At 64.7% G+C, this 54,879-nt stretch carries 54 protein-coding genes, 1 tRNA gene, 1 pseudogene and 1 riboswitch (1 of these 57 only partly in view); of the genes and pseudogenes, 17 read left to right on the plus strand and 39 right to left on the minus strand.

Going from position 1 to position 54,879, the window contains the following annotated elements:
* From TNMX_RS01665 to fni, 4 genes are all read left to right on the plus strand, one after another.
* Positions 1–577: lysophospholipid acyltransferase family protein (locus tag TNMX_RS01665; RefSeq protein WP_038028837.1), on the plus strand; the 577-nt coding region annotated here is incomplete at its 5' end.
* Positions 562–1,605 (plus strand): glycosyltransferase family 2 protein, encoded by a 1,044-nt coding sequence (locus TNMX_RS01670; RefSeq protein ID WP_038028839.1) that lies wholly within the window; start codon positions 562–564, stop codon positions 1,603–1,605. The genes TNMX_RS01665 and TNMX_RS01670, both read left to right, overlap by 16 nt.
* A gap of 45 nt (positions 1,606–1,650) precedes the next feature.
* Entirely contained in the window at positions 1,651–3,219 is a 1,569-nt protein-coding gene (gene crtI, locus TNMX_RS01675) for a phytoene desaturase family protein (protein WP_038028841.1), read from the plus strand.
* Positions 3,216–4,217 (plus strand): type 2 isopentenyl-diphosphate Delta-isomerase, encoded by a 1,002-nt coding sequence (gene fni, locus TNMX_RS01680; RefSeq protein ID WP_038028842.1) that lies wholly within the window; start codon positions 3,216–3,218, stop codon positions 4,215–4,217. The genes crtI and fni overlap by 4 nt, the downstream gene beginning before the upstream one ends.
* Here the strand turns inward: fni and TNMX_RS01685 are convergent.
* Complete coding sequence (locus TNMX_RS01685) at positions 4,207–5,148, minus strand: DUF523 and DUF1722 domain-containing protein (protein WP_038028844.1); 942 nt, start codon at positions 5,146–5,148, stop codon at positions 4,207–4,209. The two genes, fni and TNMX_RS01685, sit on opposite strands and share 11 nt — an antisense overlap.
* Before the next feature lie 78 nt (positions 5,149–5,226).
* Here TNMX_RS01685 and TNMX_RS01690 point away from each other — a divergent pair.
* Both TNMX_RS01690 and mntR read left to right on the plus strand, forming a co-directional pair.
* Positions 5,227–5,562, plus strand: a pseudogene (locus TNMX_RS01690) (DUF72 domain-containing protein); the annotation flags it as partial.
* A gap of 30 nt (positions 5,563–5,592) precedes the next feature.
* Positions 5,593–6,264 carry a manganese-dependent transcriptional regulator MntR gene (gene mntR, locus TNMX_RS01695; protein ID WP_015717358.1) on the plus strand — a complete coding sequence of 224 codons (672 nt, stop codon included), beginning with the start codon at positions 5,593–5,595 and terminating at the stop codon, positions 6,262–6,264.
* On the opposite strand, the gene TNMX_RS01700 is transcribed toward mntR, so the two are convergent.
* The 6 genes from TNMX_RS01700 to TNMX_RS01725 form a co-directional block, all read right to left on the minus strand.
* Entirely contained in the window at positions 6,246–7,412 is a 1,167-nt protein-coding gene (locus tag TNMX_RS01700) for a serine hydrolase (protein WP_038028845.1), read from the minus strand. The two genes, mntR and TNMX_RS01700, sit on opposite strands and share 19 nt — an antisense overlap.
* 32 nt (positions 7,413–7,444) lie before the next feature.
* The gene (locus tag TNMX_RS01705) at positions 7,445–8,182 is read right to left on the minus strand and encodes an SDR family oxidoreductase (RefSeq protein WP_038028847.1); all 738 of its coding nucleotides are present in this window, start codon (positions 8,180–8,182) and stop codon (positions 7,445–7,447) included.
* An 84-nt stretch (positions 8,183–8,266) separates the two neighbouring features.
* A complete protein-coding gene (locus tag TNMX_RS01710; RefSeq protein ID WP_015717361.1) occupies positions 8,267–8,581 on the minus strand; it encodes a hypothetical protein in 315 nt (104 codons plus the stop codon).
* On the minus strand, positions 8,562–9,314 hold the full coding sequence (locus tag TNMX_RS01715; protein WP_038028850.1) for an ABC transporter ATP-binding protein: 753 nt from the start codon (positions 9,312–9,314) through the stop codon (positions 8,562–8,564). Before TNMX_RS01715 ends, TNMX_RS01710 begins: the two co-directional genes overlap by 20 nt.
* Positions 9,301–10,329, minus strand: coding sequence for an iron ABC transporter permease (locus tag TNMX_RS01720; RefSeq protein WP_038028851.1), 1,029 nt, complete (start codon positions 10,327–10,329; stop codon positions 9,301–9,303). Before TNMX_RS01720 ends, TNMX_RS01715 begins: the two co-directional genes overlap by 14 nt.
* A 3-nt stretch (positions 10,330–10,332) precedes the next feature.
* On the minus strand, positions 10,333–11,187 hold the full coding sequence (locus TNMX_RS01725) for an ABC transporter substrate-binding protein (RefSeq protein WP_038028853.1): 855 nt from the start codon (positions 11,185–11,187) through the stop codon (positions 10,333–10,335).
* A gap of 131 nt (positions 11,188–11,318) precedes the next feature.
* Positions 11,319–11,479, minus strand: a riboswitch (cobalamin riboswitch).
* A gap of 131 nt (positions 11,480–11,610) precedes the next feature.
* Between TNMX_RS01725 and TNMX_RS01730 the strand changes: the two genes are divergently transcribed.
* From TNMX_RS01730 to TNMX_RS01750, 5 genes are read left to right on the plus strand one after another with little or no spacing between them, the layout of a single operon-like run.
* Positions 11,611–12,804, plus strand: a complete 1,194-nt coding sequence (locus TNMX_RS01730; protein WP_038028855.1) for an ROK family transcriptional regulator — start codon at positions 11,611–11,613, stop codon at positions 12,802–12,804.
* Complete coding sequence (locus TNMX_RS01735; protein ID WP_038028858.1) at positions 12,761–13,996, plus strand: ABC transporter substrate-binding protein; 1,236 nt, start codon at positions 12,761–12,763, stop codon at positions 13,994–13,996. The genes TNMX_RS01730 and TNMX_RS01735 overlap by 44 nt, the downstream gene beginning before the upstream one ends.
* Positions 13,997–14,048: 52 nt before the next feature.
* Positions 14,049–15,158: a carbohydrate ABC transporter permease gene (locus TNMX_RS01740; RefSeq protein WP_026329056.1), complete on the plus strand. Its 1,110-nt coding sequence runs from the start codon at positions 14,049–14,051 to the stop codon at positions 15,156–15,158.
* Positions 15,158–15,964, plus strand: a complete 807-nt coding sequence (locus TNMX_RS01745; protein ID WP_019551145.1) for a carbohydrate ABC transporter permease — start codon at positions 15,158–15,160, stop codon at positions 15,962–15,964. Before TNMX_RS01740 ends, TNMX_RS01745 begins: the two co-directional genes overlap by 1 nt.
* Before the next feature lie 9 nt (positions 15,965–15,973).
* Positions 15,974–16,882, plus strand: a complete 909-nt coding sequence (locus TNMX_RS01750; protein WP_019551146.1) for an NADPH:quinone oxidoreductase family protein — start codon at positions 15,974–15,976, stop codon at positions 16,880–16,882.
* Here the strand turns inward: TNMX_RS01750 and TNMX_RS01755 are convergent.
* Positions 16,879–17,727, minus strand: a complete 849-nt coding sequence (locus TNMX_RS01755) for an ornithine cyclodeaminase (RefSeq protein ID WP_015717371.1) — start codon at positions 17,725–17,727, stop codon at positions 16,879–16,881. The two genes, TNMX_RS01750 and TNMX_RS01755, sit on opposite strands and share 4 nt — an antisense overlap.
* Positions 17,728–17,736: 9 nt before the next feature.
* Between TNMX_RS01755 and TNMX_RS01760 the strand changes: the two genes are divergently transcribed.
* The gene (locus TNMX_RS01760; protein ID WP_156919391.1) at positions 17,737–18,639 is read left to right on the plus strand and encodes an AEC family transporter; all 903 of its coding nucleotides are present in this window, start codon (positions 17,737–17,739) and stop codon (positions 18,637–18,639) included.
* Here TNMX_RS01760 and TNMX_RS01765 read toward each other — a convergent pair.
* From TNMX_RS01765 to TNMX_RS01785, 5 genes are read right to left on the minus strand one after another with little or no spacing between them, the layout of a single operon-like run.
* Positions 18,589–18,996, minus strand: coding sequence for a hypothetical protein (locus TNMX_RS01765; protein WP_019551455.1), 408 nt, complete (start codon positions 18,994–18,996; stop codon positions 18,589–18,591). The genes TNMX_RS01760 and TNMX_RS01765 overlap by 51 nt on opposite strands.
* Complete coding sequence (locus TNMX_RS01770) at positions 18,993–19,679, minus strand: 16S rRNA (uracil(1498)-N(3))-methyltransferase (protein WP_019551454.1); 687 nt, start codon at positions 19,677–19,679, stop codon at positions 18,993–18,995. Before TNMX_RS01770 ends, TNMX_RS01765 begins: the two co-directional genes overlap by 4 nt.
* Positions 19,680–19,682: 3 nt before the next feature.
* Positions 19,683–20,447, minus strand: a complete 765-nt coding sequence (locus TNMX_RS01775; RefSeq protein ID WP_038028864.1) for a 50S ribosomal protein L11 methyltransferase — start codon at positions 20,445–20,447, stop codon at positions 19,683–19,685.
* A gap of 4 nt (positions 20,448–20,451) precedes the next feature.
* On the minus strand, positions 20,452–21,048 hold the full coding sequence (locus TNMX_RS01780; RefSeq protein ID WP_038028866.1) for a metalloregulator ArsR/SmtB family transcription factor: 597 nt from the start codon (positions 21,046–21,048) through the stop codon (positions 20,452–20,454).
* A 1-nt stretch (position 21,049) separates the two neighbouring features.
* Positions 21,050–22,102 carry an Mrp/NBP35 family ATP-binding protein gene (locus TNMX_RS01785; protein ID WP_038028945.1) on the minus strand — a complete coding sequence of 351 codons (1,053 nt, stop codon included), beginning with the start codon at positions 22,100–22,102 and terminating at the stop codon, positions 21,050–21,052.
* Between the two features lie 97 nt (positions 22,103–22,199).
* Here TNMX_RS01785 and TNMX_RS01790 point away from each other — a divergent pair, with 97 nt between their 5' ends.
* Both TNMX_RS01790 and TNMX_RS01795 read left to right on the plus strand, forming a co-directional pair.
* Positions 22,200–22,805 carry a hypothetical protein gene (locus tag TNMX_RS01790; RefSeq protein ID WP_038028876.1) on the plus strand — a complete coding sequence of 202 codons (606 nt, stop codon included), beginning with the start codon at positions 22,200–22,202 and terminating at the stop codon, positions 22,803–22,805.
* Positions 22,806–22,910: 105 nt separating this feature from the next.
* Positions 22,911–25,499, plus strand: coding sequence for a valine--tRNA ligase (locus TNMX_RS01795; RefSeq protein ID WP_038028947.1), 2,589 nt, complete (start codon positions 22,911–22,913; stop codon positions 25,497–25,499).
* On the opposite strand, the gene TNMX_RS01800 is transcribed toward TNMX_RS01795, so the two are convergent.
* Genes TNMX_RS01800 through trpC form a run of 5 tightly spaced genes read right to left on the minus strand, consistent with a single transcriptional unit; the run spans position 25,483 to position 29,915 of the window.
* Entirely contained in the window at positions 25,483–26,046 is a 564-nt protein-coding gene (locus TNMX_RS01800; RefSeq protein ID WP_038028877.1) for a hypothetical protein, read from the minus strand. The genes TNMX_RS01795 and TNMX_RS01800 overlap by 17 nt on opposite strands.
* 3 nt (positions 26,047–26,049) lie before the next feature.
* Complete coding sequence (locus tag TNMX_RS01805) at positions 26,050–28,068, minus strand: DHH family phosphoesterase (RefSeq protein WP_038028879.1); 2,019 nt, start codon at positions 28,066–28,068, stop codon at positions 26,050–26,052.
* Positions 28,069–28,113: 45 nt separating this feature from the next.
* Positions 28,114–28,428, minus strand: coding sequence for a LapA family protein (locus tag TNMX_RS01810; protein WP_015717381.1), 315 nt, complete (start codon positions 28,426–28,428; stop codon positions 28,114–28,116).
* 4 nt (positions 28,429–28,432) lie between these two features.
* Positions 28,433–29,143 carry a 1-(5-phosphoribosyl)-5-[(5-phosphoribosylamino)methylideneamino]imidazole-4-carboxamide isomerase gene (gene hisA, locus TNMX_RS01815; RefSeq protein WP_015717382.1) on the minus strand — a complete coding sequence of 237 codons (711 nt, stop codon included), beginning with the start codon at positions 29,141–29,143 and terminating at the stop codon, positions 28,433–28,435.
* Positions 29,144–29,147: 4 nt separating this feature from the next.
* Positions 29,148–29,915 (minus strand): indole-3-glycerol phosphate synthase TrpC, encoded by a 768-nt coding sequence (trpC, locus tag TNMX_RS01820; protein WP_038028949.1) that lies wholly within the window; start codon positions 29,913–29,915, stop codon positions 29,148–29,150.
* A 55-nt stretch (positions 29,916–29,970) separates the two neighbouring features.
* On the opposite strand from trpC, the gene TNMX_RS01825 reads away from it, so the two are divergent.
* On the plus strand, positions 29,971–30,810 hold the full coding sequence (locus tag TNMX_RS01825; RefSeq protein ID WP_038028881.1) for a patatin-like phospholipase family protein: 840 nt from the start codon (positions 29,971–29,973) through the stop codon (positions 30,808–30,810).
* Positions 30,811–30,813: 3 nt separating this feature from the next.
* Here the strand turns inward: TNMX_RS01825 and TNMX_RS01830 are convergent, their stop codons facing one another.
* From TNMX_RS01830 to TNMX_RS01855, 6 genes are all read right to left on the minus strand, one after another.
* Positions 30,814–31,239 carry a hypothetical protein gene (locus TNMX_RS01830; RefSeq protein ID WP_038028883.1) on the minus strand — a complete coding sequence of 142 codons (426 nt, stop codon included), beginning with the start codon at positions 31,237–31,239 and terminating at the stop codon, positions 30,814–30,816.
* Between the two features lie 4 nt (positions 31,240–31,243).
* The gene (locus tag TNMX_RS01835; RefSeq protein WP_015717386.1) at positions 31,244–31,987 is read right to left on the minus strand and encodes an amino acid ABC transporter ATP-binding protein; all 744 of its coding nucleotides are present in this window, start codon (positions 31,985–31,987) and stop codon (positions 31,244–31,246) included.
* On the minus strand, positions 31,984–33,957 hold the full coding sequence (locus TNMX_RS01840) for a TRAP transporter permease (protein WP_038028885.1): 1,974 nt from the start codon (positions 33,955–33,957) through the stop codon (positions 31,984–31,986). Before TNMX_RS01840 ends, TNMX_RS01835 begins: the two co-directional genes overlap by 4 nt.
* A gap of 55 nt (positions 33,958–34,012) precedes the next feature.
* Complete coding sequence (locus tag TNMX_RS01845; RefSeq protein ID WP_038028888.1) at positions 34,013–34,963, minus strand: TAXI family TRAP transporter solute-binding subunit; 951 nt, start codon at positions 34,961–34,963, stop codon at positions 34,013–34,015.
* A 61-nt stretch (positions 34,964–35,024) separates the two neighbouring features.
* Positions 35,025–35,813 (minus strand): amino acid ABC transporter permease, encoded by a 789-nt coding sequence (locus tag TNMX_RS01850; protein ID WP_028493034.1) that lies wholly within the window; start codon positions 35,811–35,813, stop codon positions 35,025–35,027.
* A 56-nt stretch (positions 35,814–35,869) separates the two neighbouring features.
* Positions 35,870–36,634 carry an ABC transporter substrate-binding protein gene (locus tag TNMX_RS01855; protein ID WP_038028892.1) on the minus strand — a complete coding sequence of 255 codons (765 nt, stop codon included), beginning with the start codon at positions 36,632–36,634 and terminating at the stop codon, positions 35,870–35,872.
* A 199-nt stretch (positions 36,635–36,833) separates the two neighbouring features.
* Between TNMX_RS01855 and TNMX_RS01860 the strand changes: the two genes are divergently transcribed.
* Complete coding sequence (locus tag TNMX_RS01860; RefSeq protein ID WP_038028894.1) at positions 36,834–37,565, plus strand: c-type cytochrome; 732 nt, start codon at positions 36,834–36,836, stop codon at positions 37,563–37,565.
* Between the two features lie 47 nt (positions 37,566–37,612).
* Here the strand turns inward: TNMX_RS01860 and glgP are convergent, their stop codons facing one another.
* From glgP to ychF, 15 genes are all read right to left on the minus strand, one after another.
* On the minus strand, positions 37,613–40,069 hold the full coding sequence (gene glgP / locus TNMX_RS01865; protein ID WP_156919392.1) for an alpha-glucan family phosphorylase: 2,457 nt from the start codon (positions 40,067–40,069) through the stop codon (positions 37,613–37,615).
* Between the two features lie 17 nt (positions 40,070–40,086).
* Positions 40,087–41,559 (minus strand): TrkH family potassium uptake protein, encoded by a 1,473-nt coding sequence (locus TNMX_RS01870; RefSeq protein WP_015717392.1) that lies wholly within the window; start codon positions 41,557–41,559, stop codon positions 40,087–40,089.
* Complete coding sequence (gene trkA / locus TNMX_RS01875; protein ID WP_015717393.1) at positions 41,531–42,868, minus strand: Trk system potassium transporter TrkA; 1,338 nt, start codon at positions 42,866–42,868, stop codon at positions 41,531–41,533. The genes TNMX_RS01870 and trkA overlap by 29 nt, the downstream gene beginning before the upstream one ends.
* Positions 42,869–42,880: 12 nt before the next feature.
* Positions 42,881–44,185, minus strand: coding sequence for a 30S ribosomal protein S12 methylthiotransferase RimO (gene rimO / locus TNMX_RS01880; protein WP_038028903.1), 1,305 nt, complete (start codon positions 44,183–44,185; stop codon positions 42,881–42,883).
* An 82-nt stretch (positions 44,186–44,267) separates the two neighbouring features.
* On the minus strand, positions 44,268–45,143 hold the full coding sequence (locus tag TNMX_RS01885; protein ID WP_038028906.1) for a RodZ domain-containing protein: 876 nt from the start codon (positions 45,141–45,143) through the stop codon (positions 44,268–44,270).
* A gap of 4 nt (positions 45,144–45,147) precedes the next feature.
* On the minus strand, positions 45,148–45,993 hold the full coding sequence (locus TNMX_RS01890) for a pseudouridine-5'-phosphate glycosidase (RefSeq protein WP_038028908.1): 846 nt from the start codon (positions 45,991–45,993) through the stop codon (positions 45,148–45,150).
* Between the two features lie 19 nt (positions 45,994–46,012).
* On the minus strand, positions 46,013–46,774 hold the full coding sequence (locus TNMX_RS01895) for a DUF4388 domain-containing protein (protein ID WP_015717398.1): 762 nt from the start codon (positions 46,772–46,774) through the stop codon (positions 46,013–46,015).
* Entirely contained in the window at positions 46,750–47,538 is a 789-nt protein-coding gene (locus tag TNMX_RS01900) for a fructosamine kinase family protein (protein ID WP_038028912.1), read from the minus strand. Before TNMX_RS01900 ends, TNMX_RS01895 begins: the two co-directional genes overlap by 25 nt.
* On the minus strand, positions 47,516–48,007 hold the full coding sequence (locus tag TNMX_RS01905) for a low molecular weight protein-tyrosine-phosphatase (RefSeq protein ID WP_019551309.1): 492 nt from the start codon (positions 48,005–48,007) through the stop codon (positions 47,516–47,518). Before TNMX_RS01905 ends, TNMX_RS01900 begins: the two co-directional genes overlap by 23 nt.
* Positions 48,008–48,020: 13 nt before the next feature.
* Positions 48,021–49,568: a sensor histidine kinase gene (locus TNMX_RS01910; protein WP_038028915.1), complete on the minus strand. Its 1,548-nt coding sequence runs from the start codon at positions 49,566–49,568 to the stop codon at positions 48,021–48,023.
* Complete coding sequence (locus tag TNMX_RS01915) at positions 49,561–50,316, minus strand: RNA methyltransferase (protein ID WP_026329089.1); 756 nt, start codon at positions 50,314–50,316, stop codon at positions 49,561–49,563. Before TNMX_RS01915 ends, TNMX_RS01910 begins: the two co-directional genes overlap by 8 nt.
* A 22-nt stretch (positions 50,317–50,338) precedes the next feature.
* A complete protein-coding gene (locus TNMX_RS01920) occupies positions 50,339–52,477 on the minus strand; it encodes a transglycosylase domain-containing protein (protein WP_038028917.1) in 2,139 nt (712 codons plus the stop codon).
* 20 nt (positions 52,478–52,497) lie between these two features.
* Entirely contained in the window at positions 52,498–52,857 is a 360-nt protein-coding gene (locus TNMX_RS01925; RefSeq protein WP_015717404.1) for a hypothetical protein, read from the minus strand.
* A 44-nt stretch (positions 52,858–52,901) separates the two neighbouring features.
* Positions 52,902–52,975: transfer RNA gene (locus tag TNMX_RS01930), tRNA-Gln, on the minus strand.
* A 106-nt stretch (positions 52,976–53,081) separates the two neighbouring features.
* Positions 53,082–54,206 carry a redox-regulated ATPase YchF gene (ychF, locus tag TNMX_RS01935; RefSeq protein ID WP_015717405.1) on the minus strand — a complete coding sequence of 375 codons (1,125 nt, stop codon included), beginning with the start codon at positions 54,204–54,206 and terminating at the stop codon, positions 53,082–53,084.
* Positions 54,207–54,279: 73 nt separating this feature from the next.
* Here ychF and deoC point away from each other — a divergent pair, with 73 nt between their 5' ends.
* Positions 54,280–54,879, plus strand: the 5' portion of a protein-coding gene (gene deoC / locus TNMX_RS01940; protein WP_015717406.1) for a deoxyribose-phosphate aldolase. 84 nt of this gene lie beyond the right edge of the window; the window shows 600 of its 684 coding nt (coding positions 1–600); its start codon is at positions 54,280–54,282; the stop codon falls past the right edge of the window.

Below are 54,879 nucleotides of genomic sequence, written 5' to 3' on the forward strand. Positions count from 1 at the left end.
AGGAGAGCTCCCCCCTTATCCCTTAGTTTTGGTGATGAACCACCATAGTTTCTACGACGGCCACCTGGTGTGGTTTTTGGGGCAGCTCGCTGGAAAACCCACAAGCCTTCTGATAGCAGAGGAAAACCTAAGATCATTCCCCATCCTCAGCCTGGTAGGGGCCTTGGAGGCAAACCGGCTCCGGGAAGCCCTCAGGCGTCTCAACCGGGGAGAGTGGGTGGCGGTCTTCCCAGAAGGAAGGATGGGCTATCCTGGCCCCTTGGGCCCCTTACGCCCAGGAGCCCTGTGGTTAGCAAAGAAAGCCGGAACACCCCTCCTTCCCGTGGCCACACGGGTGGTCTTGCGGGGCTTTGAGCAGCCCGAGGCCTTTATCCTGATGGGCAAGCCCCTCCCTCCCGAGGTGAGCCTAGAGGAAAGGCTGGGTGAACTTCTCACTCAGCTGGACCAGATCCTGAGGAACACCCATCCCCGTCAGATTCCCGAGGGGTTCCGGGAGGTTCTAAGGGGAAGGCGAAGCCTAGAGGAAAGGGTCCAACCCTGGGTGGAGGCTTTGAAGCGGCTATGGACCTCCCTCTAACCTTTGACTTCTTCTTCGGTGTCCTCCTCTTCCTTCTACTCCGCTGGCTCGCCCTCCTCTACAACCTCCTTTCCTTTCCCCGCCTCAAGCCCCTACCCACCCCCCAAGGCGCCTCCGTCTCCCTCCTGGTCCCAGCGAGAAACGAGGCGGAAAACCTCCGGCAAAACCTACCCCGCCTCCTAAGGCAGGGGGCTCTCGAGGTTTTAGTCCTGGACGATCTCTCAGAGGACGAAACCGCCCGGGTGGCTGAGGAAGTGGGGGGGAAAAACCATCCCTCCTTCCGCTTGATCCCTGGAAAACCCCTCCCCAAAAACTGGAAGGGAAAGAACTGGGCCTGCTGGCAACTGGCTAAGGAAGCCAAGGGGGAGATCCTGGTCTTCACCGACGCAGATGTGGCCTGGGAGGACGGTGCCTTAGGGGGAATCCTCGCCGGCTTAAGGAAGTGGCCTTTCCTCTCAGCCTTGCCGAGGCAGGAAGTGGCAAACCCGCTTACCGCAGCTGTGGTTCCTTTCGTGATGGGAGGTCTTTTCTCCTTCCTCCCCCATCCCTATCTGCAGCGCCTCCGGGTGGCCAACGGCCAGGTACTAGCCATCCGCCGAGACCTGTATTTCGCCCTGGGAGGGCATGAGGCAGTAAAGGGTGAGATTCTGGAAGACGTAGCCTTGGCCCGGAAAGCCCCAACCTACCGTCTGGTCTTGGGAACAGCCTTGTTCCGAGCACGGATGTACCCAACCTACCGGGAGGCCGTGGAGGGGTTTGGCAAGAACTTCCTGGATATCCACCTTAAAAACCCTGCCATCCTCTTGGGTTCGGCCTTCTACCATTTGGCCCTCTACACCCTCCCCTGGCTCTTCGGACGGTTAGACCTGGGGCTTCTGGGCTTAGGGGAAAGGCTTTTGGTTCAGGTGGCTTTGGGAGAGGCCTGGTGGCCCTCCCTCTTTACCCCTTTGGCCCCGGTTTTGCTCTTGCCCATCTACCTTCGGGCCCTCCTGCCAGGCAAAAAGTGGAAAGGCAGGCCCACAATGTAGGCTAAAACCCAGGCTCTCCCAGAAAGGGAGGGTTAAACTCCTGCCATGCGCGCACTGGTAATCGGTAGCGGCCTGGGGGGGCTTTCCGTCGCCATCCGCCTAGCGGCCTTGGGCCTTGAGGTGTTGGTCTTGGAGAAGCTGGATGGACCTGGGGGCCGGGCCCGGGTACTGCGAAAGAACGGGTTCACCTTTGACATGGGGCCCACGGTGATCACTGTGCCCATTTTTTTGGAAGACCTCTTCGCCACCCAACCGGGGGATCCCAGGCTCTACCCTGATTTTCCTGAAGGAGAGAACCTTACCCATACCTCCCGGTACTTGAAGCTGGTCCCTTTGGACCCCTTTTACCGCATCCATTTTCCCGACGGCAGCTATTTTGACTACAATAATAACCGAGAATACCTTCTCGCCGAGATCCGCCGCCTAGCCCCGGAAGACCTGGAAGGCTATCTGCGCTTTGAACGAGATGCCAAGGCCATCTTCCAGAGAGGCTTTTTAGAGTTGGGTTTCACCCACTTCGGAAGCCTCCTTGACCTACTCAAGGTCGCCCCCGATCTCCTGCGAATGGGTGCGGTCTTTCCTCTTCTCTCTTTTGTAAAGAGGTATTTCAAAAATCCTAAGATGCAGCGGATCTTCTCCTTTGAAAGCCTGCTCATAGGGGGAAATCCTCTCTCCGTGCCCGCCCTCTATGTCATGATCCACTTTGTGGAGCGGAACTGGGGGGTGCACTTCGCCATGGGGGGCACAGGGGCCTTGGTGCAGGGCCTGGTGCGTAAACTGGAGGAACTAGGGGGGAGGATCCGTTATAACGCTCCCGTACGCCGCATCCTCACACACAACCGAAGGGTAAAGGGGGTGGTCTTGGAGGATGGGGAAAAGATCCCAGCCGACGTGGTGGTCTCCAACGCCGACTACATCCACACTTATGGCGAGTTGCTCTCCCCCGAGGACCGGCGTTGGCACTCGGACCTTCGGCTCAAGCGCACCCGCCTTTCCATGAGCCTCTTCGTGGGCTATTTTGGCTTCCGGGCCCAGGGGGACGAGGGGAGGAACCTACGCCATCACAACGTGCTCTTTTCCGAACGCTACGAGGGTCTGCTCCAGGACATTTTCCAACGGAAAACTCTACCCGAGGACTTCGCTCACTATCTGCATCTCCCCACCCTCACCGACCCCAGCCTAGCCCCAGAAGGCCACCACGCCGCTTACACCCTGGTGCCCGTGCCTCATAACGGAAGCGGCCTAGACTGGCAGACTCTGGGGCCACGCTACATGGAAAAGGCTCTACGGTACCTGGATGAAGCCGGCTATCTTCCCGGACTCATGGAGCGCCTGGTTTGCACCCATTTCATCACTCCAGACTACTTCCAATGGACTCTAAATAGCCACCTAGGAAACGGCTTCGGCCCTGAACCCATCCTATGGCAGACGGCCAGTTTCCGCCCCCACAACCGCTCTGAGGACGTAAAGGGGCTCTACTTGGTGGGGCAAAGCTACCAGCCAGGAGCAGGGCTTCCTAGCGTAATGATGTCCGCCAAGATAACGGCCCGGCTCATCGCCCACGACCTAGGGTTGGAAAAAGCCCCCAAGGCCTTATTGGAGGTGACCTCTTGAACGCGATAGAGAGGAAGCGGAAGCACCTCGAGGCCTGCTTGGAAGGCCAGGTGGCCTACCAACGGGTTAGTACGGGCCTGGAAGGCTACCGCCTGCGCTACCAGGCCCTCGCAGGCCTGAGCCTTTCTCAAGTGGACCTCAGCACCCCCTTTCTGGGCAAAACCCTCAAAGCGCCCTTTCTCATAGGAGCCATGACCGGAGGGGAAGCCCTGGGCCAGAGAATCAACCATGCCCTGGCAGAGGCTGCCGAGAGTCTAGGAATAGGGATGATGCTAGGCTCAGGCCGGCTGGTTCTGGAACGCCCAGAAACGCTTAAGAGTTTTAAAGTGCGCCAGGTAGCCCCCAAAATCCTTCTGATTGCTAACCTGGGCTTGGTTCAGCTAACGCGGTATCGCCGAGATGCCCTGATCCGGCTAGTGGAGCTTTTGGAAGCGGATGCCCTGGCCCTCCACATCAACCCACTCCAGGAAGCGGTGCAAAAGGGGGATACGGACTTCTTTGGTCTGCTTAGGATCCTGGAGACGCTTCTCCCCCTGCCTTTTCCGGTGATGGTAAAGGAGGTGGGCCATGGCTTGGGCCGCGAAGCGGCCCTGGCGTTAAAGGACCTACCCTTGGCAGCCATAGATGTGGCCGGAGCCGGAGGGACCAGTTGGGCCCGGGTAGAGGAGTGGGTTCGCTATGGAGAGGTGCGCCACCCCGAGCTTTGCGAGATAGGCATTCCCACCGCCCAAGCCATCCAGGAAGTACGGGAAGTCCTGCCCCACATTCCCCTCGTGGCCTCCGGCGGGGTGTATATCGGGACGGACGCCGTGAAGGCCCTGGCCCTAGGAGCCAACCTCGTGTCGGCGGCAAGGCCCCTCCTAAAGCCAGCCCTCGAGGGGCCGGAAGCTGTCCAGAATTACCTGAAAGACTATCTTTCGGAGATGCGCATCGCCCTGTTCGCCATAGGGGCCAAGAACCCCCAAGAAGCCCAAGGGCGGATAGAACCTAAAACGTAAGGTCCATAAGGCCCCGGGGATAGGGCTCAAAAAGGGCTTGAGCTTCCAAATAGCCTGCCCCAAACCGCAAGGCCCAGGAACGAAGGAGGGCCAAAGGGGCCTCGAGGGGCACCCTTTGTTCCCGAAAGTCCACTAGAAGGTCCTGGAAATGGGCCTTCTCCTTGGGAGAAAGGGCCTTTTTGAAGTACCCAAAGGCATGAAGGAGGGCATCGGCCATGGCCGGGAGACGGAAAGGAAGCTGCGTAACCCGCAAAAACCCCTCCTCATAGGCCTGGCGCACCTCTAAGAAAGGCCTCCCTCTGGCCCCTGCCAAAAGCCTTCCCAAGGCCTTGGTTCCCGCTTGCTGGTGAGCGTGGAGAAGGAGTTTATACCGAGCGTGAAAAGCCATGAGGCTAGGGAGATCCTCGAGGCGCCGGATCCGTGCCAGGGCGAAGATACGCATGAGGAAGTGGCTTCGAATGCGAGCATGGGTAAGACGGCCCTCGTCCTCCTTGGGTACAAGAGGGAAGGCCGCCTCTACCGCACAGGCGAAAAGCCCGGGGCCCCTCGCTACCACCCCGCCCTGATCGGGGTGGGCATGGACCTTCGCATCCTTAAGGGCACAGGAGGGGGAACGGTTTTTCAGGATAAAGCCCGCCACTTGGCCTAAGGAGGCAAGAAACTCCTGGCTGAAAGCCGCCATCCGTTCCGTTAAGTCCTCCCCCGTCAGGGGTTGGACCATCCGCACCCTCCCGTCATCCCGCACCAGCCGCACCGGGGGCCTAGGCACCCCAAGACCGATTTCCACCTCCGGACAGATGGGAACAAAGTCCACATAATCCCGTAAAGTGGCCACGAAGCGGTCGGGTATAAGTTGCCCTGAGTAGCGCACCGCAGCAAAACCTAAGCAAGCGCTCACCACTAACTTAGGCCGAGGCCAAAAGGCTTCCATTTTTTCATTTTCCTGCGGTATCCCTTAGGTAAACGTAGCCCAACGCAAAAAGGAGGCCCCCGCCCCCTTTAGGAGGGCGGGGATATCCACGTGAGCGTGGATGCCCCACTCCATCCCGAGGCCCCACCCCGGGTCCTGGAACCCACCCACCCCGTGGCGGTGCTCCGATGCCACGGAAGAAACGCAGAGTCCTGGAAAGGCCCGCACCAGAAGCCCTACGAGCGCTTCAACTGGCGTTACTCGGAAGAGGAGCTTCAGGACCTGGCCCAGGCTACCCTGACCCTTGCGGAGAAGGCCGAGACGGTTTTCGTCATCTTCAACAACAACTACGGCACCCAGGGCGTGGAGGCAGCCCTGGGGCTTAAAGGCCTCCTGGGCCTAGGGCCTCCCCCCTGGGCCAAGAAGCTTCTTTAACCCCTAGGGTTTCATGCTACCTTGAGGGGGATGGCGCGCCCTCCCCTGTCCGAGGCCCAGGAGGACTACCTTAAGCAGCTTTTCCTCCTGGAGGCGGAGCGGCAAGGCCCGGTGCCCACCCAGGCGCTTGCCGAGCGCTTGGGGGTTAAACCCCCCTCGGTGACGGAGATGCTCAAGAAGCTCACCGCCTTGGGCCTGGTGGAGCATGCCCCCTACCAGGGGGCCCGGCTCACCGAGGCCGGGCGGCGGATCGCCCTGGAGGTCCTAAGGCACCACCGGCTCCTCGAGGCCTACCTGCACCAGGCCCTCGGCTACGGTTGGGAAGAGGTCCACCAGGAGGCGGAACGGCTAGAGCACGTGATCAGCGAGGCCTTTGAGGAAAGGATCGCCGAGTTGTTAGGCCACCCTCCCTTTGACCCCCACGGGGACCCCATCCCCACCAAGGACCTGGCCCTGCCGGAAGCCCCAGCCCTCCCCCTCTCCCAGGCCCCCTTGGGGAAGGCCCGGGTGGTGCGGGCCCTGGCCCAGGACCGGGGCACCCTCAACCTCCTGGCCAAGCTGGGCCTGGTTCCTGGAAAGGTCCTTAGGGTGGTGGAGAAAGGTGACGGGGTGGGCATCGAAATGGCAGGGGAGGTATTGCGCCTTCCCGAGGAGCTGGCCCAGGCCATTGGGGTAGAGGCCCTTCAGGAAAGGGCCCCGTAAACCAGGGTGCGGAAGGCCAGGCCAAGCCGCTGCCCAAGCCGGGAGTGAAGAGCCTTTTCCGGCTCCAGCACGGAAAGGAGATTGGGGGCCTGGGTGAAAAGCAAGGCGCTCAGTTCCAGGGGGGGATCCACCAGGAAATACGTGCCGGCAAACCCCCACCAGTAGAAGTCGCCGGGGCTTCCCGGAGCCAGACCCCCATGGCCCAAACGCACCGCCACCCCCAGGCCAAAGCCGTAACCCGGACCTGGGGTGTACTCCAAGCCCCGCCGCAACCCGGCTTCGTAAAGGGGACCCAGGTGGTCGTGGGTCATGAGGCGGCACAGGCTCGGGTGCAACACACCCCGGCCCGTGCGCAGGGCCTCCAGGAACCGCAGGTAGTCCCAGGCCGTGCTCACCCCGCCCAGGCCCCCCGCATACCGGGGGGGCTCCGCCTCCACGGGGATCAGGCGGATGGACCTGCCCGTTTCCGGGTCCTGGGGGAAGGGCCTTGCCAAACGGGTGGGATCCCTGGCCAGAAAGCCCGAGTTCCGCATCCCCAAGGGGGCGAACACCCGTTCCTCCAAGAGCTCCGCCAGGCTTCTCCCCGAAAGCACCTCCAAAAGATGTCCAAGCACATCGGTGGAAAGCCCGTACTCAAAGGCCTCTCCCGGCTGAAAGCGCAGGGGCAAAGCGGTCAGGCGCCCAAGAAATTCCTCCCGGGAAAGGTCAAACCGGTCCACCCCCGCCTCCAGGTAGAGCCGTTTCACCGGGGAGCGGAAGAAGACCCCATAGGTAAAGCCCGCCGTGTGGCGCAGGAGGTCGTAGACGGTGAGGGGCCGCCTAAGGGCCTCGAGGGCCACCTCCTCCCCCACTTCCCGCCCCACCTTGACCCCGGCGAACCCCGGCAGGTACTTTTCCACAGGGTCCAGAAGGGAAAGGCTGCCCTCCTCCACGAAGGTGAGGGCTAGGGCGGAAACCCAGGGCTTGGTCATGGAGTAGATGCGGAAAAGAGCGTCTTCCCGCATGGGAAGAGCCCTTTCCGGATCCAGATACCCTCCCACTCCCTGGTAGACCACCTCTCCCCCCCGGGCCACCAGGGCCACATACCCGGGAAGAAGCCCCTCAGCCACCTGCCTCTTCAAAAAACCATCCAGCCGGGAAAAATCCATGGTTCCCCCTTGGGGACCTAGCCTCCCTACCCTCAGGCGGGAGCAGCCCCCACCGTTCTACCCCCATCCACGAAGAGGACCTGGCCGGTGATGAAACTGGATTCATCCGAAACCAGGAAAAGGGCGGCGTAGGCCACCTCTATGGGCTGGCCGGCCCGGCCCAAGGGTGTGGCGGCGATGGCCTTCTCCCGCACCTTCTCCGGCACCTTAGCCGTCATCCGGGTCTCGATGAACCCGGGGGCCAGGGCGTTCACCCGGATCCCGTACCGCCCCAGCTCCAGGGCCAGGGTGCGGGTAAGCCCCACCACCCCCGCCTTGGAAGCCGCATAGTTGGCCTGCCCCAGGTTACCCAGGTACACCCGGGAACTGGTGAGCACAATGGAACCAGGGTTCCGCTCCCGCATGGCCTCGGAGGCCGCTTTGGCCACCAGGAAGCTTCCCGTAAGGTTCACCCTCAACACCGCCTCCCAGTCCTCCAGGGGCATGTTCCAGTGGAAGTTGTCCCGGGTGATGCCGGCATAGTGCACCACCCCGTCCAGGCGGCCCATGGCCTGAAGGGCCTCCTGGAATCCCCTCTCCACGGAAAGCGGGTCGGCCACGTTCATGGGAAGGGCCAAGGCCCCCGTGGCCGCCGCCGCCTCCCTTAGGGGCTCCTCCTCCAGATCGCAGGCCACCAGCCTGGCCCCCTCCCGGGCAAACAGCTCCAGGGTAGCCCGGCCGATCCCGTGGGCCGCTCCCGTGATCAGCACCACCTTGTCCTTTAGCCGCATCCGCCACCTCCTGTGTCTGGCGACCGAACGGTCGGTAAGTTCACCCTACCCCGTGGCGGGGTTTCCGTCAAGGGCTTCTTGGCCTCACCCCAGCCGCCAGGCGTAGTAAGGGGTTTCCACAAAGGCCGGAGGTCCTCCCAGATACACCCTGAGCCCCGGAAGGATCAGGGTCTCCCCCTCCCACTCAAAGGCCAAGGGGTCCACCGGCAAAGGGTAGTGGAGAACCCCTTCCCGGGGCAGGCCAAGCCGCAGGCGCTCGGGCAGGGAAAGCTTACCCACCAGGAGGTAACGGGCCCTCTTGGGTCCGGATTCCGTGTAAAAGGCCACCTCCTCCCCAAGGTCCAGGAGGAAAGCCCGGCCCCGGATGTAGAGCCTGGCCCTATCCGTCCAGGTAGACATGGGGCCTCCCCATGAGGTGGGCCACCCGCACCCCTGGGCCGTAGAGGTTTTGCAGAAGGGCTTCCGTGAGCACCGCCTCCGGCTCTCCTTCCGCCAAAAGCCGTCCTCCTTTCAACACCGCCACCCGTCCGGCCAAAGCCGCCTGGTTGGGGTCGTGAAGGACGGAAAGAATCCCCATCCCCTTGGCAACCAGGTTTTGGAAGAGGGCCAGAAGCCCACCCTGGTATTCCAGGTCCAGGAAGGTGGTGGGTTCGTCCAGAAGGAGGTAGCGGGGCCTCGCCGCCAGGGCCCGGGCCAGAAGAACCCGCTGGCGCTCCCCGCCGGAAAGGCTACCCAGGTACCGGCCCCGGAAACGGGAAGCCCCCGTAACCTCCAAAGCCCACTCCACCGCTTCCACATCCTCCCGCCCCTCGCGCCCCCAAAGGCCCAGGTGGGGAAGCCTTCCTAAGCGCACCACCTCCTCCACCAAGAGCCCCTCCGGGTAGGGGCCTCCCTGGGGCAGGTAGGCGAGGAGCCGGCCCCGGGCATAGCTTCCATAACCCCGAAGGGGCTTCCCCTCCAGAAAGACCCCCCCTGCCCTGGGCCGGAGGAGCCCCGCCATAACCCTCAGAAGGGTGCTCTTCCCCGATCCATTGGGGCCCAAAAGGGTCACCCACTCCCCCGGCCTTACGGCCAGGTCCACCCCTAAGAGGGCATAGGGCCCCACGATCCCCTTGGCCTCAAGCCCTTCCACGCCGCCTCCACATCAGGTACAGGAAGAATGGCCCCCCAAGAAGAGTGGTCACCACCCCCACGGGAAGCTCCGCCGGCCGGGTAAGGGTGCGGGCCAGGAGGTCCGCCAGCGTTAGGAGAACCGCCCCGCCTAGGGCAGAAGCAGGCAGAAGCAACCGGTAATCCTCGCCCAAGAGGCGCCGGAGGAGATGGGGGGTAATCAGGCCCACGAAGCCGATGATCCCCGCCTGGGCCACGGCAGCAGCCACCAACAGGCTTGCGGCAAGGAGGAGGAGGAGTTTCAGGCCCTCGAGGGGTAGCCCCATACTCCGGGCCACCTCCTCCCCCAGCTGGAGGGCGTTCAACACCCGCCCTAAAAGCAAGAGCGGGGGAAGGGCCAGAAGGAAAAAAAGGACCATGGCCTTCACCGAAGGCCAGCCCATGAAGGCCAGGTTGCCCAGGGTGTAGGCGAAGACCGCCCGCACCCGGTCGGCGTCCTGCATCATCAGGTAGGTGGTGGCCCCGGTCAGAACGCTCCCCACCACCACCCCTGCCAGAACCAGCTCCCCCGTCCGGGCCGCCCCCCCTGCCAGAACCAGGGTGAGGAAGCTGGCGGAGAGGGCCCCGAGGAACCCGAAGAGGGTAGCGGAAAGGGGCAGGCTTTGGAAGATGGCGTGCTGGGCAAAGGCGGGGGCCAGGCCCCCCAGCAAGCTGGCCAGAAGGGCCACGGCGAAGGCCGCTCCCGCCGCCGAGCCCATGAGATAGGGGTCGGCCAGGGGATTGCGGAAAAGCCCCTGGAAGCTGGCCCCCGCCATCCCCAAGGCCGCCCCCACCAGCATCCCCCCCAGGACCCTGGGGAGCCGCATCTCCGTGACGATGGGATTCTCCTTTAGGCCCAAAAGGGCCTGGAGCACCTCGCCCGGCGGCAGGCTCACCGCCCCCATGGCTACCCCCAACACCAGGGCCAGGAGGAGCAGGAGGAGGAGCCAGAAAAAGACCAGGCTCCGCCTAAGGGCCAGGGGGAGGGCCCGGGTCATGGCCTAACGCCCATGGAAGCAATCCACCAGAAGCCTAAGCCCTTGGGCCACCCGGGGGCCTGGGCGGGAGAGGAGGCTATCCTGACCCTCGGTAAACACGCAGATGCGCCCTATCTGCACCGCCTTCACCCGGCTCCAGCCAGGCCTGGCCCGGATGGTTTCCAGGGCACCCGGGTAGGTGGCCACGATCACCTCGGGGTTCTTCTCCACCACGAACTCGGGGGCGATCTTGGGGAAAAGACCCAGCTCCTTGGGGATGATGTTCACCCCCCGGGCCTTTTGGATCAGGACCCCGATGAAGCTCTCCGGACCCACGGTGTAGGGAGTGGGGTCGATCTCATAGTAAACCCGGGGCCGGGTCGTGGCCTTGGCCGCACGGGACTCCTCCTGGTACACCTCCCGCTGAATCTGGGCCACCAGGCGCTCCGCCTGGGCCTCGAGGCCAAGAAGCCTCCCCAGGGTGCGGGTGGTGCGGAAGATGTCCTCGTAGGTCTCGGTGCGCACCGCATACACCGTTAGGCCCGCCCGCTCCAGGGTTTCGTACAAACGCCCGTACTTGGAAACCAGAACCAGATCCGGCTTCAGAGAAACGATGAACTCGGGGTTGGGATTGTAAAGCCCCCCCGCCTTGGGCAGGGCCTTCACCCTCTCGGGCCAGTCGGAGTAGTCGTCGGTGGCCACGATGCGGTCGCAAGCCCCTAGGGCGCAGACCGTTTCCGTCACCGAGGGCAACATGGTGACGATCCGTTTGGGCGGTGCCTTGACCGTGACCGTGCGCCCTAGGTCGTCGGTGAGGGTAAGGGGAAAAGCAAAGGCCAGCGCCAGAAGAACCGAAAGAACCGAAAGAACTCTCCTCATGCCTACCTCCCTAAGGCCGCTAGGGCCAGGCCCGGGGGAGGTAGGGAAAACCCCTGCCGGAAAGCGGCAGGGGCGCAAATGGCTTTGCAAACCCCCATCGCTCCCCCATCCGCGTGAGGTGCCCGCCTCGGGGTCTGGCGGGCGGCCCTGGCAGGTATTCGGGCTTCCGGCCTGCGAAGCTTAAGCCCAAAGCGTGGCCGGTTACCGTTGCGGGACAGCGCCGGACTTGCACCGGACTTCCCCACTTTAAGCCTGGACTACGCGCCCAGGCACCAGGGCAACGGACCTGGCTTTGAGGCCCTAGCGGGCCTTAAGGCCAGGCTAAGCCTAATGGGGCAAAAAGGCAAGGGCTTGACACATTCGGGGACGGGTGATTTACTTAGTCCCGAGAACGAACTAAAGGGCAAAGGGAAAGGAACTGGGATGCGCAAAGGGGACACGCGGGAAATCCGCAGGCTCAACCGCCGGGCTATTCTGGCCCACCTGAGGCGGGGCCCCCTTACCCGGGCGGACCTTTCCCGGCTTACCGGTTTGGCTAAAAGCGCGGTAAGCCGCCTGGTGGATGAGCTTTTACAGGAGGGCCTTCTGGAGGAAGGGGCCTTTACCTCTCCCCCCGTGGGCCGGCCCGGCACCCTCTTGCACCTACGCCCTGGCGCCCGCTTTGCCCTAGGCGCGGAACTGGGGGTGGAGGAAACCGTCCTTCTGGCCCTGAACTGGCGGGGAGAGGTTCTATGGGCCAAGGAATGGAGCCACCCCCGGGAGGCCGGTCCCAGGGAACGTCTGGAACGGCTTCTGCAGGAGATTCTTCCCCATGTACCGGGGCCCTTGGGCCTGGGGTTCACCCTGCCTGGGGTGGTGGTGGAGGACCGGCTCCTCCTGGTCCCCAACCTGGGCTGGAAAAACCTGGACCTCCGGCCCCTGCTTTCCCACTTTCCCCTGCCCACGGCCTTGGAAAACGATGCCAAGGCCTCGGCCCTGTCCGAGGTCTTCTTTCACGGCGAGGCTAACCTCGCCTACCTGGTGCTCAGCACGGGCTTGGGAATCGGGGTGGTATCGGATAGCCGGATCCTGCGGGGAGCGGGTGGGGCCGCTGGGGAGCTGGGCCACTGGCTCGGCCAGGGGCACAAGCCCTGCGCCTGCGGCCGGGTGGGGTGCCTGGAAACCGAACTGGGCCTCGGTGCCCTCTTGGAGCATTACCGGTCCCTGGGCGGAAAGGCGGGGGCCCTCGAGGCCCTGCTCCAGCAGGCCAAGCAGGGGGAGGCTTTGGCCCTCGAGGCCATCCATCATCTGGGCGAGGCCTTGGGGCGGTTCCTCGCCAACCTGGCGGTGGCCTACGACCCGGCCCGGGTGGTCATAGGGGGCAAGGCGGCCGAGTTCTTCCCCTACCTGGAGCAATCCTTGCGCCAGTCCTTGGCGGCCCATGCCTTCCTGGAAGCCCATCGTTCCTTGCCCGTGCAACCTTCCCTTTATGGTCACCTGGCCCCGGCGGTGGGTGGGGCTAGCCTCTTTTTGGTGAGGTTTTTCGAGCTGGGCGGCCTGTGGGCAGAAAGCCCACGTCGCAATGGAGGTAGGTATGAGGAAGTGGCTTTTGGCGATCGGCGTGGCCTTGGGGCTTAGCGCCCTGGCCCAGACGGGCAAGCTGGAGATCTTCTCCTGGTGGGCGGGAGACGAAGGCCCGGCCCTCGAGGCCCTCATCCGGCTTTATAAGCAAAAGTATCCCGGTGTGGAGGTCATCAACGCCACGGTTACCGGCGGGGCAGGGGTGAACGCCAAGGCGGTCCTGAAGACCCGCATGCTGGGCGGTGACCCGCCCGATACCTTCCAGGTGCACGCCGGGCAGGAACTCATCGGCACCTGGGTGGTGGCCGACCGCATGGAGGACCTCACCAGCCTCTTCCGGCAGGAGGGTTGGCTCCAAGCCTTCCCCAAGGGCCTCATCGACCTCCTCTCCTACAAGGGAGGCATCTGGAGCGTGCCCGTCAACATCCACCGCTCCAACGTCATGTGGTACATCCCCGCCAAGCTGAAGGAATGGGGGGTGACCCCGCCCAAGACCTGGGCGGAGTTCCTCGCCACCTGCCAGACCTTGAAGCGGAAGGGCCTTGAAGCACCCTTGGCCCTGGGCGAGAACTGGACCCAGCAGCACCTTTGGGAAAGCGTGGCCCTGGCCACCCTGGGAGCCGACGGCTGGAATAACCTCTGGAGCGGCAAGCTAAAGTTCACCGACCCCAAGGCGGTGGCCGTATGGGAAACCTTTGGCAAGGTGCTGGATTGCGCCAACAAGGACGCCGCGGGGCTTTCCTGGCAACAGGCGGTGGACCGGGTAGTCCAGGGCAAGGCCGCTTTCAACATCATGGGCGACTGGGCCGCCGGCTACATGAGCACCACGCTGAAGCTGAAGCCCGGTGTGGACTTCGCCTGGGCCCCCTCCCCCGGCACCCAAGGGGTCTTCATGATGCTCTCCGACTCCTTTGGCCTGCCCAAGGGAGCCAAGAACCGGCAAAACGCCATCAACTGGCTCAAGTTGGTGGGCTCCAAGGAGGGCCAGGACACCTTTAACCCCCTGAAGGGCTCCATCTCCGCCCGGCTGGACTCCGACCCCGCCAAGTACAACGCCTACGGCCAGGCGGCGATGAAGGACTGGAAGTCCAACCGCATCGTGGGCTCTTTGGTCCACGGGGCCGTGGCTCCGGAAAGCTTCATGAGCCAGTTCGGCACCGTGATGGAGATCTTCCTGCAGACCAAGAGCCCCCAGGCGGCCGCCAACGCCGCCCAGGCCATCGCCAACCAGGTGGGCTTGGGCCGCTAAGCTTCCTCGGCCCGTGGGGGCAAAAGCCCCCACGGGCTTTTCCGGAGAGAGCATGCGCGACCGGATCGTAGCCTTCCTGGTCCTCCTCCCCTCCTTGGTGGCCGTGGGCATCTTCGTCTACGGATTCATCGGGCAAAACCTCTGGGTTTCCCTCACCGACTGGGGAAAGAACCCAGCCCAGGCCCTGGCCCTGAGGCCAGAGCTCCACTTCGTGGGCCTGGAAAACTACCGTGAACTCTTCACCGGCTTCGTGGACGTGCGTTTCCGCCAAAGCGTGGTCAACCTCATCTTCTTCACCCTCTTTTTCATGGGGGGAAGCCTGGGCCTAGGCCTCCTCCTGGCCATGGCCCTGGACCGCGGGCCCAAGGGAGAAGGCCTTTTCCGCACCGTCTTCCTCTTTCCCATGGCCCTCTCCTTCGTGGTCACCGGCACCATCTGGCGCTGGCTCTTGCAGCCCCAAGGTGGGATCAACGTCCTGCCCACCCTCTTTGGCCTACCCCCCTTCCACTTCCCCTGGCTCACCACCAGGCAGCAGACCTGGGTCTTTGACTGGAACCAACTGCCCTTTTACACCGCCTTGGCGGTGGGCCTAACCCTCTTGTACGTGGCTTGGAAAGCCCACCAGGAAGGGGAAAGGAAGCGGCTTTTCTGGAGCCTGTTGTCCAGCGGGGTCCTCCTGGTTTGGGCCTTCACCCTGGGCAGGACCACCCACCTTCTCCCCTACCCCGAGCCCCACGGCTTCAGCCTAGCCCTGGTGGGGGTGATTCTGGCGGCGGTCTGGCAGATGTCCGGCTACACCATGGCCCTTTATCTGGCGGGTCTAAGGGGAATCCCCGTGGAGGTGCTGGAAGCGGCCAAGGTGGACGGGGCCAGCGAGTGGCAGACCTACCGGCACGTCATCCTTCCCCTCCTCGCCCCCATCACCCTTTCCGCCATGATCGTCCTGGGGCACATCGCCCTGAAGATCTTTGACCTCATCTTCGCCATGGCCGGGTTGGATTACGCCCCCACCGATGTACCCGCCATCTACATGTACCTCCTCGCCTTCCGCGGCAACCAGTTCGCCAAGGGGGCGGCCATCGGCATACTCCTCTTGCTCTTGGTGGCCTTGGTGGTCATCCCCTACCTGGTAAGCCAGCTTCGGAAGGAGGTCAGGCGCTGATGGGCCGGTTCTTCCTGTACGCCTTCTTACTCCTCGCCACCCTCTTCTTCCTTCTCCCCGTCTATCTGGTGATCCTCACCGCCCTGAAGGAACCCGCCAAGATTACCCTGGACACGGTCTGGCGCTGGCCGGACCCCGTGTACTGGGAAAGCTTCAAAATCGCCTGGGATGCCTTCCGGCCCAAGTTCCAAAACAGCGTGGTCCTGGCCCTTTCCGCCACGGCGCTGTCCGCCCTGGTGGGAGCCCTCAACGGCTACGTCCTGGCCAAGTGGCCCTTTAGGGGTTCTAACCTCCTGTTTGCCCTCATGCTCTTCGGGATGTTCATCCCCTACCAGAGCATCCTCATCCCCCTTTTCCAGTTCGTAAAGGCCATAGGCCTTTACGGCACCCTATGGGGCCTCATCCTGGTCCACGTGGTCTACGGCATCCCCATCGTCACCCTTATCTTCAAGAACTACTACAGTGAAATCCCCGATGAGCTGGTGGAGGCTGCCCGCATAGACGGGGCAGGCTTCTTCGGCATCTTCCGCCACGTAATCCTGCCCCTTTCTGCCCCCGCCTTCGTGGTGGTGGCCATCTGGCAGTTCACCCAGATCTGGAACGAGTTCCTCTTCGCCGTGACCCTGACCCGGCCGGAAAGCCAGCCCATCACCGTGGCCCTGGCGCAACTGGCAGGCGGTGAGGCAGTGAAGTGGAACCTGCCCATGGCCGGGGCCATTCTGGCCGCTTTACCCACCCTTCTGGTCTACATCTTCCTGGGCCGGTACTTCCTTCGGGGGCTCCTGGCTGGCTCGGTAAAGGGGTAGACTCCTGCCATGCGCGCCTGGGTGCAAGAACGCCTTCAAGGCCCCATGACCTTTAAGGAGATCCCCGACCCCACGCCGGGCCCGGGAGAGGTAGTGCTGGAAGTGGAGGCGGTGGGCCTGAACTTCGCCGACCACCTCATGCGGCTTGGCGGATACCTCACCCGGATTCATCCGCCCTTCGTGCCGGGCATGGAGGTGGTGGGCCGGGTGGAGGGGCGGCGCTTTGCCGCCTTGGTAGGGCATGGGGCCCTGGCGGAGAAGGTAGCCGTGCCCAGGGAAGCCCTTCTACCCGTGCCCGAGGGGCTCTCCCCGGAGGAGGCCGCCGCCTACCCGGTTTCCTTCCTCACCGCCTACCTGGCCCTGAGGCAGGCGGGGGCCAAGCCCGGGGAAAAGGTCCTGGTGCAGGCAGCGGCGGGAGCTTTGGGAACAGCTTCGGTGCAGGTGGCAAAGGCCATGGGCCTAAAGGTGCTGGCCTCCGCCTCGAGGCCCGAGAAGCTGGATCTTCCCCAGGCCCTGGGGGCTGAGGCCGTCGCCACCTATGCGGAGCTCCCCGAAAAGGCCAAGGCATTCGGCGGGGTGGATATCCTTCTGGAGGTGCGGGGTAACCAGCTGGAGGAAAGCCTTTCCCTTCTGAACCCAGGGGGAAGGCTGGTCTATATTGGGGCCGCCGAGGGAGAGGTGGCGCCCCTGAATCCCTTGCGCCTCATGCGGAGGAACCTCACGGTAATGGGCTTTTGGCTTGCTCCCCTCCTCAGGGAAAAAGCCCTGGTGCAGGAGGCCTTGCGGTTTCTCCTGCCCCGTTTGGGCAGGGAGCTCAAGCCCGTGGTGGGAAGGGTTTTCCCCTTCCCCGAGGCTGAAGCCGCCTTCCAAGCCCTCCTGGACCGGGGCCATGTGGGCAAGATCGTCGTCCGCCTTTAGTCCAAGCCCAGGAGGTGCCGCACCGCCGCCAGGTCAAAAAGGGCGTGGCCCACGCTCTTGAAAAGCACGGGGTCCCCTTCCGACCGCTTGCCCAAAAGGGCTTCCCTTAAGGTCACCACCGGCTTGGAAAGACCCTGAAGCTCCCCGGCCTCCACCAGGGCATCCTCCGTGTCGCAATAAACCGCCGCCCGCTCCACCAAGGCCCTTGGCACCTCGCGCATCGCCGGGCGGAAGCTCCCCACGGCGGCGATGAAGGTGCCCTCCGGCACCCTCTCGGGTAGGACGGGGGTGGAGCTCGATGTGGCCGTGACGATGAAGGCCACCTCCTCAGGCACCTCAGGGGCCACCCACTCCTCCGCCTCGAGGCCCATACCCCTGGCCTTGGCCAAAAGGGCCTCGGTCCGCTCCCTGCTCCTTCCCCGGATCCACACCCGGCGCAGGGCAAATCCCTCGGCGAAGGCCTCGAGGTGGGCTTCCCCCTGAACCCCAGGCCCCACCAGGAGCAGGGCCCCCTCTTGCCTGGGAGCAAGAAGCCGGGCCGCGAGAAGGGAAAGGGCAGCGGTGCGCCTTTTCGTGATCTCTTCCCCCGGCAGGTGAACAACCTCCCCGGTATCCAGCCTCCTGACCCAGACCTCCGCCTGCACCGCAGGCTGGCGGTGGGCCTCGGGCTGTTCCCTTCGGGAAGCCTCCACCGTGACCAGCTTGCAAAGGGCCACCTCTTGGTCTGCGGCGGGCATCACCAAAAACCGCCCTCCCGGGATGGGAAGGACCTGCCTTCTCGGAACCTCCGCCTTCCGGAGAAGCACCCTTTCTATAGCCTTGGAAAGCGCCAGATAGCCTGCCATGCCTTTAGAATGCCTCACATGCAGGCCCTTCTCAACACGGTTCTTCCCGTGGCCCTGGTGATCTTCTCCGGGTATCTGATGGAAAAGCGCATCCCCATGGACCTCACCACCTTAAGCCGCCTTACCCTCTACCTCCTGGTGCCCGCCCTCATCTTCGACGCCATGTACCGGGCGGAGTACTCCCGGGAAGGCCTGGTGGGCCTTGCCTTGGGCTTTACCCTCACCTACCTCCTCCTCTTTCTGGCCATCACCGGGATGGCCAGGCTCCTTGGCCTCTCCCCCGAGGCCGCCAAGTCCCTTCTCGTCTGCAGCCTGTTCCCCAACTCCGGCAACATGGGGCTTTCCCTGGTCTACTTTGCCCTGGGAGAAGAGGGCCTGAGACGGGCCGTAGTGTACTTCATCCTCTCCAGCGTGGTCATGTTCGGCCTGGGACCGGCCTTCATACGGGGAGGCGGCCTCAAGGAAGGGCTCCTTTTCACCCTGCGCCTGCCCCTCTTTTACGCCCTCCTTCTGGGCCTGCTGCTGAAGACCCTGGGGGTAAGCCTTCCCTTCCGCCTGGACGAGGGCCTACGCCTCATGGGCCAGGCGGCCATCCCCGTTCTCCTCCTCACCCTGGGAATGCAGATGAGCCAGACCCGCTTCCAGGTGGGGGCCTTTGAGGGAGTGGCCAGCAGCCTGCGGCTCCTTGTGGCCCCCCTTCTGGCCTACGGGGTGGGGTTCATCCTGGGCCTTCCCCGCCTGGAGCACCAGGTCCTGGTCCTGCAGTCGGCCACCCCAGTGGCGGTGAACGCCTTCCTCCTCACGCGGGAGTTTGGGGGGGAAGCCTTGCGGGTGGCCAGGAGCGTGGTGGTTTCCACCTTCCTAGCCTTCTTGACCATTCCCCTTTTTCTCCTCCTCATCGGGGTCCGGTAGCCTGGGCATCCCCAGGTCCAGCTGGAAAAGAACCCCCTCCACCCAAAGCCCCACCAGGCGGTGGTAGCCCTGGCTCAAGGGAAAGGAAACCCGGTAGGAGCCCACCTCCTCTAGAAAGAGGGTTTTCTCCTGGAGCAAGGCCTCCTCCCGGAACCACTTGAGGTGAAGGTAGCCCGGGGAAGGAAGGCGCTCCACCCTGAGGACCAGGATGGCCTCCTCCGCGCCCTTCTCCAGGCGGGCCACCACAAAAGGCCTTTCCGGGGGCAGGGGCTTGCCCGGGTCCAGGGGGAGGAAGGTGTAGCGGCAGCCCGCAAGGAAGAGGAGGACCACACCCCCAAGCCAGCCGAAGGTCTTCATCTCCCCTCCCCGGCGGTGCACAGGGCGAGGAGGGCGATGGCTGCCGTTTCCGCCCGCAGAATCCTCTGGCCCAGGAAGACCGGGGTAAAGCCCTTTTCCTGCAAAAGCTCCACCTCCTCCTCCGCAAATCCGCCTTCCGGTCCCACGGCCAAGGCCAGGGACTTCCCAAGGTCCAGCACCTCCCGAACCAGGCTTCTTGCTCCCACATGGGCCACCATACCCTGCTCCACCTTCGGAAGGGCGTTCAGGGGAATGGGAGGCAGGACCTCGGGCACCCTTAGCCTTCCCGACTGTTTGGCTGCCTCCACGGCGATGGCCTGAAGCCTTTTCAGCTTCCCCTCCCCCATCTCCTTGGGCACGGAGTGCCGGGTGACGAGGGGCTGGATGCGGGTGGCCCCGAGCTCCGTGGCCGCGCGCACCACCTCGGCGAGCTTGTCCCCCTTTAAAAGAGCGGGGTAGAGGGCCACCTCCACCCCCACCTCCCGCTCCGGGCGCCGTTCCTCCAGGATGCGGTAGCGCACCGGTGGCCCCAGCTCCACCACCTCCGCCAGGGCCTCCCGGTCCACGTCAAAGACGGTGAACCGGTCCCCCACCTTGGCCCGCAGCACCTCCAGGAGGTGCCGGCTTTCCCTTAAGGGAAGCACCCCGGTAAGGCCTGGGCTATGGGCGCGGTGCGGGCGCATGGCTCAGATCCCGTAGGCCAGCAACACCCACTCTCCTTCCCTCTCCTCCTCCAGGAGGGAGAAGCCTTCCCTGGCCATGGCCTCCTTCACCAGGGAGGCCTTTTCCAAAAGGATCCCCGTGAGGAGGAGCCTCCCCCCAGGGGCCAAGGCCTTTGGATAAAGGGGGGCCAGCTCCCGGTGAAGCTCCGCAAACAGGTTGGCCACCAGGAGATCAAAGGGCCCGTGAGGTAGGGCTTCCTCGAGGCTACCCGGGAGGAAGCAGACCCCGGCCCCGTTTCTTCTGGCGTTCTCCTCCGCCTGGGGAAGCACGGTTTCGTCAATATCCACCCCCAAGGCCTTGCCCCCCAGCTTGGCGGCGGCGATGGCCAGGATGCCCGAGCCCGTGCCCAGGTCCAGCACCCTTTCCCCAGGACGCAGGTGGCGGGCCAAGGCGGAAAGGGCCAGGCGGGTGGTCTCGTGGTGCCCGGTGCCGAAGGCCATGCCGGGCTCGATCACCAAAGGAATCCCCTCCCCCTCCCAGGGGTGCCAGGGAGCCAGCACCACGAAGGGCCCAGCCCACACGGGCTTAAGGTCTCGCCGCCAGGCGGAAAGCCAGTCCTCGTCGGGGAGCTCCTCCCATACTCCCCCAAAGGGGAGGTCCAGAGGAGCAGGGAAATAGGCCCACACCTCCCCCTCCCGCTCCTCGAGGCCCCGGGCCCCCCGGTCGAAGAGATCGGGGATCAAGGGGTCCAGTTCCGCCGCCGTGCCCTTTAGGCGGTAAACCCACACCCCGCTATTCTACCCGGTACCGGCAACAGCTTCCCCCCTCCGCCAGCCTCTCCTCCCGCACCAGGGGCAGGCCTAAAAGCTCCTGGTAGGCAAGGAGCTCGCTTTGGCAAAGGGCCTCGTGCTCCCGGGAGAGGGCCAGCTTGGGGCAGCGCTTCTGGCAAAGGTACAGCCTTCCCCCTTCCTCCACCACCTCCGCCTCATAGCCCTGCTCCCTCAGGAACTGGGCCAGGCGGGCGAGCCGTTCCCTGAGGGGAAGGGCCTCCAGGTTCAAGGAAGCAAACAGGCTACGGTTCCTTTCCAAAAGGAGGTGCACCACCCCCTCCCAGCCCAGAACCCTCTCCATCTCCCTAAGCACATCCCCGCAAAGGGCAGCGTAGGGAGCCTCTCTATCCTGGGCCATGTAAAGGCGGTAGGGCCGGCCCCGGCCCAGGCACTTCCTCACCTCCGAGCGCACCAGGCCCCGGGCCTCGAGGTCCTGCAGGTGCTTCAAAACCGCCACCCGGCTCACCCCCAGGGCTTCGGCCAGCTCCTTGGCGGTATAGGGCCTTAGCCTCAGGAGGTCCAAAACCCGTTCCTTGGTGCCTTCCAGAACTAGGGCCATGTCAGGCCAGGGGTAGGGCGATAAAGGCTTGCACGCTCAAGGCAGCCGCCAGCTCCCGGGCCGCCCTTCTGAAGGCCTCCGCCTCCGGGCCTTCCGGGTTCTCCACCAGGATGGGCCTTCCCCTATCCCCACTCTCCCGCAAGGGTAGGGTAAGGGGAATCTCCCCTAGGAAGCGGGTCTTGAGCTTTTCCGCAAGCCGCCGGCCCCCACCTTCCCCAAAGATGGGGGTGGGCTTTCCGCAGTGGGGGCAGAGGAAGTGGCTCATGTTTTCCAGTACCCCCAAAAGGGGCACCTGCACCTTCTTGAACATATCGGCAGCCCTTTCCGCATCGATTAGGGCCACTTCCTGAGGGGTGGTGACGATCACCCCCCCGGAAACCTTGGTGAGCTGGGCCAGGCTAAGCTGCACATCCCCGGTACCTGGGGGTAGGTCCACCACCAGGTAGTCCAGCTCCCCCCAGTTCACCTCCTCCAGAAACTGTTTGATGGTTCCGTGGAGAATGGGCCCCCGCCAGATCATGGCCTGGCCAGGGGGAACGATGTTGGCGATGGAAAGGACCTTGAGGCCAAAGGCCTCGAGGGGAAGGATCTTCCGGTGCTGGTCCACCTTCAGCCTCTCCCCCTCCAGGCCGAACATCTTGGCCTGGCTGGGCCCGTAGAGGTCAGCGTCCAAGAGGCCCACCCGGGCCCCCTCCTGCAAGAGGGCCAGGGCCAGGTTGGCGGCCACGGTGCTCTTGCCCACCCCCCCCTTGCCGGAGCCCACCGCCACCACGTGCTTCACCCCGGGGATGGGGTACTGCTCGGGAGCCTTAACCCCACCGCCGAAACGCACCCGCACCTCCTCCACCCCCAAAGGATGAAGGGCCCGCCGGATGTCCGCTTCTATCTGGCCCTTTAAGGGACAGGCGGGGGTGGTGAGGTTGATCAGGAGGTCCACCCGGCCCCCCTCCAGCCTCACCTCCCCCACCATGCCCAAGGAAACCAGATCCTTGCCCAGCTCGGGGTCCATCACCGTGCGCAGGGCCTCGAGGACCCGCTCTTCCGTAAGCGCCATACCGGGCTCAGGGTATACCCGGATATGGTTTTGGGCAAGGGGGGGACTCACAGTTTTCATCAAAACCCTCCCGAGGCTTGGGCTAATATGGATTCGCATGTACCCCGAGTGGCGGAAGCAACACTTCTTTGAACTCCACCTGGCCTGGCTGATTCAGGGACCCAGGGGCTACGACCTTCTCTTCAAGATCAATCCCTATAGCCTTTACAAAACCCGTGAGGAAGCTCTGGAGGCCGCCAAAACCCTCCTTAAAGGGGAGAGGCTGGACCAGGATCCCAAGGTGGGAAGGAACCAGGCTCCCGTGCTCCTTTCCCCAGAGGACCGCACCCGCTTCCTGGTCCTTTTGGAAAGCGGCAAGGCCCTTTTGCCCCTGGACCGTTATGCCCTTTTGGGGGAGATCGTCTTGGTGGAGGAGCGCCTTCTCCACCGGGCTCCCTTCCGGGACCCCAGCAACGTCCTCTATAGCCTCGAGGGGCTTCCCGTCCGGCTCCTCCACACACCCGTCAACGACCCCGAAGCGGATTCGAGGGAGGTATCCCAGGGGATCCTCCAGCTGGAACCGGAAGGGATCCGGGTGGGGGAAACCTTCCTGGCCATCCCTGGGGAAACCCCGATAGAGGGCCTGGCCTACGAGGATGCCTTCTTCGACCTGGGGGAGGGCCACTACTACCTCTATGCCCTTTCCAGCTCCACGCCCTCGTGAAGGGCCTCGAGGTCCAAGGTGCCCTCCGGGAAGGGCTACCTGGCCTTTCCTGCGCTAGCATCCCCTGAACGCACCCCACCCGGCTTGGGTAAACTATCGGATAGCATGGACCTACCCAAGGCCTACGACCCCAAGACCGTGGAACCCAAGTGGGCGGAAAAGTGGGCGAAGAATCCCTTCGTGGCCAACCCCAAAAGCGGCAAGACCCCCTTCGTCATCTTCATGCCACCCCCCAACGTGACGGGAAGCCTCCACATGGGCCATGCCCTGGACAACTCCCTACAGGATGCCCTCATCCGCTACAAAAGGATGCAGGGGTACGAGGCGGTCTGGATCCCCGGCACGGACCACGCGGGCATCGCCACCCAGGTGGTGGTGGAAAGGCTTCTCCTGAAGGAGGGCAAGACCCGGCACGACCTGGGACGGGAAGCCTTCCTGAAGCGGGTTTGGGAGTGGAAGGAGGAATCGGGGGGTACCATCCTAAAGCAACTCAAACGCCTTGGGGCCAGCGCTGACTGGAGCCGGGAAGCTTTCACCATGGACGAAGCCCGCTCCAAGGCGGTGCGCTACGCCTTCAGCCGCTACTACCATGAGGGCCTGGCCTACCGGGCCCCCCGCCTGGTCAACTGGTGCCCCCGGTGCGAGACCACGCTTTCGGACCTGGAGGTGGAAACGGAGCCCACCCCGGGCAAGCTCTACACCCTGGCCTACGAGGTGGAAGGCGGCGAACGCATCGCCATCGCCACCGTGAGGCCGGAAACCGTCTTCGCTGACCAGGCCATCGCCGTCCACCCCGAGGACGAGCGCTACCGGCACCTTATCGGCAAAAAGGCCCGCATCCCCCTCACGGACATCTGGATCCCCATCCTGGCGGACAGTGCCGTGGAGCGGGAGTTCGGCACCGGGGCCCTCAAAGTGACCCCAGCGCACGACCCCTTGGACTACGAGATCGGGGAACGCCACGGACTCGAGGCGGTTTCCGTCATCAATCTGGAAGGGCGTATGGAAGGGGAAAGGGTGCCGGAAGCCCTAAGGGGCCTGGACCGGTTTGAGGCCAGGAAAAAGGCCGTGGAGCTTTTCCGGGAAGCGGGGCACCTTCTCAAGGAGGAGGACTACACCATCCAGATGGCCACCTGCTCCCGCTGCGGCACCCCCTTGGAGTACGCCATCTTCCCCCAGTGGTGGCTTTCCATGAAGCCCCTGGCGGAAAAGGTGATCAGGGGCCTGGAACGGGATGAGATCGCCTTCGTACCCGAGCGCTGGAAGAAGGTAAACCTGGACTGGCTGAAGAACGTTCGGGACTGGAACATCTCCCGCCAGCTCTGGTGGGGGCACCAGATACCCGCCTGGTACTGCCAGGATTGCGGGGCGGTGAACGTGCCCCGGCCGGAGCGCTACCTGGAAGACCCCAGCACCTGCGAGGCCTGCGGGAGCCCGCGCCTAAAGCGCGACGAGGACGTCTTTGACACCTGGTTCTCCTCGGCCCTTTGGCCCCTTTCCACCCTGGGTTGGCCCGAGGAAACGGAGGACCTCAAGGCCTTCTACCCCGGGGACGTCCTGGTCACGGGCTACGACATCCTCTTCCTATGGGTGAGCCGCATGGAGGTTTCCGGTTACCACTTCCGGGGGGAAAGGCCCTTTAAGACCGTACTCCTCCACGGCCTCGTCCTGGACGAGAAGGGACAAAAGATGTCCAAATCCAAGGGGAACGTCATAGATCCCCTGGAAATGGTGGAGCGCTATGGAGCGGACGCCCTCCGCTTTGCCCTCACCTACCTGGCCACGGGGGGGCAGGACATCCGCCTGGACCTCCGCTGGCTGGAAATGGCCCGGAACTTCGCCAACAAGCTCTATAATGCCGCTCGCTTTGTGCTCCTGAGCCGGGAGGCCTTCCAGGCCAAGGCGGAAGAGCCCACCCTGGCCGACCGCTTCATGCAAAGCCGCCTGAGCCGAGGGGTGAAGGAGATCACTGCCCTTTACGAGGCCCTGGACCTGGCCCAGGCGGCCCGGGAGGTATATGAGCTGGTCTGGAGCGAGTTCTGCGACTGGTACCTGGAGGCCAGCAAGCCAGCCCTCAGGGCAGGGAATGCCTTTACCCTACGCACCCTCGAGGAAACCCTCGCCACCCTCCTGAAGCTCCTCCACCCCATCATGCCCTTCCTCACCAGCGAGCTCTACCAGGCCCTCACGGGCAAGGAGGAGCTCGCCCTCGAGGCCTGGCCCCAACCCAAGGCCACGGACGAGGAAGCCGAAGCCCGGTTTGAAGCCCTCAAGCAGGCGGTAACGGCGGTGCGGGCCCTGAAGGCCGAGGCCGGGCTTCCCTTGGCCCAGGAGGTGCGGGTCTACCTGGAAGGGGAAGCCACGCCGGTGGTGGAAAACCAGGAGGTCTTCCGCTTTCTGGCCCGGGCCGAGCTGTTACCCGAGCGGCCCAACAGGGCCCTGGTGAAGGCCATGCCCAAGGTGACGGTGCGCATGCCCTTGGAGGGCCTTCTCGACGTGGACGAGTGGAGGCGCCGGCAGGAGAAGCGCCTGCAAGAACTCCTGGCCCTGGCGGAAAGGAGCCAGAAAAAGCTTTCCGCCCCCGGCTTCCGGGAGAAGGCTCCCAAGGAGGTGGTGGAGGCCGAGGAGGAACGGCTTAGGGAGAACCTAGCCCAGCTGGAGCGCATTCGGGAGGCCCTCAGCCAAATAGGGTAAGCCGGGGGTCTTGGGCCTCCCCCGGAGCCTCGGCCACCGCCTCGGCCCGGCGCAGGTTCAGGGTGACGAAGGGGAAGGTTTCCAAAGGTTCCAGGTCCACGATGGGTTTGTTGGGGGTGAGGACGTACAGCTTGGCCTCGAGGAGGATCTGGAAGGGTTTGGTTTGGGAAAGATAGTCGGAAAGCCGGACCCCCCGGGGAAGCAGAAGGTCGCCCGCAAGGAGGTAATCCCCATAGAGAAAGGCAAGCCTCCGCCTTTCCAAAAGGGACGGGCTGGTACGGGGCTCGCTGGGCTTCCCACCCACCACCCACTGGATCCGCTCCTTGCGCAAGGCCAGGAATCCGGTGCTGGCCTTGAGGTCCTTGGCCTCCGGGGGATGGGTGTAGCCCGGGGTGTAAAGGAGGGCGCCAGTGACCGGAAGATAGGGCTTCTCCTGGTTCAAAAGATCGGCGGTGCCCGCCCCGGGCACCAGGTAGATGAGCCCGTAGACCCGGTAAGCCTGGGTGTAGATCCTGGCCTCATGTACCTCTCGGGGCTGCTTGTACATCCTTCACCCCCTATTCGGCAATGCATCTGCCCTATCGGGCAAAGCCGCCCAGTAGGCCAACAAGGCCTCGCTGAAAAGGGGGGCATGCCCCCTCTGGTAAGCAAAAAGGAGTCTCTGGGCCACCAGGGCCCTAAGCCGCTCCTCGTCCATGGGGAGCATGAGTGGAGCCAGGAGCTTGGCCCGGGCACCCGCCCCCAGGGCCACATACACCGGACCGCGGGGAACCCCCACGGGGATGGGGGGTATCCCTAGCCAAAGCGTAGCTTCCTCAGCGCTTACTAGGCGAAACCCCGCCCTCTTCACATACTCCAGGCCCTCGGGGTTATCCTCGGGAACGTATACCCCCTCCCCCATCCTGGCTCGGGCCAAGGCCTCGGGCAAAGGAATGGGATAGGCAAAGGGCTCCACCCCTCCCTCAAGCTCCCCGGGCTCGCGGAAGTCCAGGGCCTGGGCCTCATAGGACACGGTACCGTTCCAGCGGTTTTCCACCAGTAAGACGGCGGCTTCCAACTCCGAGGGCATAGCGGCCGCCCGCTCCCCCATGCGCCAGGCCACCACCCTAACCCCCTGCAGGCGGAAGGCGAGGTGCTTCCCCTCCCCCATGGACCGGGCCTCCTCCGGGGAGCCTTGGAGAAGGAAAAGGGGCTCGGGATTCCCTTCCCCAAAGGGCTCTAAGGCCAGCAAGGCTTGGTGAAGCTCCGGAAGTGACGTCAAAGGGGGTAAAAGCCCTACAAGGGGCACTTCCCGCACGGGGTCGGGGAAGGAGGCGGCAAAGGCCTCCACCCGCTCCTTAAACCGGGGGAAATAGGCCTCATCCACGGCAAAGCCCGCAGCCTCCCGGTGGCCTCCATAGCGGAGAAGAAGGTCCTCGGCACTCCTTAAGGCCTCCACGGCGCTGATGGGGAGGAGGCTTCGCACCGTGCCCTTCCCCTGGGCCACGATGAAGACCGGGCGCAAGGTGGCCTCGAGGATCCGGCTCGCCACGATGCCCATCACCCCCGGATGCCCCTCGGGATCGTGCAGAACGATGGCCTTGGCCTCGGGATCCGCCTGGGGAAGAAGCCTTTTAAGCATCTCCTCCTCTATGGCCTGGCGGCGGGCGTTCAGCCGGTTCAGCTCCTCCACCAAACCCCTGGCCTCCTCCTCGTCCTCCGTGAGGAGAAGCCTAAGGGCTTTCTCCGCCTCCCCCAGGCGGCTTGCCGCATTGATGCGGGGGGCGATGCGGAAGGCCACCTCCCCAGCTTTGCCCGAGTACCCCACGGCCTCGGCCAAGAGCCTTAAGCCCACCCAGGAGGAGGCGGAAAGCCGGGCCAAGCCCTCCCGCACCAAGGCCCGGTTCCACCCCCAAAGGGGGGCCACGTCGGCGATGGTGCCCACCGCCGCCAGGTCGGCGTACTCCAGGGGCGGGGGCAGGCCCAGCCGCTCATGGAGGGCCCAGAGGAGCAGGAAGGCCACCCCGGCCCCCGTGGGGTGCTCCTTAAGGTCCGGGGTGTAGGCGGGATGGAGAATGACACCCGGCGGCGGGGTATCGCGGGGCGTGTGGTGGTCGGTCACCAGAACCTCCACCCCGTTTTCCACCAGCTCCCGAAGCTCGGCATGGTTGGCGATGCCGCAGTCCACCGTCAGGAACAGATCGGCGGCTTCCAGGTGCTCGGGGATGCGCTTGGGGTGGACTCCATACCCTTCCTCGAGGCGATGGGGGATAAAGGGATGCACCTCCGCCCCCAAGGCCCTGAGGCCCCGCACCAGGATGACGGTTCCGGTGAGGCCATCCGCATCGTAGTCCCCGTGGATGCGGATGCGCTTCCTCCCCTCTAGCGCCCAAAGGAGAAGCTCCACCGCCTCCTTCAGGCCCCTGAGGGGAAGAAGGCCCAGGGAAGGCTTCAGGTCCTCAGGGCGGCGCACCCCCCGGTGCCAGTAGGCCAAGGCAGCCTCCGGCCCCACCCCAAAGGCCTCCATCACCTCCCGCCACTCCTTCAAGGGCGGCAAGGGGAGAAGACGCCAGCGCACCCGGTCCTTCATATAACCCCTTAAGCCTCCCTTCCCTATCCCCCAGAGTGGGGATCGCTACACCTCTTCCCGATCGGGGATTCTGGGAATCTCCTCAATGCGCTCCCGCTTTAAGGCGTTGACCTCGCCCTGAAGCCGCCGCACCTCCCTGAGAAGGGCGCGCCTTTCCCCCACGCCCCAAAGCCAAAGAACCAGGGCATACACTCCCCCCACCAAAAACCCCAGGGCATAGGCCCCCGGAAGAAGGTAGTAAAGGGGCCAGGAACCCAAGGGCGTGGGCACCTCCAGGAAGGGGAAGGCCAGGTACAGGTAAAACCCCGCTCCCGCCACCCCCAGGGTGACGAGGAGAAACACCCAGTGGGCCAGCTTCATGGCCTTAGAATACCCCCTCTTTGTAGTCGGAAAGGCGCACGCGCCCCTCGTATAGGGCCTTGCCCAAAAGGGCACCCTCCACCCCCAGGCGCTTTAAACCTAAAAGGTCCTCCGGGCCAGCGATCCCCCCGCCCGCGATGAGCTCATGGGGCCAAGCCTCCCGCACCCGGGCCACCACCTCCAGGTCCAAGCCCTTCAGGGTCCCATCCCGCCGGACATCGGTGTAGATCACCGTGCGCACTCCCATGGCTTCCCAACGCCCAAGGAGGTCCAGGGCGGAAAGGGAAGCAGCCTCCTGCCAACCTGAGACCACCACCTCGAGGCCCCGGGCATCCAAGGCCACCGCTAGCCTTTCAGGCCCCACCTCCGCCAACATGGCTTCCAAGAGAGCAGGATGCTTCACCGCCACCGTGCCCACCACCACCCGGGAAGCCCCCAGCAGGAGGATCTCCCGGAGAACCTCCAGGGAACGCACCCCACCCCCCACCTCAAAGGGAATGCGTATCCCCTGGGCGATCCGCCGGAGGGCCTCGAGGTTATCCCCCTTTCCCAGGGCCCGGTCCAGGTCCACCAGGTGCAGGAGCCTGGCCCCCTCTTCCTGCCAGCGCAAGGCGGCCGCCACCGGATCCCCGTACGGGGTTTCCCGCCCCGGGTCCCCCTCGTAAAGCCGGACCGCCTTGCCCCCCTTCAGGTCCACGGCGGGAATCAGCAACATGGGGCTATCCTACCAGCGCCCTCAGGGCTTCCTCCAGATCAGGGCTTTTCATGAGGCTGGTGCCGATGAGCACGGCGTCGAAAAGCCCCTCCAGGGGCCTCAGCTCCTCCCGGCGGGAATAGCCCGACTCCGCCACCAAGACCCCGCCAAAGCCAGCCTCCCGGGCCAAGCGGCCAAGCCTCGGGGCCGTGGTGAGGTCTATCTGCAGGGTGGTGAGGTTCCGGTTGTTGATGCCCACCATCTCCGCCCCCGCCTCGAGGGCCAGCTCCAGCTCCCTTTCCGTGTGCACCTCCACCAGGGCATCCAGGCCAAGGCGCCTCGCCTCCTCCAGGTAGACCCCGGTGAGTTCCCCCAAAAGGGCCACGATGAGGAGAACCGCGCTGGCCCCGTAGGCCCTGGCCTCCTTGAGCATGAAGGGATCCACCACGAAGTCCTTGCGCAGCAGGGGTAGGTCCACCGCCTGGCGGACCCTAAGAAGGTCCTCGAGGCTGCCCCCAAAGTAATGGGGCTCGGTGAGGACGCTGATGGCCCGGGCCCCGCCCCGCTGGTAGGCCAGGGAAGCTGCCACGGGATCCAGCGCCCTTATGGCCCCTTCCGAGGGGCTCGACTTCTTCACCTCGGCGATCACGGAAAGCCCTGGCTGAAGCAGGGCCTCCCGGAAGGAAGGCACCGTCTCAGGCGCAGGGGGAAGGGGATAGGGAACCACCTCTTCCGCCCGCCTGCGGGCAATCTCCCCTAGCACACCGGGAACCCTACTCAAGTGGGGGCGCATGCCCTCGTTATACCATGCCTTCATAGGATGCCTTTTTACGTGTAGGGTAAGGATTGTGCGAGGGGTAGCCTTGGCCTTAGGAGGCGGCGGCGTTCGCGGGTACGCCCACCTGGGGGTGCTGGCGGTTTTGGAGGAAGCCGGAATACCCATCCGAGGCCTTGCGGGAAGCTCCGCCGGTGCCTTGGCGGCCGCCGCCTACGCCTTCGGCCACAAGGATCCCTGGAGGGTTCACGAGGCCATCTTTGACCAGGAGATCGCCGGGCTCCGCCAAGGGGGAAACCTCCGCACCCTGGCCAGGCTCTTCACCGCCTTCCGGCGCCCCCATCTTTTTGAAGCGGAAAGGATCGCCCTGGGGTTACAGCGCCTCTTCGGAGAGGCCCGCCTCGAGGCCAGCTCCATCCCCTTAGCCATCCAGGCGGCAGACCTCCTCACGGGGGAACGGGTAATCCTCCGCCAGGGCCCGGTGTGGAAGGCGGTTCTCGCCAGCATGGCCATTCCTGGCCTCTTCCCTCCCGTGCCCTGGGAGGGAAGGCTTTTGGTGGATGGGGACGTGGTGGAAAAGGTGCCAGTGCGGGCGGCCAAGGAGCTTTTCCCCAAGGTGGTGGCCGTGGATGTATCCAACCCTCCACCTAAGGAAGGGCCAAAAACGGCCCTGGAGGCAGCGCTTTTAGCCGGGGAGGCGAGCCGCAGGCGCCTGAAGGACCTGGCCCTGCAGGAGGCTGACCTGGTCATCGCCCTCAATCCCCCCATGGCCATCGGCACCTTCGACCACGAGGCCCTCCCCTTGGTCTACCAGCTCGGGCAGAAGCGGGCCAGGGAACACCTCGAGGGGATCAAAGCCCTGTCCCGGGTGCGCCTAAAGGATGTGGCCCGGGTCCTGAGGCTTTCCCAATAGAAACTACTTTCTGGCCAGCAAGGCCCGTTCCGAGCGGTACCAAAGGTACAAAAACCCAAGGGCCCCGAGGAGAAAGAGCAGAAAACCTCCTGGCCAAAGGAGGAGGCCCATCACCCCCAAAAAGAAGAAGAGGGCTCCCCCCAAACCCACCACCCGCAAGGGGGTGAGGGGCTCCTCCCCCTCCCGTTGCCAACTGGCCTCCGCCTGAAAAAGAAGCCATAAACCGCCTCCCAGGGCCAAGGCCCAAAGCAGGGGGTGGGATGCCCGGGGCACCACCCAGGCCAGGAGAAGGAGCACCCCCCCTTGAAGAACCAGGAGGAAACCCGCATAAAGCCTAAGGCCCCGAAGGCGCAAGGAAGAAGGGGCCTTCGGATCCAGGAGGGCTTCCAAAAGCCCCCAAAGACCTTCTTTGCGCTCGGGTGCAGGCATGGATCTAGTGGTGCAAGACGCGTTGCAGGAAGGCCCGGGTCCTCTCCTCCCTGGGAGAGGAGAAGATCCCCTCTGGCCTCCCCTCCTCCACAATCTGACCCCCGTCCATGAAGATCACCCGGTCCGCCACCTCCCGGGCAAACCCCATCTCGTGGGTCACCACCAGCATGGTCATACCCCCTCGGGCCAGGTCCCGCATCACGTCCAACACCTCCCCCACCATCTCCGGGTCCAACGCACTGGTGGGCTCGTCAAACAGCATCACCTTGGGCTCCATGGCCAAGGCCCGGGCAATGGCCACCCGCTGCTGCTGGCCCCCGGATAGCTGCCCCGGGTACTTCCTCGCCTGGTCCAGGATTCCCACCCGCTCCAAAAGCTCCAAGGCCTTCCGCTCCGCTCGCTCCCGGGACCAGCCCCTCACCCGCATGGGGGCCAGGGTGATGTTCTCCAGCACCGTCATGTGGGGGAAGAGGTTGAACTGCTGGAAGACCATCCCCACCTCCCGCCGCACCTCCTTGAGGGCCCGCTCCTCCTTCACGTTGTGGCCGTCCACCACCACCTCCCCCTCCTGGAAGTCCTCCAGGCGGTTGATGCAGCGGATCAGGGTGCTCTTCCCCGAGCCCGAGGGGCCGATGATCACCAGCTTCTCCCCAGGGGCCACCTCCAAATGGATCCCCTTCAGCACATGCAGGGTACCGAACCACTTGTGCAGGTTGTGGATGCGGATGATGGGGTCCACCGCCTTCATTTTCGCACCCGTTGCATGGCGTAGACCAGGAGGAAGAGGGCCAGACCGATGGCATCCGTGAGAAGACCCGGTATCACCAAGGTGAGGGCCGCCGCCATGAGCAGGGCCCTCTCCAAGAGGGTGGTGCGCTTGTGCAGGAAGCCCACCAGGCTGGCGCTGAAGGCCGTCATGCCCAAGAGGGCGGAAAGAACGATCCACACCCCCTCCACCACGCTTTCCACCCCCAAAAGGAGGAGCTTGGGGCTGAAGAAGAACATGTAGGCGAGGAGGGCGGTGCGAAGCTCGTACACGAAGCCCTGAACCGCCGTCTTCCAGAAATCGGACCTGGCGATGGCGCTGGCCGCGTAGGCGGCCAAGGCCACCGGGGGCGTGGAGTCCGCCATGATGCCGAAGTAGAAGACGAACATGTGGGCGGCCACGGGCGGCACCGCATAGCCCGCTTTCTCCGCCAGCTGAAGCACCACCGGCACCACCAGGGAGGCCATAACGATGTAGTTGGCAGTGGTGGGAAGGCCCATCCCGAGAAGGAGGCTGGTGAACTGGGCCAGGATGAGGACCAGGATCAGATTCCCCCCCGATAAGCGTTCCACGATGTCCGTGAGGCCAAAGCCGATCCCGGTCATGGTGACGATGCCCACGATGACCCCAGCGCTGGCCGTGGCCAAGGCGATGCCCACCATGCCCCGGGCGCCCGCCTCGAGGCCCTCCAGAATGAGCCTTCCCCCCCTAAGAAGGCCGAAGCCGAGCCCGGTTCCCGCCCGATAGGCCCGCCACACCTCCTGGACCAGGATGAGGACCAGCATGAGGAAGATGGTGTTCAAGGCTGCCCGCTCGGGGGTCAGGCGCAGGGCCACCAGGGCGTAGATCAGGTAGACAAGGGGCAGGAGGTAGTGAAGGCCCGAGCGCAGAATAGGACCCACGGGGGGTAGCTCCGACCTGGGTACCCCCTTGAGGCCCAGCTGCAGGGCCTCGAGGTGCACGGTGATGAAAAGGGTGGCATAGGCCAGAATGGCGGGGATGACCGCGATCAGGATGAGCTGGCTATAGGGGATGCCCAGGAACTCCGCCATGATGAAGGCCGCAGCCCCCATGACCGGAGGCATGAGCTGCCCGTTGGAGGAGGAGGCCACCTCCACTGCCCCGGCTTTCTCCGGCGGATACCCCACCCGCTTCATCAAGGGGATGGTGAAGGTGCCCGTGGTGACCACGTTGGAAACGGAACTTCCCGAAACCACCCCCGTGAGGGCGCTGGCCACCACCGCCGCCTTGGCGGGCCCCCCGCGGAAGTGGCCCAACAGGGCGTAGGCCAACTGGATGAAGAAATGCCCCGCCCCAGCTTTTTCCAAGAGGGCGCCAAAGAGGACGAAGAGAAACACAAAGGTGGCGGAAACCCCCAAGGGTACCCCCCAGATGCCCTCGGCGGTGGTGTAGAGCTGCCCCATGAGCTGCCCCCACTGGCTGCCCGCATGGAGCTGGAGCCAGGAGGGAAGGGTAAAGGGCAGAAGCCCCTTGGGCCCGGTAAGGGCGTAGAGGACGAACACCGAGGCAATGATGGGCAGCGCAGGCCCCACCACCCGCCAGGCAGCCAGGAAGAGAACCCCAAGGGTCAGGGTCCCCATGAAGACATCCCGCTGGCTGGGGATACCCCCCCGGAGCTGGGTGATCCCGTAGTAATCCCAGACCACGTAGAGGGCCCCGGCTACTCCCAAGAGGGCCATGCCCCAGTCCAGGAGGGGAATGCGCTCCCGTGGTCCCCGCCTCCCCGGGTAGGCCAAAAAGGCTAGGGCCAAGGCGAAGGCCAGGTGCACCGCCCTGAGCCGCATGGGGTCCAGGGTACCCAGCTCGGTGGCCCAAAGCTGAAAGAGGCTCCAGGCCACCCCCAGGCCGAAGAGCATATACCGGCCCGCCCCCTTGGGCCTTCGCCCCCCTATCTCGGTTTCCTCCACCAAAAGCGAGGCGTCCTTCTCCATACTTCCTCCAGGCAAAGGGGGCCCCAGGCGGGGCCCCCTGGGCTCAGCCAGGAGCCTACTTGAGGACTCCTACCTCCTTGTAGAACCGCTCCGCACCAGGGTGGAGGGGAATGGGCAGGCCCTTCACCGCCTTCTGCAGGCTGAAGAAGCGCTCCAGGTTGGGGTGGATCTTCTTGAAGGCCTCCTGGTTGCCGAACACCGCCTTCATGAACTTGTACACGGTATCGGCGGATAGCTTCTCCGAAGCGATCAGCATGGCCTGCACCGCCACCGTGGGCGTGGTGACCTCCACTCCCTTGTAGGTACCCCCGGGGATGTTGAAGCCCACGTAGAAGGGGTACTTCTTGGCGATGGCCTGGATCTTGCCCAGGTCCACCGCCACCAGGGTGATAGGGGTGGTGAGGGCCAGTTGCTGGATGGCGCTGGCCCCCAGGCCCACCGTGTAGAAGAGGGCATCCGCCCGCTTATCCTGCATGAGCTGGATGCCCTGGGTGGCGCTCACCCGGATGGCCTGGCCCAGGTCCTCAAACCGGAGGCCGTAGGCCTCGAGGATCTGCCGGGCATTTTGCTCGGTACCCGAGCCCACATCGCCCACCACCACCCGTTTGCCCTTGAGGTCCGCCACGGTGCGGATGCCCGCATCCGCCCGGGCCACGATATGGATGACCTCAGGGTAAAGGGCCGCCAAAGCGCGGATGCCCTTCACGGGCTTCCCATCGAAGGCAGCGATGCAACATCCCTGATAAGCGTAGTAAGCGATGTCGTTTTGCGCCAAAGCCATCTCGAACTCCCCGGCGGCGATGGCGTTGATGTTGGCCACGCTGCCCCCGGTGGAGCGGGCGTTGGCCCGAATGCCCACACCTGCATCGTTCACCAGCTTGGCCATACCCGTGGCCACGGGAAAGTAGACCCCCGTGGTGGAACCCGATCCGATGGTGACGAACTCCTGGGCTAGGCTCAAGCCCAGGAAGGCGATCCCTGCCAATAGCGTAGTCCTTATCCGCATAACCTTACACCTCCTTTATGCCGCAGGCAGTATACCCGTAGCCCCTTCCCCTCCACAAGCCCTACCTCCCCGCCACCTGGAGCCTCCGCTCCAAAAGGTTTGTGAAGAAGGTGAGCACGGTGGTCAGGAGGAGGTAAATGGCCGCCACCGCCAGGTAGACCTCCACGGGCCGGAAGGTAGCCGAGATGATGCGCTGCCCGGAGAGGGCCAGCTCGGTAAGGGCGATGACGCTGGCCAGGGAGGAATCCTTGAGAAGGGCCACCACGTTGTTGACCAAGGGAGGTACCACGATGCGCAAGGCCTGGGGCAGGATCACGAAGCGCATGGTGTCCGCCGGGGAAAGCCCAAGGGACCAGGCCGCCTCCCACTGCCCCTTGGGAATGGCCTGGATGCCCGCCCGGACCACCTCGGCGTTATACGCCCCCACGTTGAAGGAAAGGGCGATGAAGGCCGCCCAGTAGGGGGTGAGAACCTGCTGGGCCTCGGGCCAGAGGGGCTGAAGCAGGAGGGGCAAGGCATTGTAGGCAAAGAGGATCTGCACCAAAAGGGGCGTGCCCCGGGTAACCCAGATGTAAAAGCTGGCGGGAAGCCGCACCCACAAACGCCGGGATAGGCGGAACATCCCGGCGAATACCCCGATGACCAGCCCTGCCAGGCTGGAGATCAAGGTGAGCTTTAAGGTGATCTCCGCACCCAAGGCCATGGCCTGGCCTGCGGAAGCCGCCCGGTCAGGTCCAAAGCCAGTAAGAAGGAAGTAGCGCTCCAGCACCACGCCCAAAAGGGCGAACAAGCCGAAATACCCCCCAAGTAGGAGGGCCAGGAGCAAGAAGACCCGCAACCAAGATGGCATCTTCACGGCAGGAAAAGGGCCCAGGGCAACCCCTTCACCCCGGGCCCGGGACTGGCTTACTTACAGCGCACGTCCTCGCCGAACCACTTCTTGCTGATCTGGGCGTAGGTACCGTCCTTCATCAGGTCGGCCAGGGCCTGGTTAAGAGCCTGGAGCACGCTCTTATTGCCCTTGGCCACGGCCATGGCCACCCTTTCCTGGAAGACCAGCTCCCCAAGCTGGAGGGTATTCTCCAGCTTCCGCTCCTTGATGGCCTCCTTGGCCACGAACCGGTCCGTGATCCAGGCGTCCAGGCGGCCCGAGAGGAGGTCCTGAAGGGCATCGGGATCCTTCTGGTAGGTGCGGACCTGCTTGATGCCGGGAATCTTCTGAGCAGCTTCCATATAGGTGGTGCCGATCTGCACCCCCACCACCTTGCCCTGAAGCTCCTTGGCCGTCTTGGGGCCTCCCTTCTTGCTCACGATGATGCCGCCCGTGCAGTAATGGGGGTTGGTGAAGTCCACGGCCTTGGCCCGTTCCTCGGTGATGCCGTGGGAGGCGATCACGAAGTCAAACCGGCCCTGGTTCAGCTGGATAAGAAGGCTATCAAAGGCCTGGGTGATCCATACGGGCTTCAGCCCCAGTTTTTGGGCTATGGCGTTGCCCAGGTCGATCTCAAACCCCACCAGCTGGTTCTTCTCGTCAAAGTAGTTGAAAGGGGAGAAAGCCCCTTCCGTGCCGATGCGGATCTCGCCCGAGGGCTTGATCTGGTCCAAGGTCCGCACCTGGGCGAAGGCCACGGCCAACCCTAGTACCCCAAGCAGCAAAAGAATCCTTTTCATGCTCACCCTCCCTGATGCACGGGCCGATTATACCGGGTGCGCCTTGGGGGTCAAGGGAAAAGGGGAAACCACCTGGATGCGAGGCTTCCTCAAGCAGGGTGCCAGTTTATGGGAGAGCTCGAGGAGCGCTTAGGACATACGTCCCATAGGACCCGTGCCATACTTTAACTGCCCCACCATGGGGGAAAGGAGGTAGGATATGCGCGGGTTCTGGTTTGTAGCCCTTTTATTGGGGAGCCTGTTGCTGGCGGCGCAGGGGCAGACGGGCATCGATCCCTGGAGGATCCAGCGGGGCGGGCAACTCTACGATCACTGGATCAAGGCCAAAGGCGTGCAAACCCCGGCGGGTGACCACCCCCTTTGGGCCCTCCAGACCACCAATACCCGGAAGGGCACCGACACCTGGCGGTGCAAGGAGTGCCACGGCTGGGACTATCTGGGTAAGGATGGAGCCTATGGCTCTGGATCCCACTACACGGGATTCGTGGGGGTGCTGCAGGTCCGGGGCAAGACCCTCGAGGAAATCGTTTCCCTCCTGAAGGGCGCCAGCAACCCCAAGCACGACTTCAGCCCCTACTTGAGCCAGGAGGACCTCGAGGACCTCGCCCTTTTCCTCAAGTACGGCACCCTGGACATGCGTACCTTGATCGACTACAAGGCCAAAAAGCCCCTCCGCGGGGATCTCGTGGCGGGGAAGGCGGTGTACCGGGTCTGTGCCTCCTGCCATGGCCAGGATGGCCGGGCCATCAACTTCCTCACCCCGGAAAACCCTGAATACGTGGGTACCTTGGCCAAGGAGAACCCGCAGGAAGTCCTCCACAAGGTCCTGAACGGCCAACCCGGGAACTTTGTCATGCCCGGGTTCTCCTTCCTGAGCCCTGCCCAGCTCCAAGACCTCCTCTCCTACCTGCAGACCCTACCGGAGAAATAAAGCAACCGCCAGCGCCCCCACCCTGGCTTTGCCAGGGTGGGGTGGCCTTAAGCCCACCGCACCCACTCCACCCGGCCCGTCACGGGATGCCTGAGGGCCATGCGCACCCCGTAGGCGTAGCTTCCCGGCCGGGAAGGGCGGTAGGCCACCTCGAACCATCCCGAGGCCTCCTCCATGGGCACCACTTCCAGCCCCCCGCCTGCGCGGCGCACCACCAGCTGGACCTCGAGGAAAGGCCTTAGGGCCTCCGGCACCTCCCCCTCCAGGTAAGCCCGCGCCCGCAAGGGCTCCCCATTCAAGGTCAGGTCCCCTGGAACCTCCACCCGGAGGGCCAGGCCATAAAAGGCAGGCAGGGCCTGGTGGAAGGCGCGCAGCACCTCCTCTTCCCCTCTGGCCTTCCCCGCCCACTCCTGCCCCCTTTGGTAAAGGGCCAGGTACTCCCGCACCATGCGGGCGGCGCTGAACCTCGGGCCCACGGTGCGGAGGCTTTCGTGGACCATGGAAAGCCACCCTGAGGAGTAGCCCTCGGGCCCCTTGGCGTAGAAAAGGGGAAGCACCTCCCCCTCCAGCACGTCGTACAGGGCCTGGGCGTCGGCCATGTCCTGGGCTTCCTCGTTCTCGTAGACCCGTTCGTCGCCGATGGCAAAACCGTTCTTTCCGTTGTAGGCCTCAGCCCACCAACCGTCCAGGACGCTTAAGTTCAAGACCCCGTTCAACGCCGCCTTCATCCCGCTGGTGCCCGAGGCCTCCATGGGCCTCCGGGGAGTGTTGAGCCAGACATCGCTGCCGTGGACCAAAACCCGGGCCAGGTACATGTCGTAGTCCTCCAGGACCACCATGCGGTCCTCGAGGCCGTACTCCTTGATCCTGGCCACCAGCTCCTGGAGGTAAGCCTTGCCGGGCTCGTCCTTGGGATGGGCCTTACCCGCAAAGACAAACTGCACGGGATAAGGGCCCTGGAGGATGCGGAGGAGGCGCTCGGGATCCTTGAACAGCAACACGGCCCGCTTGTAGGTGGCGAAGCGGCGGGCGAAGCCGACGGTGAGGGCCTCCGGGTCCAGGAGGCGCTCCGCCTGGCGGAGGCGGCTTGGGCTTTCCCCGTTCCTACGGCGTTGCTCGTAGAGGCGGGAGCGCACCTCCCGCACCAGCTCGGCCCTGAGGTCCCGGTGGATGCGCCAAAACTCCTCCCCCAACCCCTCCACCCTCCAGGTGGCGGGGTCCTCAGGATGCCGCAGCCAGTCAGGACCAAACACCTCCGCGTAATGGCGGCGTAGCCTGGGGTGGAGGAAGGTCCAGGTGTGGACCCCATTGGTGATGTGGCCGATGGGCACCTCCTCCCGCAAAAGCTCCGGCCAGAGGTGGTGGAACATCTCCCGGGAAACCTCCCCGTGGAGGCGGGAAACCCCACCCGCCTGGGCGCTGGTCCTAAGGGCCAGGTTGGACATGGAAAAGACCTTGCCCCAAGGCTTCTCCTCGAGGCCCAGGGCGAAAAAGCCCTCCTTGTCCACGCTCAGCTTTTCCCAGAAACCCAAGAGATACCGTTCCACAAGCTCCAAAGGAAAGGCGTCGTGCCCCGCGGGTACCGGGGTATGGGTGGTGAAAAGAGCCCCGGCCCGGGCCAGTTCCAAAGCCACCGGGAAGGTGTACCCCTCGGCCACCAGCTCCCGCACCCTCTCCAGGCCCAGGAAGGCCGAGTGCCCCTCGTTCATGTGGAAGACCTGGGGGTTAAGCCCCAAGGCCCGTAGCAGCCTGATCCCCCCGATCCCCAAGACCATCTCCTGCTGGATGCGCATCTCGAGACCGGGAGCATAAAGCCTGGCGGTGATGGCCCGATCCTCCGGGGCATTTTCCGGAAGATCGGCGGTGAGGAGGTATACGGGCACGGCACCCACCTGCACCTGGAAGGCCCCAAGCCAAACCGTACGCCCGGGAAACTCCACCCCCACCCTTAAGGGATGTCCCCCCCGGTCCTGCACGGGCAGAAGGGGTAGCTCTTCCGGATGCAGGGTTTCGTACACCTCCACTTGGGCTCCCTCCGGGGAAAGGCGCTGGTGGAAATAACCCTCGTGGTAGAAGATCCCCACCCCCACCAGGTTCAAGCCCAGGTCGCTGGCCGCCTTGATGTGATCCCCGGCCAGCACCCCAAGCCCCCCCGCATAGATGGGTAAGGAACTGTGGAAGCCGTATTCCGCGGAGAAATACGCGGTAGGAGGCCCTTGCTTCTCCTCCCGCTCCTTCAGGTAGGCCTCCAGGGCCGCCACCACCGCTTGGACCCGGGCGGGATAGGTGCTCCCCGCCAGGGCCTCGAGGCGGGCGGGGTCCACCTCCAAAAGCAACTTGACCGGATTGCCGCGGAAAGGCTTCCAAAGCGAGGAATCGATCTCCTGGAAAAGCTCTGCCGCCTCCGGATTCCAGCTCCACCACAGGTTATAGGCCAGCTTCCTCAAGCCCCTAAGGGCCTCGGGAAGCTCAGGCATGGCGGTAAGGCGCCCCAGTACCCTCATGGGGTGGATTATACCCTTCACCGAAGCCGCCGCCAGAGCTCCGGGCTGAAGAGGAGGACCACGGGAAGGATCTCTATCCGCCCCGCCCACATCTGGAAGATGAGGACCACCTTGGAAACAGGATGGAGTTCCGCATAGGAACCCATAGGGCCCACCGTCCCCAGCCCCGGCCCGATGTTGCCGATGGCCTGGGCGCTGGCGGTAAAGGCCTCCACAAAACTCCCCTCCAAAAGGGCCAGGGTCAGGGTGCCGAAGCCAAAGAGAAGGGTGTAAAGGAAGATGAAAACGGAAACCTGCCGCAAGGCCTCCTCGGAAACCACCCGCTGTCCCAGGCGCAGGGGAAGGACCGCCCTGGGGTGCAGGGTGCGGGTGATCTCCCGCCTGAGAAGCCCGAAAAGCAAAAGCCAGCGCACCACCTTGATGCCCCCCGCCCCCGAGCCCGCGCTTCCCCCCACGAACATGAGGAGCACCAGGATGGCCTGGGCCGGCACCACCCACTGGGCGAAGTCCACGCTGGCAAAACCCGTGGTGGTCACGATGGAGATCACCTGGAAGAAGGCATGGCGGAGGCTGGCCTCGAGGCTGTACATGTGGTGGGTGTAGAGGTAAAGGGAAAGCAGTAAACCCGCAAGGAGCACCAGCAGGGCATAGGCCCGGAACTCCGCATCCCTGAAGAGGGGTTTGACCTCCCGTCCGAAGAACAGCCGGTACTGGAGAAGGAAGTTCACCCCCGCCAGGAACATGAAGAGGCTACCCAGCCACTGGGCCAGGAGGGGGTAGGCGGCAAAGCTTTGCGGGTTGGGGCTGAACCCTCCCGCCGGGGTGGTGGTGAGGGCGTTGGCCAAGGCCTCAAAGACGGGTACGCCCGCCCACCAGTAGGCCAGGAAGGCCAAGGCGGTCAGGGTCAGGTACACCCGCAAGACCGCCTGGGCGGTGTGCCGTAGCCTGGGCGTAAGCTTCTCCTTCTCCACCCCCGTGCTCTCGGCGAAAAAGGCCTGGCGGCCCGCCACCTGAAGCTGGGGAAAGACCACCAGGAAGAGCACCACGATGCCGATACCCCCCATCCACTGGGTGAAGCTTCTCCAGAGAAAAAGGCTCTTGCCAAACTGCCCGAAATCCGAAAGCACCGTGGCCCCGGTGGTGGTAAAGCCGGAAACCGCCTCAAAAAGAGCGTCCAGGTAGTCCAGCCCCCCCGAGATCCAGTAGGGTATCGCCCCCAAGGCGGGCACCAAAAGCCAAAGCAGGGCCACGGCGGCAAAGACCTCGGCCCGGTGCGGCTGGGCCTCCGCATGCCCCACCCCCTGCAGGGCCTTGCCCAACCCCACCCCCAGCACCGTCCCCAAAAGAAACCCCCGGGCGTCCTCCCCCCAGCCCAGGGCCAGGAGGGCGAAGGCCAGCATGAGAAGGCCAAAGCCCTGGTAGGTAAGGCCCAGGAGGTAGAGGCTGGAGCGAAACCCCTGCCTAGCCGACGACACGGGCCACGGCTTCATCCGCCACCTCCCGGGCCACCACCAAAAAGAGCCGGTCGTTGGGCAGGGCCTCGAGGTCCTCGCGGTAGAGCATCACCCGATGGTCCCGCTCCAGGGCCACCGGGGCCACCTGGGGCGTGGCCAGGGTGCTCAGGTACCGGGGCCTGAAGTTCTCCGGAAGCTCCACCTCCAGCAGCTCGATGTTCTCGTCCATGGTGGACACATGCTCCACGTTCTCGGGTCCCAGGTAGTCCAAGACCGCCCGCACCGCCGCCTGGCGGGGCGTGAGGGGCAGGTCTATGCCCACCTGCTCAAAGAGCCTTCGGGTTTCCGAGCGGGACACCCGGGTGATCACCTTACCCACCCCAAGCTGCTTGGCCAGGAGGGAGGCCAGGAGGTTCTTCTCGTCGTTGTCGGTCACCGCCACCACCGCATCGGCTTCCTGCAATCCCTCCGCCTCCAGAAGCTCCAGGTCGGTACCATCCCCTTGGATGATGAGGGCACCGGGAAGCTCCTGGGAAAGCCACTCGCACCGTTCGCGGCTGGGCTCGATGATCACCACCTCGAGGCGCCGCCTTAGAAGCTCCTGGGCCACCATAAAACCCACGTTTCCCCCACCGATGACCATCACCCTGCGCACGCCCCGCCCCGTGGCGAAGTAGGCCTCCAGCTCAGGGAAAGCCCTTAGGGTGGTAACGAAAAGGATCTTGTCCCCGGGCTCCAGGATGACCTCGGGATACTCCGGGTGGGCGAAACTCCAAAAGGTTCCATCGCGCACCAACCCCACCACCAGGACCCCCTCCGGCCAGGGAAGCTCGGATAGAAGCCGGTGGGCGTAGGGCCCTCCTTCCTTCACCCGGTACTCCACGAAGCGGAGCCGCCCCTCCGCCAGCACCTCGGTGTCCACGGCTCCGGGAACCAGGATCACCTCCACGATCTCCCTGGCCATGGCCCTTTGCGGCCAGAGGACCTTATCGATGCGGGTACCCAGGATCTCGGCGGTGCGGGGATCGGTGAGCACCTCCACGTACCCTCCCTTGCCCACGAAGCACAGGGTTTCCTTGGCCCCAAGGCCCTTGGCCAGAAGGGAGGCCAGCAGGTTCACCTCATCGGAATCCGTGCTGGCGATGAAGAGGTCCGCCCGGTCCACCCCGGCCTCCCTAAGGGCATCGGGGTCGGTGGCCCCGCCCACCACCACCTTCACGTCCAGATGGGCGAAGCGCTCCTTGGCCTGGGGGTTGCGGTCCAGCACCACCACCTCATGGGCTTTTTCCAGGGTGCGGGCCAGTTCCCCGCCCACCTCCCCGCCCCCGGCGATGACGATGTACATACCGCTCCTATCCTAAACCTGGACCCCGTAAAGGTCGTAGGTATCCGCCCGGGTTATCCGAACCGGGATCCTCTCCCCCACCCGGGCCGTGCCGTCGGTTTCCACGTAGACCAGCCCGTCTATTCCCGGGGAATCCCGATAGCTCCGGCCCACGGCCAAGCCGGGCTCCGGAAGCTCGTCCACCAGGACCTCGAGGGTCTTCCCCACGAAGCTTTGGTTCTTTCGCAGGCTGATTTCCGCCTGCACCTCCATGAGCCTGGCCTTCCGTTCCTCCTTGACCTCCTCGGGGACATGGCCCGAAAGGGCGTTAGCCTCAGCTCCCTCCACTGGGGAATAGGTGAAGACCCCCACCCGGTCCAGCTCCGCCTCCTGCAAAAAGTCCAGGAGGATCTGGAAGTCCTCCTCCGTCTCCCCCGGGAAGCCCACGATGAAGCTGGAGCGGATGGCGAGCTCCGGCACCACCTCCCGCCAGGCCTTTAGGGTCTTCAGGTGGCTTTGGTACCCCCCCGGTCGGCGCATGAGGCGGAGGATTCGCTCCGAAGCATGCTGAAGGGGCACATCCAAATAGGGAAGCACCTTGCCCTCGGCCATGAGGGGCAGAAGCTCCCGCACGTGGGGGTAGGGGTAAACGTAGTGAAGCCGTATCCAGGCTCCAAGCTCCGCCATGTGGGAAAGAAGGTCCTTAAGCTCCGCCTTCACCAGGCGGTCACCCCAGAAGCTTTCCCGGTGGCGGAGGTCCACCCCGTAGGCGGAGAGATCCTGGGCGATGAGGAGGAGTTCCCGGGTGCCCGTGGCCACCAGCCGGGCGGCCTCCGCCAGGACCTCCCCGGCGTCGCGGGAGCGCAAGCCTCCCCTCAGCTTGGGGATGATGCAGAAGCTACAGCGGTGATCGCATCCCTCGGAAAGCTTCAGGTAGGCGTAGTGCCGGGGAGTGAGCTTCACCTGGGGCGGGATGAGGTCCAAAAGAGGGTTGCGGGGTGCGGGAAGCACCTCCTGCACGGCCTGCAAAACCCGCTCCACCTCCCCCGGGCCGGTGACTTCCAGCACATTGGGGTACCTCTCCCGGATCACCTCGGGCCTGGCCCCCAGGCATCCCGTCACCACCACCTTGCCGTTTTCCCGCAAGGCCTCCCCGATGGCCTCGAGGCTCTCCTCAACGGCCGGGGTGATGAAGCCACAGGTGTTCACCACCACCAGCTCCGCCTCCTCGTAGGTGGCGCTGGTTTCGTAGCCGAGGGCCTTAAGCCGGGAAAGGATCTGTTCCGAGTCCACCAGGGCCTTGGGGCAGCCCAGGCTCACAAAGCCGATCTTCGCCATAGACCTCCAGGAGCCCCATCAGCCCAAAGGGCCATCCTCGGGGCTCCAACGAACCAGTATAGTCCCCTTCCAAGCTTCCGCATCAAGGCGCCTCAAAGCGGCGGGTAAGGGGCTTCCCCGGCTCCCCCAAGGGCCCAAGGTCCTTGCCATCCAGGAAAACCCGCACCGCCCCGGGATTCCCCGAGCGCACCTCCACCGGAAGGTCAAAGCTAAGCTCCGCACCCACCTCGGGGATGCCCTCGTACAGGCTCTTCTCCCCCTGGGTGACCCTGAGCCAGCTCCGGCCCTCGAGGCGAAGCACCAGCTTCCCCGGGGAAACCTCCACTTGGGGATTGGAAGAGGTGGGCGCAGGGGAAGGCCTGGGAACCAGGCGGTAGCTTAAGGAGAGGTTCCGGTCCAGGTTCACCTCCTCCTCCACCGGCTCGTACCCGGGTAGCTCCAGCCTGAGAAGGCGCCTGCCTCCTTCCAGGGGTGGCGAGGCCAAGGGCGTCTGACCCAGGTAGAAGCCATCCAGGTACACCCGGGCTCCCGGGGGCTCGCTCACCACCCGAAGCCCGTAGCGCTCCGGAGGCTTGGGCGGGGGCTCAGGGGGCAGGCTCACCGTCTGCACGGGCGCTGGACGCAAAACCAGGTAGGCCCCATACCCTAAGGCTCCCAAGAGGGCCAAGGCCAGCAAAAGCAACCAGGGGAAAGGGCGCCGGGAAGCTGGCGGGGGTGGGGGAGGAAGGGTGGGGGCCAGGGGATAAAGGGCCAGAAGGGGCTCGGGATCCAGCCCCAGGAGAAGGGCGTAGCGCCGGAGGTATCCCCGGGTCAAGGCTGGCTCGGGAAGCTCCTCAAAACGGCAGGCCTCGAGGGCCTCCAGCACCTTGGCCTTCAAGGCCAACCGCGCCGACGCCTCCTTAAGGGAAAGCCCCTTCTCCTCCCGGGCCCGCCTTAACCTTTCCCCCAGTTCGCACACAAGGCTATTCTAGCCCGGCAAAGGCCAGGGCCACCCGGGCCGCCAGGCGGGCGTTTTCCAGGAGAAGCCTCTCGTTGACCCGGTCGGTCTCCCCTTGGGAAAGCTCGGAAAGGCGCCTCAGGAGGTAAGGGGTGAGGGCCTTGCCAAACACCCCTTCCCTGGCCGCTTGGTGGTTGGCCTTCTCCACCCAAAGGGCCACCTCCTCGTAGGGCAGGCCCTGGGACACCGGGTTCACCAGGAGGACTGCCCCTAAGCCCAGCTCCCGGGACTTGCGGAGGATCAAGGCAGCCTCGAGGGGAGTTTCCACCCGGGCGGGCACGGGGAAGGGGGAAGAAGGGGAAAAGAAGGCGGGCAGGCGGTCCGTGCGGTAGCCCACCACGGAAACCCCCAGGGTTTCCAGGCGCTCCAGGGTGGCCCTCAGGTCCAAGATGGCCTTGGGCCCGGAGGAAACCACCAGGATGGGGGTGCGGGCAAGAGCCAAGAGATCGGCGCTCTCGTCAAAGGGCTCGGGATGCACTCCCCCGATCCCCCCGGTGGCGAAGACCGCTATCCCGTGGCGGTGGGCCAGGTGGACCGTGGCCGCCACCGTGGTCCCGGCGCTTTTCTTCTGGACCAAGAGGGCAGGAAGGTTCCAGAGGCTCGCCTTCTCCGCACCCCCCTGGGCCAAGGCCTCCATCTCTTCCGGGGAAAGGCCGAGGCGCACCTCTCCCCGCACCAGGGCGATGGTCTTGGGGATGGCCCCTTCGGCCCGTACCGCCTCCTCCAGGGCTTTAGCGGTGCGCAGGTTCAGGGGGTAGGGCAACCCATGGGTTAGGAGAGCGGACTCCAGGGTCACCAACGCTTCCGCCATGGGGGAAGGATACCATGCTTCACACTTCCGGCCACACCAAGACCTCCTCCCCCACCTGAAGCCCGTGGAAGAGAAGCAGCTCCGGCGCAAGGCGGATCTCCACCCCTAAGCCCTCCGCACCTTCCACAAGAAGGAGTACTTCTTTCTGGGCCTTCGCCCTTACCCGCTGAAAGGGGCCGTAATGCTCCCGCCAAGAGGAAAGCAGCAAGGCATCCACCTGCGCCCCCTGCCGCCCCAGGGCCACCCGAAGCCGGGCCGTGCGCGGCACCCGGGGGAATACCTCCACCAGGCGCAGCCGGGCCAGGTGGCCCAGGCGCCTCAGGACCTCCCCCAGGGACAGGGCCAGGCGGGAGGCCAGGTCCAGGGGGCTTTGGCCACTGCCCAGGGCCAGGAGGAGGGAAAGCTCCACGGGGTCCAGGGTGCTTTGGACCGCCTGGGCCCGGGACCCCGGCCGCACCAGGTCAAAGGGACCCACCTCCACCCGCTCGTCCAGGAGGCGGATCGCTTGCAAGAGGTAGGCCTCGAGGGGGCCTTCCAGGGAACTCAAGGGAGGGCGCACGGCAAGCAAGAAGCGAAAGCGCCCCTCCTTCAACGCCAGCACCTCCAGCAAGGCCTCCTGCCCCACCTTCTCCCCGAACACCGCATGGACGGGCCGGCCCTGCTCCAGGTAAACCTCCCCCCTTCCACCCCCTGCCTCCACGGCAAAAACCCCGGTCTTCCCCCCCTGGGCGAGGAGTTGCAGCCAGTCAATGGGACCTAAGAGGCGGAAATCGCCTTCCATAGGGAACCGAGGTAGCCCTTGCCGAAGAAGTGCACGTGGGCCAGGAGGTAGTAGACCTGGTACTGGGGCAGGGCCTCCTCCACCTCCTCCGGAATGGGGTATAGTGCCTGGTAAGCCTGCCAGAAAACTTTGGGAAACCCTCCGAATAGGCGCATCATGGCCAGGTCCACCCCCCGCTCCCCCACGAAAAAGGAAGGATCCAAGAGGGCAGGTCCCTCCGGGGTAAACCGAAGGTTGCCGTGCCAAAGATCCCCGTGCAGGGGTGCAGGCCCCTCGGCGGGCAGGGGCCTCTGAAAGAGGGCTTCCACCCTGGGACCAAGGCCCTCGAGGCGGTCCCAAGTGGCCTGCAAGAGAGGCTCTATGCGCCGCGAAAAGAAGAACTCCGTCCACTCCCTCCCCTCCCCGCCCGGCAGGGGAAAGGTGCCCAAAAACCCCGCCTCGGCCCGGTAAACCGCTTCGCGCTGGCGGTGTAGCCCCGCCAACATGCGGGCCAGGCCCTCCCAATCGGGTGGTCCTTCCGGCAGATATTCCAGGATCAATCCCTCTTCCGAGGCAAAGAATACCCGGGGCACCCGCACCCCCCGCTCGGCCAGGGCCTTAAGCCCCCGGGCTTCCGCGGGGAAGAGGCCTAAAGGTGGGTTCGGCGCAAGCTTCACCACATAGGCCCCCAGGCGGTATACCCGGGAAATATCCCCACCGTAGAGGGACTGAGGCACACCCTTGGCCTCAAGCCCCGCCCGTTCAAGAAGTTTCCTGGGGTCCATCCTCCCCCAAAAGGCGGTCCAGGAAAGCCCTGGCAGCCGCTTCCACCATCCAGTAGACCTCTTGGCAGTCCTCCAGGTCCCCGTAGTACGGGTCCGGCACCTCCCCCCCGCCCAGGTAGTCCAGGAGGAGGTGGACCTTCTCCCTGGCCTCGGGGAAACGCCTTTGCACCTCCACCAGGTTCTCCCGGTCCATCACCAGGATGTGGTCGTAGTGGAGGGCATCCTCCCGGGTCATCTGCCGGGCCACATGGGGAAAGTAGGCCCCTTCCCGCTCCAGCACCTTGCGGGCCCGGGGATCCATGGGCTCCCCGGCGTGCCAAGCCCCCGTGCCGGCGGAATCCACCTCAAACCGGGCCTCGAGGCCCCGCTCCCGGATGAGTTTGCGGAACGCTCCTTCCGCCATGGGGCTTCGGCAGATATTCCCCAAGCAGACAAAAAGCACCCGTACGGGACGGTCCATGCCTCCCATGATAAGCAGGTCCTCAGTAAGGAACCTCCGCCACCACCTCCGTACCCTTTCCCGGCTCCGAACGCACCTGAAAGCGCCCACCCCGGGCCTCCACCCGCTCCCGCATCTGCGTGAGGCCAAACCCACCTAAGCCCTGGGCCTCGGCGTTTTGGAACCCCTTCCCGTTGTCCCGCACCACCAGCCGCGCCCCCCGCTCCCCCAAGGGGAGGAGTTCCACCTCCACCCGGCTGGGCTTGCCGTGCTTGGCGGCATTGGTGAGGGCCTCCTGCAGAACCCGGAAGAGGACCAGCTCGCTGGCCTGGGAAAGCCCCACTCCCTCCGGCAAGGCAAGCTGCACCCGAAAGCCCGCCTGCTCGGCAAAGGCCTGGGCGTAGCGGCGCACGGATTCCAGGAAGCCGTAGCGCTCCAGGTCGATGGGCCTCAGGGCGAAGATGCTCCGGCGCACCTCCCGGATCTGCGCCCTCAGGGTCTCCTTCACCTCGGCCAAGGCCTTCAGGGCCGCCTCCTGGTCCTTGGCAAGAAGCCTCTCCGCCAGATCCAGCTTCAAGGCCATGAAGGCCAGGCTCTGGGCAATGCCGTCGTGGATCTCCCGGGCGATGCGGGTGCGCTCCTCGTTGATGGCCAGCTCCTCCGCCCTGAGGTACGCCTGGGCGTTGCGCACCGCCAAGGCCACCTGGGAGGCCAGGAAGGAGAGGAAAGGAATCCGCCGGGAAAGGCCCTTGCCCTTAAGGACCAGCACCCCCACCGTCTCCCTGGCCTTTAGGGGCAGGGCCAGGGTTTCCTCATCCACGAACACCGGCCCCTCGAGGCTCCCCTTCCAAACGCCATCCGGCAGGAAGGGATGGGAGGGCAGGGCCAGGTTCCGCACCACCCGGGGTACCAAAAACCCCTCCTCGTCCATCAGGAGAACCCCACCCCCCTCCGCCTCCGCCCAGGCCTGGATCCGCTCCAGAAGCCCTTCCAGGAGGCGGTCCAGGTTGGCCTCCGCCTTAAGGGCCTGGTCCACCTCAAAGAGGGTGAGGCGGTCGCGGCTTCGGGCCACCACCGACTGCAAGGCCCCGGCCACCTCGTGGGCCAGCACTTCTAGAAAGACCCTTTCCGGCTCCGGAGGGCAGGCTTCCAGGTACCCTTTCAAACCCGGAAGCTCCACCCGCATCCCCCCGCATTCCTCCCCGGCATGGACCCCCTCGGCCTCGAGGGCCACAGGGTACCCCAGGGTCTCCCCCAAAGCCCGGGCGATGCGGGAGACCGCCTCCTCCAGGTTCTCGCTCTCCAAGGCCTCGCGGAACACCCGCCCTGCCGCCAAAAGGCGGCGGTTAGCCTCCTCCAAAGCCCTTTCCGCCCGCACCTTCTCCAGGGTTTCCTGGGCGATCCACTCCAGCACCGCATAGGTGACCAGAGGCCCCACCAGGCCGTAAAAGCCAAGCCGTAGCCAGAGGAGGCTATCCACGTGCCGGTAGGGCAGAAGGGCCAGCTCAAAGACCACCACCACCGAGGCGATCAGGGGCGGCAAAAGCCGCTGGGCCAGGCGCACCAATCGGTAAAGGCTGTGGCTAGCCATCCTTCCCCTTCGTACCCTCCTTTTTCAGGGCGGAGGCTACCGCATACCGGCTTTGATGCAGAAGCCCCCTGAGAAGCTGCACCTCCCCAGGGGAAAGCTGGGCCTTGTGGAAGATGCGCCGCAGGCGGCGCATGGCGTAAGGGTGGCGGTGTTCGTCGGTGAACCCGATCTCCAGCACATACCGCCCCAAATCGGCGAAGAATCCCTCGAGGGCCGCCACATCCGCCAGTTCCCCCTGGGATACCGTACTGCCCTGCTGCAACCAGGCCTGGTAAAGCTCGTAGGCAAAGACCACCACCGCCTGGGCCAGGTTCAAGGAAGGCTGCTCGGGAGCGGTGGGGATGGTACCGATGAGGTGGGCCAGGTCCAGCTCCTCGTTGGTGAGCCCAAAGGTTTCCCGGCCAAAGACCAGGGCAACCTCTCCCCTTATGGAAAGCACGTGGGCCGGCACCTCCCGGGCCGTCACCACCGGGGCCGGGTAAAGCTCCCGGGGCCTTCCCGTGGTGGCCACCACGAAGCTCACCCCCTGGAGGGCCTCCCCAAGGCTTCCCACCGCCACCGCCCGGTCCAGCACCTCCTCGGCATGCACCGCCAGCCAGTAGGCCTCCCGGGCCCACGGAGGGCCCACCCGGGGCGAGGGATTCACCAGGTAAAGCCGCGAAAGGCCAAAGTTCCGCATGGCCCGGGCCACCGCCCCCACGTTCATGGGCTCCTGGGGTTCCACCAAGACGATGCGCACGCGTTCCAGCACAGCCTCCTCCTCGAGGTCCTCACTGCCCAGGTGGGGGAGTAGGGGAAGCCTCCTCGTTAGAACCCGGAGGGTAGTCCGTAGGCGCCACCCCAGCCGGGGGGGCTTCCTGAAGAAGCCCCGTTCCCTCCGAGGGCGAAGCCTGCAGGGGAAGCACGGGTACCTTCCCCTGGGGGAACCAGACCTTTACCCCTTCCTGGGAAGGCTGGCCTGAGAGGAGATCCATCCCCACCTGCACCAGGCCTGCAGGCGGGGGGAAATCCCCTCCAGGCCTTCCCCTCAGGGCCCCCGCCACGAACTCCCGCCAGATGGGGGGGTTGACCACGGAGCTGGAAGGCTCCCTCCCTCCCATGCGCAAGGGCTTGTTGTCATCCCGGCCCACCCAGACCACTGCGGAAAGCCCTCGAGTCACCCCGGCAAACCACAGGTCCCGGGCCTCGTTGGTGGTGCCGGTCTTTCCCCCCACCACCCGCCCGGGGATGCGGGCCCTTTTGGCCAGACCCTTTTCCCCCAGGTCGTAGACATATCCCTTCAGGAGGTCCCACCCCTGGTAGGCCACCTGGGGATCAAAGAGGCGCTGCCGTTCCGGAAGAGCCTGGTAAAGCACCTGCCCTTGGGCATCCTCCACCCGCTTCACGTAGATGGGAGTAACCCGGTAACCCCCGTTGGCAAAGGCGGCATAGGCCGCCGCCAGGTCCACCGGGGTGATGGAGGCTCCCCCGATGGCGATGGCCAGGGTGGGATACTTCACCGCAAAACCCGCCTGGGACAGTTTTCTCGCCACCTTCTCCACCCCTATGGCCTGGGCGGTGTAGATGGCGGGCAGGTTGAGGGAGAGGTCCAAGGCATAGCGCACGGTGATCTCCCGGTTAAGAAAGGTGCCGGAGAAGTTCTTGGGCCGCCATACCCCTCCCTTCTGGCTGGGATCGGGAAACTCCAGGGGGCGATCGGGAACCAAGGTGGCCTGGGTCCAACCCTCCTCCAAGGCGGTGGCGTAGACAAAGGGTTTCACCGCACTCCCGGGGTTGCGCAGGGCCCGGGTGGCCCGGTTGTACTCATCCCCCTCCCGCCTTACCCCCCCCACCAGGGCCAGCACCTCCCCCGTTTCGGGATCCAGGCCCACGATGGCCAGCTCCGCCCCCTCCGGCAGCCTGGCTCCCTTGGCCGCGGCCTCCGCCGCCCGTTGCATGGCTGGGTCCAAGGTGGTGTACACCTTAAGCCCCCCCTCGCCGTAGACCTTTTCCTTCCCGAAGCGGGCCTCGAGGAAGCGGCGCACCTCGAGGACGAAATGGGGGGCCATCCGGTAGTCCAGCTGCCTGAGGATGCGGGCCTCGGGATCCACCAGCCTGGCCTCCAGGAGGTTTCCCTCCCCGTCGTAGCGCACCTCCCACCCCTTGGGGGCAAGGGGCTCCCGCCAGGCAGCCTCGGCCACCTCCGGGCTCACCCAGCCCTCGGCCACCATCTGGTCCAGAAGCAGGCGCATCCGCTCCCGCACCCCCTTGAGGTCCTGGTAGCGGGCGTTGGGAGCCGGGATCAAGGAGGCCAAATAAAGGCCTTCTGCCAGGGTCAAGGCAGCAGGGTCCTTACCGAAATAGGCCTCCGCCGCCCCCTTGATGCCCACGGCGTTGCCTCCCCAGGGCACCACGTTCAGGTACATCTCCAGGATCTCCTCCTTGGTGTAGCGCCTCTCCAGCTCGAGGGCCAGGGCCCACTCCTTGAACTTGCGCTCCAGGGAACGGGCCTGGGCCAGCTCCTTGAGGAGGGTGTTTTTGATCACCTGGGTGGTGATGGTGCTCCCCCCCTGAAGATCCCCCCGAAGGATGGCGTAGAGAGCCCCTAGAAGGCGCACGAAATCCACCCCATAGTGCTGGAAATAGCGGCGGTCCTCCGAAAAAACCACCGCCGCCACCGCCGCCGGGGAAACCTCAGAAAGCCGCACCAGGCTCCGGTGGATGGCCCTTCCCTCCTCCACGCTGGCAATCTGGGCCAGGGGGGTGCCGTCCCGGGCGTAGAGGGTGGAGGTGGCGGTGAGGCGCAGCCGATCGAACTGGGAGAGGTCGGGAAGGTCACGGGTGTAGGCGTAGGCCAGATAGCCTAAAGCCAGGACCGCTCCCGCCAAAAGGCCGGCCAGGGACAGGAGGAGGAAGCGGAACACCCGCACGGCCCTCAGTTTACATGGGCCTACCCCAAACCCAAAAAGCGGAAGAGCTTGTCCCGGGTGAGGGGTTTTTCTATGGCCATCACCCGCACCACCTCGGCGGTAGTCCTAAGCTTTTCGGTGGGCTCTATGAGCACCGCCAAGGGCACTTCCTTAAGCCGGCGCACATGCCGGATGCGCGCGGCCACGGCAAAGGGATCCACGTCCAGATCCTGGTCCAAAAGCACATACCTGGGCGTGTGGTCCAACAGCCAAAAGAGGCCTTCCCGGGCCAGGTCAAAGTGGCGGACGGGGATGCCCCGCTCGGAAAGCACCAGGTCCACATAGGCCCGCAGGGCATCGTTGCGGCTTAATAGGAGAAGCCCCGGATAATCCGTCGCCACGGGGCCAGTTTATCTAAGGGTTGCGAAAAGGATGTGAAAAAATCTGGCTGGGGCGCGTGGACTCGAACCACGACCGGCGGATCCAAAGTCCGCTGTCCTGCCATTAGACGACGCCCCAGCGCACAAGGTGTCTGCCCTAAGGGGCAAAGCCACCCAGATTGTAGGGCAAAGAGGACCTCCCGTCAAATCCCCCTTAGGTTAGCCTCGGCCAAGCCCGGAGGGGATCACACGTTGAAGAGAACGTAGAGGACATCCCCATCCTGAACCTCGTACTCCTTGCCCTCGAGGCGCACCCAACCCCTTTCCTTGGCCTTGGCCCATCCCCCAGCCTCCACCAGCTTGTCCCAGGGAATGACCTCAGCCCGGATGAAGCCCTTTTCCATGTCGGAGTGGATCTCCCCCGCCGCCTCCGGGGCCTTGGTTCCCCGGCGCACCGTCCAGGCCCGCACCTCCTTCTCCCCGGCGGTAAAGAAGGTGATGAGGCCAAGGGCTCTATACCCCGCCTGGGCCAGGCGCTGGAGGCCGCTTTCCCTTAAGCCGTAGGCGGCAAGAAGCTCTCGTGCTTCCTCTGGGGAAAGCTCGGCCAGCTCCGCCTCCAGCCGGGCGGAAACCACCACCACCTCGGCCCCCTCGGCCTTGGCCCTTTCCCGCACCGCCTGCACGTGGGGGTTGCCCTCCCCCTCGGGTAGGTCCTCCTCGCCCACGTTGGCCACGTAGATCACCGGCTTGGCGGTAAGGAGGGGGGTTTCCTTAAGCAGGCGGCGAAGCTCGGCATCCTCTCCCTGCTCTCCGTTTAAGAGGAAGGTGCGGGCGGGCTTTCCCCCTTGCAGGTGGGTGTAAAGGGCTTCCGCCGCCTCGAGGGTGGGGACCAGATCCCGGTTGGCCCGGGCTTCCTTCCTAAGCCGCTCAAGCCGCTTTTCCCAGGTGGCGAGATCGGCCAGGAGAAGCTCGGTTTCCACCACCTCCGCATCCTCCAGGGGATCCACCCGGCCCATCACGTGCACCACATCGGGATCGGGAAAGCACCGGAGCACGTGGGCGATGGCCGCCACCTCGCGGATGTGGGCCAGAAACTGGTTGCCGAGGCCTTCCCCCCTGTGGGCCCCCTTGACCAAGCCCGCGATGTCCACGAACTCCACGTGGGTAGGGACGACGGGAGGCTTCCGATCCCCCTTGGCGAAGACCCTCTGCAGGGCGTAAAGCCTTTCGTCCTCCAGGGATACCACGCCCACGTTCTTGTCAATGGTGGCGAAGGGGTAGTTGGCCGCCAAAGCCTGTGCCCGGGTTAGGGCGTTAAAGAGGGTGGACTTGCCCACGTTGGGTAGACCGACGATTCCCACAGCCAGCATCTCGACCTCAAAAAAAGCCCCAGCTAGGGGCCTCTTTTCATCCTATCACATCCCTTGCGTATGATGGCAGGGTATGGACCTGGCCGCCCACATTGACCACACCCTCTTAAAACCCACCGCCACCCCGGAGGAAATCCTGAAGGTGGCGGAGGAAGCCCTGGAACACGGGTTTTTCGGCCTCTGCATTCCTCCATCCTATGTTCCCCTGGTGCGGGAGCGTTACCCCCATGCTCCCTTTCGCCTGGTAACCGTGGTGGGCTTTCCCCTGGGCTACCAGGCCCAGGAAGTCAAGGCCCTCGAGGCAGCCTTGGCCATCGCCCAGGGAGCCGATGAGGTCGATATGGTGATCCACCTGGGCCGGGCCTCGGCCGGGGATTACGCCTATATCGAGGAAGAAGTCCGCACCGTGCGCCAGGCAGCACCCAAGGCGGTGCTCAAGGTGATCCTGGAAACAGGCTACTTCACCCCTGAAGCCCAGGGTCAGCCCCGTAGGGGCTATCTTGAAAACCTGGCCGAGGCGGCCATCCAGGGCGGGGCCGACTTCCTGAAAACCTCCACCGGCTTTGGACCCCGGGGGGCCAGCCTGGAGGACGTGGAGCTCCTGGTAAGGGTGGCCCGGGGCCGGGCCCAGGTCAAGGCCGCAGGCGGCATCCGCAACCGGGAAACCGCCATC

It is taken from the genome of Thermus sp. NMX2.A1 (assembly GCF_000511705.1).
Classification (GTDB): Bacteria; Deinococcota; Deinococci; order Deinococcales; family Thermaceae; genus Thermus; species Thermus scotoductus.

Bases quoted from the DNA above. Each gene is read 5' to 3' on its own strand.
- TNMX_RS01685 (WP_038028844.1), bottom strand. From the start codon at position 5,148: ATGGAAGCCTTTTGGCCTCGGCCTAAGTTAGTGGTGAGCGCTTGCTTA.
- rimO (WP_038028903.1), bottom strand. From the start codon at position 44,185: ATGGCGAAGATCGGCTTTGTGAGCCTGGGCTGCCCCAAGGCCCTGGTG.
- mntR (WP_015717358.1), top strand. From the start codon at position 5,593: ATGGCGCGCCCTCCCCTGTCCGAGGCCCAGGAGGACTACCTTAAGCAG.
- TNMX_RS01810 (WP_015717381.1), bottom strand. From the start codon at position 28,428: ATGAAGCTGGCCCACTGGGTGTTTCTCCTCGTCACCCTGGGGGTGGCG.
- TNMX_RS01900 (WP_038028912.1), bottom strand. From the start codon at position 47,538: ATGGACCCCAGGAAACTTCTTGAACGGGCGGGGCTTGAGGCCAAGGGT.
- TNMX_RS01730 (WP_038028855.1), top strand. From the start codon at position 11,611: ATGCGCAAAGGGGACACGCGGGAAATCCGCAGGCTCAACCGCCGGGCT.
- TNMX_RS01785 (WP_038028945.1), bottom strand. From the start codon at position 22,102: ATGGCGCTTACGGAAGAGCGGGTCCTCGAGGCCCTGCGCACGGTGATG.
- trkA (WP_015717393.1), bottom strand. From the start codon at position 42,868: ATGTACATCGTCATCGCCGGGGGCGGGGAGGTGGGCGGGGAACTGGCC.
- TNMX_RS01835 (WP_015717386.1), bottom strand. From the start codon at position 31,987: ATGAAGGCGGTGGACCCCATCATCCGCATCCACAACCTGCACAAGTGG.
- crtI (WP_038028841.1), top strand. From the start codon at position 1,651: ATGCGCGCACTGGTAATCGGTAGCGGCCTGGGGGGGCTTTCCGTCGCC.
- TNMX_RS01705 (WP_038028847.1), bottom strand. From the start codon at position 8,182: ATGCGGCTAAAGGACAAGGTGGTGCTGATCACGGGAGCGGCCCACGGG.
- TNMX_RS01745 (WP_019551145.1), top strand. From the start codon at position 15,158: ATGGGCCGGTTCTTCCTGTACGCCTTCTTACTCCTCGCCACCCTCTTC.
- TNMX_RS01790 (WP_038028876.1), top strand. From the start codon at position 22,200: ATGTACCCCGAGTGGCGGAAGCAACACTTCTTTGAACTCCACCTGGCC.
- TNMX_RS01740 (WP_026329056.1), top strand. From the start codon at position 14,049: ATGCGCGACCGGATCGTAGCCTTCCTGGTCCTCCTCCCCTCCTTGGTG.
- TNMX_RS01890 (WP_038028908.1), bottom strand. From the start codon at position 45,993: ATGGCGGAAGCGTTGGTGACCCTGGAGTCCGCTCTCCTAACCCATGGG.
- ychF (WP_015717405.1), bottom strand. From the start codon at position 54,206: ATGCTGGCTGTGGGAATCGTCGGTCTACCCAACGTGGGCAAGTCCACC.
- TNMX_RS01795 (WP_038028947.1), top strand. From the start codon at position 22,911: ATGGACCTACCCAAGGCCTACGACCCCAAGACCGTGGAACCCAAGTGG.
- glgP (WP_156919392.1), bottom strand. From the start codon at position 40,069: ATGAGGGTACTGGGGCGCCTTACCGCCATGCCTGAGCTTCCCGAGGCC.
- TNMX_RS01855 (WP_038028892.1), bottom strand. From the start codon at position 36,634: ATGAAAAGGATTCTTTTGCTGCTTGGGGTACTAGGGTTGGCCGTGGCC.
- TNMX_RS01780 (WP_038028866.1), bottom strand. From the start codon at position 21,048: ATGGCCCTAGTTCTGGAAGGCACCAAGGAACGGGTTTTGGACCTCCTG.
- TNMX_RS01720 (WP_038028851.1), bottom strand. From the start codon at position 10,329: ATGACCCGGGCCCTCCCCCTGGCCCTTAGGCGGAGCCTGGTCTTTTTC.
- TNMX_RS01840 (WP_038028885.1), bottom strand. From the start codon at position 33,957: ATGGAGAAGGACGCCTCGCTTTTGGTGGAGGAAACCGAGATAGGGGGG.
- TNMX_RS01910 (WP_038028915.1), bottom strand. From the start codon at position 49,568: ATGGCTAGCCACAGCCTTTACCGATTGGTGCGCCTGGCCCAGCGGCTT.
- TNMX_RS01770 (WP_019551454.1), bottom strand. From the start codon at position 19,679: ATGCGCCCGCACCGCGCCCATAGCCCAGGCCTTACCGGGGTGCTTCCC.
- TNMX_RS01830 (WP_038028883.1), bottom strand. From the start codon at position 31,239: ATGCCTGCACCCGAGCGCAAAGAAGGTCTTTGGGGGCTTTTGGAAGCC.
- TNMX_RS01670 (WP_038028839.1), top strand. From the start codon at position 562: ATGGACCTCCCTCTAACCTTTGACTTCTTCTTCGGTGTCCTCCTCTTC.
- TNMX_RS01895 (WP_015717398.1), bottom strand. From the start codon at position 46,774: ATGGAAGGCGATTTCCGCCTCTTAGGTCCCATTGACTGGCTGCAACTC.
- TNMX_RS01870 (WP_015717392.1), bottom strand. From the start codon at position 41,559: ATGAAGCCGTGGCCCGTGTCGTCGGCTAGGCAGGGGTTTCGCTCCAGC.
- TNMX_RS01725 (WP_038028853.1), bottom strand. From the start codon at position 11,187: ATGAGGAGAGTTCTTTCGGTTCTTTCGGTTCTTCTGGCGCTGGCCTTT.
- TNMX_RS01860 (WP_038028894.1), top strand. From the start codon at position 36,834: ATGCGCGGGTTCTGGTTTGTAGCCCTTTTATTGGGGAGCCTGTTGCTG.
- TNMX_RS01755 (WP_015717371.1), bottom strand. From the start codon at position 17,727: ATGGCAGGCTATCTGGCGCTTTCCAAGGCTATAGAAAGGGTGCTTCTC.
- TNMX_RS01700 (WP_038028845.1), bottom strand. From the start codon at position 7,412: ATGGATTTTTCCCGGCTGGATGGTTTTTTGAAGAGGCAGGTGGCTGAG.
- trpC (WP_038028949.1), bottom strand. From the start codon at position 29,915: ATGCGCCCCCACTTGAGTAGGGTTCCCGGTGTGCTAGGGGAGATTGCC.
- TNMX_RS01845 (WP_038028888.1), bottom strand. From the start codon at position 34,963: ATGCGGATAAGGACTACGCTATTGGCAGGGATCGCCTTCCTGGGCTTG.
- TNMX_RS01850 (WP_028493034.1), bottom strand. From the start codon at position 35,813: ATGCCATCTTGGTTGCGGGTCTTCTTGCTCCTGGCCCTCCTACTTGGG.
- TNMX_RS01905 (WP_019551309.1), bottom strand. From the start codon at position 48,007: ATGGGAGGCATGGACCGTCCCGTACGGGTGCTTTTTGTCTGCTTGGGG.
- hisA (WP_015717382.1), bottom strand. From the start codon at position 29,143: ATGTTGCTGATTCCCGCCGTGGACCTGAAGGGGGGCAAGGCGGTCCGG.
- TNMX_RS01760 (WP_156919391.1), top strand. From the start codon at position 17,737: ATGCCTCACATGCAGGCCCTTCTCAACACGGTTCTTCCCGTGGCCCTG.
- TNMX_RS01710 (WP_015717361.1), bottom strand. From the start codon at position 8,581: ATGTCTACCTGGACGGATAGGGCCAGGCTCTACATCCGGGGCCGGGCT.
- TNMX_RS01805 (WP_038028879.1), bottom strand. From the start codon at position 28,068: ATGAAGGACCGGGTGCGCTGGCGTCTTCTCCCCTTGCCGCCCTTGAAG.
- TNMX_RS01800 (WP_038028877.1), bottom strand. From the start codon at position 26,046: ATGTACAAGCAGCCCCGAGAGGTACATGAGGCCAGGATCTACACCCAG.
- TNMX_RS01750 (WP_019551146.1), top strand. From the start codon at position 15,974: ATGCGCGCCTGGGTGCAAGAACGCCTTCAAGGCCCCATGACCTTTAAG.
- TNMX_RS01735 (WP_038028858.1), top strand. From the start codon at position 12,761: ATGAGGAAGTGGCTTTTGGCGATCGGCGTGGCCTTGGGGCTTAGCGCC.
- TNMX_RS01765 (WP_019551455.1), bottom strand. From the start codon at position 18,996: ATGAAGACCTTCGGCTGGCTTGGGGGTGTGGTCCTCCTCTTCCTTGCG.